Raw genomic sequence first — 56,295 nt, 5'->3', positions numbered from 1 at the left:
GGCATGCTGGCCGGTACCGCATTGCAGCTGGGCAAGTCCGAGGGGCTGATGACCCACATCTACGGCGGAGCGCAGCTGCAGGTCACAGCCGAGGCCAAGGGGCCGCTGGCCGACGCACTGGGCGTGGTGAACCGCTCACCGCTGGGTGGCCTGCTGGACAACGTGCTGGCCACCGCCAGTGCCACGGGCATGGCCGACTACAAGCTCAAGCTGGGCTTTCCCATCACCGATGTGAACCGCGCCACGGTGGCTGGCAGCATCGTGCTGGCGGGCAATGACCTGCAAATCACGGCCGATACGCCGCGCCTGCAGCGTGCACGTGGCACGGTGGCGTTTACCGAATCGAGCTTTACCGTCACCGGCGGCCTGGCCCGCGCTGTGGGCGGAGACTTGCGCATTGACGGTGGTTTGCACCTGCAAAGCGCCGCTGCCACACCGGCTCGCAGCGGGGCCGCTGCACCGCCCAGTCTGCGTATCCAGGGCACGGCCACGGCCGAGGGCCTGCGCCAGGCCAAGGAAATGGGGCCACTGGCGCGCCTGGCGGCCGACCTACGCGGGTCCACGCCTTACAGCGTGACGCTGGGCTTGCGCGGCGGGGCGCTGGAATGGCAGCTCAACTCCAGTCTGGTGGGCATGGCCTTGAACCTGCCTGCACCTTTTGCCAAGCCCGCAGAACAGGCCCAGCCTCTGCGGGTAGAGAGCACGACCCAGCGCGTAGCGGCCGGTGGCAGCAATACGCAGATGCATGAGCAATTGCGTCTGGAGCTCGGCCGACTAGTGTCGGCGACCTATGTTCGTGATGTGTCCGGGCCGCATGCACGCGTGTTGCGCGGGGCCATTGCGCTAGGGCTGGCCGACGATGAGTCGGCGCCGCTGCCCGACGAGGGCGTGGTGGCCAACGTCAGCATGTCCACGCTGGACGCGGATGCCTGGAGCGATGTGCTGGAGCGGGTGGCTGGGGGCGGCACCGCTTCGACCGGCGGCCTGGCCGTGGGCAGCAATGCGCCGGCCATGGGCTACCTGCCCACGGTGCTGGCGGTGCGTACCAAGGAACTCACGGTTGGGGGGCGCAAGTTGCACAACCTGGTGGTGGGCGGCGGGCGTGACGGCCTGATTTGGCGCGCCAACCTCGATGCCTCCGAACTCAACGGGTATGTGGAATACCGCCAACCCTCCGGCGCCAATGCCGGGCGCCTGTATGCGCGTCTGGCGCGCCTGGCTATCGGGCAGAGCGCGGCGCAGGATGTGGAGAACCTGCTAGACGACCAGCCCACCAGCATCCCGGCACTGGACGTGGAGGTTGAAGAGTTTGAACTGCGGGGCAAGAAGCTGGGGCGGGTGGATATTGAGGCGGTCAACCTGGGAAGCACTGGCGCCCGCGAATGGCGACTCAACCGTTTCAACATCCAGACGCCCGAGGCTTCGCTGACTGCCAGCGGCAACTGGACGGCCCTGGGCGGTGCCAGTGCCACCCGCAATGCCAAGGAGCGCCGCCGCACGGTGCTCAATTTCACGCTGGACATCCATGACTCCGGCGAGCTGCTGAACCGCTTTGGCATGGCCAATGTGGTGCGTAAGGGCAAGGGCAAGGTCGAGGGCCAGGTGGCCTGGCTGGGCGCCCCCCTCTCGGTGGACTACGCTAGCATGGCGGGCAAGTTCAATGTCAATGTGGAGACCGGCCAGTTCCTCAAGGCCGACCCGGGTATTGCCAAGCTGCTGGGCGTGCTGAGCCTGCAATCCCTGCCGCGTCGCCTCACGCTGGACTTCCGCGATGTGTTCAGCGAGGGCTTCGCGTTTGACTTCTTCCGTGGCGACATCACCATCGAGCAGGGCATTGCCCGCACCAGCAACCTGCAGATGAAGGGTGTGAACGCTGCGGTGCTGATGGACGGCCAGGCCGACATTGCCAAGGAGACCCAGAACCTGCGCGTGGTGGTGGTGCCCGAGATCAATGCCGGTAGCGCCTCGGTGCTCGCCAGCATCATCAACCCCGTGGTTGGCCTGAGCACCTTCCTGGCCCAGCTCATTCTGCGCGGCCCGCTGGTCAACGCTGCCACCCAGGAGTTCACCATCGACGGAACCTGGTTGGACCCCAAGGTCACCAAGGTCGAACGTCGCCCCTAAGGAGTATTCCCATGCAAGTCGCCGCCCTCCAGATGGTGTCCACCGAACAGCTGTCGGACAACCTCCGGCAAGCCCAAACCCTGCTGGAGCAGGCTGCTACGGCCGGTGCCGAACTGGCCGTGTTGCCCGAATATTTTTGCCTGATTGGCCGGCTTGACTCTGACAAGCTGGCCATCCAGGAGCCTTTTGGCAGCGGTCCCATGCAGGACTTTCTGGCCGAGACGGCGCGCCGGCTGGGTCTGTGGATCGTGGCAGGTACGCTCCCTTTGACGGCCGAGCAGCCCGACCGCGTCTTCAACAGTTCGCTGGCCTATAACCCCCAGGGTGAGTGCGTGGCGCGCTACGACAAGATCCATCTGTTCCGCTTCGACAACGGCAGCGAGAGCTATGACGAGTCGCGCGTGCTGGAGCGTGGCAACACGCCCACGGTGTTTGCGCTGCCCTCGAAGGACGGCCACACCTGGCAGGTGGGCATGAGCGTTTGCTACGACATGCGCTTTCCCGAGCTGTACCGCACCTATGCCACGCAGGGGGTGGACCTGATCCTGGCGCCCAGCGCCTTCACCCACCTCACGGGCCAGGCGCACTGGGAGGTGCTGCTGCGCGCCCGGGCCATCGAGAACCTGGCCTTTGTGGCCGCTGCGGCCCAGGGCGGAGTGCATCCCAGCGGGCGACGCACCTGGGGCCAGTCCCTGGTGATTGACCCCTGGGGTCAGGTGCTGGCGCAGCAGGCGCAGGGGCCAGGCGTAGTGCTGGCGGATTGCGATGCCGCCCGCCTGCAGCAGGTCCGCAGCCAGTTGCCTTCGCTGCAACACCGTGTGCTGGCCTGATTTGCTATGAAATTGGTAGCTGTTTGCGCAATTTCCATGAGGGCTGGCGCCAAAAAATGCCAGAAATTCAATCTTCCTTGCGCGCCGGGTCTTCGTCCTGGGGCGAAAGCTCGCCCCGGTTGCGTCCGGAGAACATGGTCCACCAGATGATGGCGACAAATATCAGTCCGGCTCCAAGGGCCTCCAGCAAGAGCAGTGTCATGGGGATGTGTCGGTGGGTGGTGGCAAGTCTATGCATTGTAGGAACGCTGGTGGGCTGCGGCGTCGCGCCCACGCGCGCACCCGTCTACAGCCCGGCGCCAGCGACCCCGGCGCGTCCGGCTACGCCGGCCCCCGTGGAAGGCACGGTGATGCAGACCCGTGGCGCCTGGGTGCCCGTGGCCTGGTCTGAGCTGCCGGGCTGGGGCAGCGACAACCTGTTCGAGGCCTGGAACGCCTGGCTCAAGAGCTGCGAGAAACCCCAAGCCCCCTGGGCGGCCCTGTGTCCCGAGATCCGCCGCCTGAGCATTGGCAACGCCGAGGAGCAGCTGGCGTGGATGCAGGCGCGCCTCCAAGCCTACCGCATCGAGGCCACGCCGGGCGAGTCCACGGGTTTGCTGACCAGCTACTTCGAACCCGTGATCGAGGCCAGCCGCGTGCCCGCACCGGGTTTCTCTGTTCCCTTGTACGGGCCGCCGGCCAATCTGGCCCAGCGCAAGCCCTGGTACACCCGCCAGGAGATGGACACCCTGCCCGAGGCCCAGGCCGCGCTCCGGGGCCGTGCCATTGCCTATATGGCGGACCCGGTGGATGCGCTGGTGCTGCAGATCCAGGGCTCGGGCCGCGTGCGCATGACCCAGGCCGACGGCAGCCAGCGCTGGGTGCGGCTGGCCTACGCCGGCACCAACGACCAGCCTTACCGCAGCGTGGGCCGCTGGCTGCTGGACCAGGGGCTGGTCAAGGACGCATCCTGGCCCGGCATCAAGGCCTGGCTGGCGCAAAACCCGGGGCGCCAGCAGGAGTTGCTCTGGAGCAACCCGCGGGTAGTGTTCTTCAAGGAAGAAACCCTGAACGAGCTGGAGTCGGCCTTTGGCCCGCGCGGTGCGCAGGGCGTGGCGCTCACGCCGGGGCGCTCCATCGCGGTGGACCCCGGCAGCATTCCCTACGGCACGCCGGTCTGGCTGGTGTCGCCGGGGCCCCAGACCAGCCTGCAGAAACTGGTGCTGGCGCAGGACACGGGCAGCGCCATCACCGGCGCCGTGCGGGCCGACTATTTTGCCGGCTGGGGCGCCGAAGCCGGCGATCTGGCGGGGCGTCTGCGCCAGCCGTTACAGATGTGGGCGATCTGGCCGAAATAGGCCGGATGGCGTTACCATGCCGCTACAGCCATCGCGAAGCCTTCAATAACAAGGACGGACCCCATGAACAAAGAAATGAAAGAGATTGACGAGCGGACAAATCTGGCGGCCAACAGCATGTTTGAGCTGCTTCTGTTTCGTCTGGGGGAGGCTGCCAACAACCCCGAGCGCCGCGAGCTGTTCGGCATCAACGTCTTCAAGGTGCGCGAGATCCTGGTGATGCCCGAAATCACCGCCATGGTGAATTCGCCACCGGAGGTGATGGGCGTGGCCAATATTCGCGGCCAGATGATCACTGTCATCAACCTGCCCATGGTGGTGGGTTGCAAGCCCAGCAAGGGCCTGGGGATCTTGCTGGTGACCGAGTTTGCGCGCACCACGCAGGCCTTTGCGGTGGAAGAAGTCAATGAGATCGTGCGCCTGGAATGGAAACATGTGCTGTCGGCCGAGAACAGCGGCGGTGGTCTGGTGACCAGCATTGCGCGCCTGGATGGCGCCGCCGAAAACACCCGCCTGGCCCAGGTGCTGGACGTGGAGCAGATCCTGCGCGATGTGATGCCGCAGGAAGTGAAGGTTGAAGAAGACGCCAAGGGAATCCCCAAGCTGCGCCTGAGCCCCGGCCAGGTCATCCTGGCGGCTGACGATTCTGCCGTGGCCCGCATGATGATTGAAAAGGGCCTCAAGACCATGGATGTGCCCTACCTCATGACCAAGACCGGCAAGGAAGCTTGGGAGCGCCTGCAGTCCTTGCAGGCCTCTGCGGTTGCCGAGGGCAAGACGATCAAGGACAAGGTTGCCTTGGTGCTGACCGACCTGGAAATGCCCGAGATGGACGGCTTCACGCTCACGCGCAACATCAAGCAGGATGGCCGCTTCAGCCATGTGCCCGTCATCATCCATTCCTCCCTCACGGGGGCGACCAACGAAAGCCACGTGAAGAGCGTGGGGGCTGATGCCTACATCGCCAAGTTTGTCGAAGAAGAACTGGCCGCAACGATCCGCGACGTGCTGCAGCGCTGAACGCCGACTTACATATGCAATCAAAAGGGGCCTGACGGCCCCTTTTTTGTTACATGCGGCATTGAACCAAGCGCGAGCCGTGCTCCAGTACAAATGCACGGAAGGCACCGTTGACGCCGGCCAGCGCCGAATCGCGCCGGTGCAGCAGGCACCAGTCCAGCATCTTGGGCATGTCTTCCATGTGCAGCACAGCCAGCTTGCCCGCCTCGATCTCCACCTGGAAAGTATGGGCCGATAGGAAGCTGATGCCCATGCCGGCCATCACCGCCTGCTTGATGGTTTCGTTGCCTGACAGCTCCATGGTCACGCGCACCGGCAGGGACTGGGCTTGCAGCAGATGGTCAAAGAACTGGCGCGTGGCCGAGCCCGGCTCGCGGAAGATGAAGGGTTCGTCGCGCAGCGCGTCCCAGTGCACGCGGCGCTTGCGTGCCAGCGGGTGGTCGGCGGCCGCGACGATGCAGTGGGGGTTCTGCGCAAAGGTTTCGGCTTCCACATCGGCCTCGGACGGCGGATAGCCGGCAATCGCCACGTCCAGCTGGTGGTCCTGCAGCATGGCCAGGATGGTCTCGCGCCGGTCCACCGTGAGCTTGAACTTCACGCCCGGCCAATGCTCGGCAAATGCCATCAGCAGCGCCGGCGCAAAGTAATGCGCCGAGGACACCACGCCCAGGTGCAGCAGGCCGCCACGGCCGCCCTCGGTGTCGTGGAAGGCGCCCAGCGCGTCCTCCGCCATTGTCACCTGATTGAGGATGCGGCGCGCCTGGCGCAGCATTTCCTCGCCAGCCTGGCTCAGGCTGACCTTCTTGCCCGCCTTCACCAGCAGTTGCAGGCCCAGCTCGGCTTCCAGTTGCTGCACCTGCATGGACACGGCGGGCTGGGTTACGTTCATCAGCTCGGCGGCGCGCGAGTAGCTCAGCTGCGTGGCCACGGCTTCAAACAGGCGCAACTGGCGCAGCGTGAGATTCTTGAGCCGGTGGTCGCGCTTGCCGCCCGGCGTTTCGCTGGGAGTCGCCGGGGCACCACGGGATTTCCCTAGGACTTTGCGCGCTGGCTTGGGGGCGGTGGTGCGGGGTTTCATCAGTGTTTTCCCTAGCGGTTTGGCATGTGGCGGCTCTGCATTCCGGTGTGGATCGGCGGTGTCGGTAGGGTGTGGGGCGGATTCTAGCCATTCATCAGAAATTCTGATGAATTTCATAAAAAAGTCTGCGTTGTGCCTATAGCTCTGCCTGTCTACAGTCACACCAATTCTTCGTAACTGCACCGCACATGACCACTCGCTCCCAACCCGTCCCGTTTCCTGTCTGGAACCCGGACCACGCCGCCAAACTCGACCAGCCCAACCTGCTGCTCTACCGCTCCAACCTGCTCGGCTCCGACCTGCGCATCACCAACTATGGTGGCGGCAACACCTCCGCCAAGATTACCCAGAAGGACCCGCTGACCGGCCAGGACGTGTCGGTGCTGTGGGTCAAGGGCTCCGGCGGTGACGTGGGCTCCATGAAGCTGGACGGCTTCTCCACGCTGTACATGGACAAGCTCAATGCGCTGCAAGGCATTTATCGCGGCCCCGAGCATGAGGACGAGATGGTGGGCTACCTGCCGCACTGCACCTTCAACCTGAACCCGCGCGCTGCCAGCATCGACACGCCCCTGCATGCCTACCTTCCGTTTGCGCATGTGGACCATATGCACCCGGACTCGGTGATTGCCATCGCGGCCATGGCCAAGAGCGAAGCCATTACGCAAGAAGCCTTCCAGGGCACCATTGGCTGGCTGCCCTGGCGCCGGCCCGGCTACGAGCTGGGACTGCAACTGCAACGCTATGTCGCAGCCCACCCTGGCCTCAAGGGCCTGGTGCTCGGTGGCCACGGCCTGTTCACCTGGGGCGACGACTCCCGCAGCTGCTACGAGAACACCGTGGCGGTCATCGAGCAGGCGCAAACCTGGTTGGCTGCCCAAGCCCAGGCCCGAAAGGCGGTGCCCTTTGGTGGTGCCAAGGTGGTGTCGCTGGAAGCTGCCGACCAGGACGCCGTGCTGGCCCGTGTGCTGCCAGTGCTGCGCGGCCAGGCCTCGCAGAGTGGCCACAAGCTGCTGCATGTGGATCGCCAGGACGTGGTGATGGAGTTCGTCAACAGCCAGCAGCTCGAGAGTTTGGCCGCCCTTGGCACCTCCTGCCCCGATCACTTTCTGCGCACCAAGATCAAGCCGCTGATCCTGGACGAATCGGTCTACCAGCTGGACGGGGCCGAACTCTCCAAGGCCATCGCCAGCAAGCTGGCCGACTACCGTGCCGACTACACCGCCTACTACGAGCGCTGCAAGCGCGCCAACAGCCCGGCGCTGCGCGACCCGAATCCCGTCATCATCCTGCTGCCCCGCATCGGCATGGTCTCCATCGCCAAGGACAAAGCCACGGCCCGCATTGCCGGCGAGTTCTATGTGAACGCCATCAACGTGATGCGCGACGCCAGCGCCATCGACACCTATGTGGGTCTGCCCGAGCAGGAGGCGTTTGACATCGAGTACTGGCTGCTCGAGGAGGCCAAGCTGCAGCGCATGCCCAAGGCCAAGCCCCTGGTGGGCAAGGTGGCCCTGGTCACCGGCGGTGCCGGTGGCATTGGCCGCGCCATCGTGGAGCGCCAGCTGCAGGAAGGCGTGTGTGCCGTGCTGCTGGACATTGACGCCGAGGCGCTCAACAGCACCGTGGCCGAACTCTCGAAGAAGTTTGGCAAGGACGTGGTGCGCGGTGTGGTCTGCGACGTGACCAGCGAAGAGTCGGTGATTGCGGCCTATGCCCGCACTGCCATCGAATACGGTGGCGTGGACATTCTGGTATCGAATGCAGGCATTGCCTCTGCCTCGCCTCTGGAAGACACCACGCTGGCGCTGTGGAACCGCAACCAGAGCATTCTGGCCACGGGCTACTTCCTCGTCGGCCGCGAAGCCTTCCGCCTGATGAAGGCGCAGGCCGTGGGCGGCTCCATGGTGTTCATCGCCAGCAAGAACGGGATGGTGGCCAGCAACCAGGCCGTGGCCTACTGCGCGGCCAAGGCGGCCGAGATTCAGCTGTCCCGCAGCTTTGCGCTGGAAGGCGCGCCCTTGGGCATTCGCTGCAATGTGGTGAACCCCGATGCCGTGATCCGTGGCAGCAAAATCTGGACCGGTACCTGGAGCCAGGAACGTGCCGCGGCCAACAAGGTGAGTGAGGAAGAACTCGAAGCCTTCTACCGCGACCGCTCCATGCTCAAGCGCAGCGTCTTCCCCGAAGACATTGCCGAAGCCACCTACTTCCTGGCCAGCGAACTCGCAGCCAAATCCACCGGCAACATCCTCAATGTGGACGCCGGCAACCTGGCCGCGTTCCCCCGCTGAGCCGGCACCGAAAGAATCTGAGAGACAGACATGACACAACTGATCAACACCGGCTTGATTGCCGAGCACAACGCTCAAGCTGCCTCGCGTGTGAATCTGGACTATGAAACCCTGGGCGAGCAACTGGCCCGCCGCGGCGTGGACATTGCGGTCCTCAAGGCCCAGGTGGCGCAATTTGCAGTGGCCGTGCCCAGCTGGGGAGTGGGTACGGGCGGTACGCGCTTTGCACGCTTCCCCGGTCTGGGCGAGCCGCGCCATGTGTTCGACAAGATCCAGGACTGCGGTGTGATCCAGCAGCTGGTGCGCTGCACCCCCACCGTATCGCCCCATTTCCCCTGGGACAAGGTGAGCGACTACAAGGAGCTGCGCCAGCACGCCGAAGCGAACGGCGTGGGCTTTGATGCCGTCAACTCCAACACCTTCTCGGACCAGAAAGACCAGCCGCTGTCGTACAAGTTTGGCAGCCTGACCCATGCCGACGCCGCCGTACGCGCCCAGGCCGTGGCGCACAACCTGGAGTGCATCGAGATTGGCAAGCAGCTGGGCAGCAAGGCGCTGACCGTGTGGATTGGCGACGGTGCCAACTTCCCGGGCCAAAGCCACTTCCGCCGCCAGTTCGAGCGCTACCTGGACAGCAACCGCCAGATCTATGACGCGCTGCCCGCCGACTGGCGCATGTTCCTCGAACACAAGATGTTTGAGCCCGCCTTCTACGCCACGGTGATCCAGGACTGGGGCAGCAGCCTGCTGGCCGCGCAAACCCTGGGGCCCAAGGCGCGCTGCCTGGTGGACCTGGGTCACCACGCGCCCAACACCAACATCGAGATGATTGTGGCGCGCCTGGTGCATGCCCAAAAGCTGGCCGGCTTCCACTTCAACGACAGCAAATACGGGGACGACGATCTGGACAGCGGCTCCATCAACCCCTTCCAGCTGTTCCTGGTGTTCAACGAACTGGTGGACGCGGCGCAAACCGGTGCCGCCGGCTTCGACCCCGCCTACATGCTGGACCAGTCGCACAACGTGACCGACCCGATTGAGAGCCTGATGACCAGCGCCGTGACCGTGCAGCGCTGCTATGCCCAGGCCCTGCTGGTGGACCGCAAGGCGCTGACCGCCTACCAGGACAGCAACGATGTGCTGATGGCCGCGCAGACCCTGAAGCAGGCCTTCCACACCGATGTGACGCCGCTGCTGCAAAAAATCCGCATCGACGCCGGCGGCGCCGCCGACCCGGTGGCGGCCTACCGAGCCAGTGGATACCGCAAGCAGATGGCGGCCATCCGCCCGGCCAGCGGCCCCAGCAGCGGCATTGTTTGAGCGTACGTGCATGGGCATGTGGGCTTTCCCCATCGAACCCGGTTCACACCACCAGACCCTGGTGTGTGCAGCCGGTATCGAGACCGGCCTTAGGGCCAATTTTTCCTTCTAACAATTCCAGGAGACAAGCATGAAGAAACAACTCAAAACCCTGCTGGCGGTGGCCCTGAGCGCGGCACTGGTCAGCCCCGCCTTTGCGGCCGACAAGATCGCCCTGGTGGTGAAGAGTCTGGGCAACGGCTTCTTTGACGCCGCCAACCAGGGCGCGCAAGAGGCCGCCAAGGAGCTCAAGAATGTCGAGATCATCTACACCGGCCCCGCCAAGGCGACGGCCGAAGGCCAGATCGAAATCGTCAACTCGCTGATTGCGCAAAAGGTCTCCGCCATCGTCATCTCCGCCAACGACCCCGACGCCCTGGCCCCCGTGCTCAAGCGCGCCATGGACCGTGGCATCAAGGTCCTCTCGTTTGACTCCGGCGTGCGCAAGGACGGCCGCCTGATGCACCTGAACCCCTCCAGCAACCCGCTGATCGGCGAGAAGCTGGTGAAGATGACGGCCGACGCCATCGGCGCCACCGGTGAAGTGGCCGTGCTGTCTGCCACCGCACAGGCCACCAACCAGAACATCTGGATCGAGGAGGCCAAGAAGGTGCTGGCCCAGCCCGCCTACAAGGGCCTCAAGCTGGTCAGCGTGGTCTACGGTGACGACCAGACCGACAAGAGCTACCGCGAAGCCCAGGGCCTGTTCAAGAGCTACCCCAACCTGAAGGCCATCATCGCCCCCACCACCGTGGGCGTGGCTGCTGCGGCCAAGGCCGTGCAGGACGAAAAGAAGGTCGGCGCGATCTATGTGACCGGTCTGGGTCTGCCCTCCGAGATGGCCGGCCACGTGAAGAGCGGCGCGGTCAAGTCCTTCGCCATCTGGAACCCCATCGACCTGGGCTACTCGTCCATCTATGCGGCCAGCCAGTTCATCTCCGGCAAGGTCACCGGCAAGGCCGGCGACAAGGTGTCCCTTGGCCGAGTCGGCACCGTGACACTGGACGCCAATGGCGAAGCCGCCATGTCCGAGCCCTTCACGTACGATGCCTCCAACGTCGAGAAGTTCGCCAAGTTCTTCTGATGCAGCAGGGTGCGCCAGCGCCTTCGGGCGCCGGCAGCCACAGTCGACGGGGCAACCCTGCCAGGGTGGGGTGGCCCCTATTTTTTGGAATGTTGGATTCTCATCATGTCTGATGTATTGCTGAGTCTGCGCACCATCCACAAGCGCTATGGCGCAACCCATGCGCTGCGCGGGGTGGACCTGGATTTGCGGGCCGGAGAAGTGCTGGCCCTGGTGGGCGAGAACGGCGCGGGCAAGTCCACGCTGGTGAAGATGCTGACCGGCGTGGTGCCGGTGGACGAGGGCGTGATCACGCTCAATGGTGTGGCGCAGCGCTTTGCCAATGCGCAGGCCTCGCAGGCCGCCGGCATTCTGGCGGTGCACCAGGAAACGGTGATGTTCGAAGAACTCAGCGTGGCCGAGAACATTTACGTGGGCCGCCACCTGATGCGCGGCCCCTTCATCGACTGGTCGGCCATGAACACGCAGGCCCAGGCCGTGCTGGACCAGATCGGTGCGCGCTTCAAGGCGATCACTCTGGTCAAGGACCTGAGCCTGGCCGAGCGACACCTGGTGGAGATTGCGCGGGCCCTGTCGCAAAAGGCCCTGGTCGTCATCCTTGACGAACCCACCGCCGCGCTCTCGCAGGCCGAGATCCGCGACTTCTATGGCATCGTGCGCCAGCTGCGCGACCAGGGCGTGGGCGTGATCTTTATCACCCACAAGTTTGATGAAATCTTTGCAGTGGCCGACCGCTATGTGGTGCTGCGCGATGGTGCCGCCGTGGGCAACGGCGCCATTGCGGATGCGACCGAGCAGGAACTGGTCAAGCTCATGGCCGGACGCGCCATCGACCAGATTTACCCGCACATTGCTTCTGTTCCCGGTGAAGTGGTGATGACGGTGAAGAACCTGTCGCACCCCACGGAATTCAACAACGTGGCTTTCGAGTTGCGTCGCGGCGAGATTCTGGGCTTCTACGGCCTGGTGGGCTCGGGCCGCAGCGAGGCCATGCTGGCCCTCATGGGCCTGAACCCGGCAGCGCAAGGCGAGTTCACGGTCTGTGGCCAGACTCTGCACGCGCGCCGCCCCGGTGACGCGATTGTCGCCGGCATTGCCTATGTGCCCGAAGAGCGCCAGCGCCAAGGCGGCATTCTGGGCTTTTCGGTGGAGCACAACATCAGCCTGGCGGGCCTCTCGCGTTTTGCGCGTGGCGTGTGGCTGTCCAAGGTGCGCGAGTCGGCGCTGTGCCAGCGCATGATTGAACGTCTGCGCATCAAGACCCATTCACCCGACACCCTGTTGTCCGGCCTGTCGGGCGGCAACCAGCAGAAGGTGGTGATCGCCAAGTGGCTGGGGCTGGACCCGCGCATCGTGATTCTGGATGAGCCCACCAAGGGCATCGACGTGGGGGCCAAGCAGGCCGTCTACCAGCTCATTGCCGAGATGGTGGAGCAGGGCTTGGCCGTGATTCTCGTGTCTAGCGAGCTGCCCGAGGTGATGCACCTCGCGCACCGCACCATCGTCATGCGCCGTGGCGTGCAGGTGGCGGAATTTGACCGTGCACACGCGCACGCAGAACAGATCGTGGCCGCGGCCTCGGGCCTGGCCGCGGTGCCGGTGGCCTGTGCCGCCGAACCCGCCACCGCGCAGGAGGCACTTGCAGCATGAACTCCCTGAAATCGATTCGCCGCGAATGGCTACTCCTGGCCATCATTGTGGCCATTGCACTGGCCGTGGGCGCCCGCGCGCCCGTGTTCCTGACCTGGCGCAACGGTCTGGACATTGCCAATGACTCGGCCATCCTGGCCATCTTGGTGATGGGCCAGATGCTGGTGCTGCTGACCCGTGGCATTGACCTCTCCGTGGCCTCCAATCTGGCGCTCACCGGCATGGTGTGCGCCCTCATCGGCAAGGCCTGGCCGGGTGCCTCGGTGCCCGTGTTGCTGGCTCTCGCCTTGGGCGTGGGGGCGCTGCTGGGTACCGTGAACGGCTGGCTGATCACGCGCTTCGAGCTGCCGCCCATCGTGGTTACGCTGGGTACGCTGTCGGCCTACCGTGGTGCAATCTTTGTGGCCAGCAAGGGCGCCTGGGTGTCCGACCAGGACATCCACCCCGTCATCAAGGGCCTGCCGCGCGAAGTGTGGCTGGGGCTGCCTGCGCTGGTGTGGTTTGCGCTGGCCGTACTCGCGCTGACTGCCGTGTTCCTCAAGCTGCGCCGCGAAGGCCGCGAGATCTACGCACTGGGCGGCAACCCGCATGCAGCGGCCTATGTGGGCATTTCGGCCAACAAGCGCCTCATGATGGTTTACACGCTGTCGGGCATGCTGGCCGGTCTGGCCGGGCTACTGTGGGTGGGGCGCTATTCCATCGCCTACACCGAGCTGGCTGCCGGCTACGAGCTGACCGTGGTGGCGGCCTGCGTGATTGGCGGCGTGAGCATTGGCGGCGGCGTGGGCACGGTCTTGGGCGCGGCGCTCGGTGTGCTGTTCATCGGCGTGGTCAACGGCGCGCTGCCGGTGATCCAGGTCTCGCCGTTCTGGCAGCAGGCGATTGCCGGTGCCGTGATTTTGATTTCGGTGACGGTGAATGCCCGTGCCGAGCGGCGCGCAGGGCGCCAGATTCTGGAACATAAAGCGATGACAAGCACGACCGCCCAAGGAGCCGCAGCATGAAGGCCTGGAACACATGGGAGCGCGTGCTGCTGGCCCTGCTGGTTGTGCTGCTGGTGGTGTTTGGTATCGCGCAGCCGGGCTTCATGACGCCCGATGCGCTGGCCGACAGCACCTTCAATTTCAGCGAGAAGGGCATCCTCGCGCTGGCCCTGGCCCTGCTCATCATCACCGGCGAGATTGACCTGTCGATTGCGGCCATATTGGCCCTGTGTTCGCTGGCGATGGGTTATGCCATGAAGGCCGGTGCCGGCCCTCTGGGCATGACGCTGGCGGCTTTTGCCACCGGCGCTGTGGCCGGCGCCATCAATGGCATCCTGGTCACGCGCTACAAGCTGCCTTCCATCGTGGTCACCATTGGCACGCTGTCGCTGTACCGCGGCCTGGCCCTGGTGGCGCTGGGCGACCAGGCCATCTCGGGCTACCCCGAGGTGTTTTCCACGCTGGGCAACAGCTATGTGGGCGAGGTGATCGGCGTGCGCTGGCTCACCGTGCCCATCGAGTTCGCCATCCTGCTGGTGGGTGCCATCGTGGTTGGCGTACTACTGCACCGTACCGTGCCCGGCCGGCGCCTCTATGCGATTGGCGCCAACCCGGTGGCGGCGCGCTTCTCGGGCATCGAGGTGGACCGCTACCGCATGGCCTTGTTCGTATTTGCTGGTCTCATGGCGGCGCTGGCGGCATTGATGCTGACCGGCCGCATTGGCAGCACCCGCCCCAATATCGCCATGGGCTGGGAGCTGGACGCCATCACCATGGTGATTCTGGGTGGCGTGGCGATTGAGGGCGGGCGCGGCAGCATCGTGGGCACCATGCTGGCCGTGCTGCTGCTGGGCCTGTTCACCTTTGCCATGGGCATGGCCAACGTCACTGGCATCGTCATGAGCATGGTGATCGGTGTGCTGCTCATCATCTCCATGGTGTTGCCGCGCTTCTTCCGCCGCCAGGGAGCCCGCGCATGAGTACCGCTGTGGCGACCGAGAAAACTGCGTTTCGCATGTTTCTCAACCCCGGCTGCGTGGCCGAATACAAAAAGCGGCACGACGAGATCTGGCCCGAACTCAGCACCCTGCTGACACAGGCCGGCGTGCGCGACTACAGCATCTACCTGGACGAGGAGCACCACGTGCTGTTCGCTGTGCTGCGCCGCCTGCCGGGTCACACCATGGACGCCTTGCCGCAGCACCCGGTGATGCAGCGCTGGTGGGCCCATATGGCCGACATCATGCGCGCCAACCCGGACGGCTCGCCCGTGGCCGAGCCGCTGCCCTGCATGTTCCACATGGACTGAGGGTCTGGCGGTGAACGACGAACTCACGCTGGTCATCGACATCGGCAAAAGCCACGCCAAGCTGCTCATGGTGGACGGGCAGGGCGCGGTGCTGGAGCGCTTCGGGCGCACCAACGCATCGGTACCGTCGGCGCTGGGCTACCCTGCGCTGGATGTGCACGGTCTGGAAGACTGGATGGCGCAGACCCTGCGTGGCTGCGTGCACACCGCGTGCTGCAGCCGCGTCATCACCTCCACCCATGGTGCCGCGCTGGTGGCGCTGGGGGAGCAGGGGCTGGCCTGGGACCCGGTGGACTACGAATATGACCTGCTGGCCGGCCACCCGCTGCTCGCCAATGCCTTTGTCGCGGCCTCGGACGGCTTTGCCCACACGCTGTCGCCCGACTTGCCCGCAGGCCTGAACGCGGCGCGCCAGCTCTTCTACCTGCAGAACCTGCATCTGGATGCCTGGCGGCGCACGCGCTGCCTGCTGCCCTATGCGCAGTACTGGGCCTGGCGGCTGAGTGGCGTGGCGGCCAGCGAAGCCTCATCCCTGGGCTGCCACACGCATTTGTGGCGCCCGCAGGAAGGGGACTTTTCCGCACTGGCCCAGGCCAGGGGCTGGGCCTCGCTGTTCGCCCCGCTGCGCTCGGCCTGGGAAGTTCTGGGCCCGGTGCGCGCGGAGATAGCGGCTGGCTGGGGCCTGCCCGCGCACTGCGAGGTGCATGTGGGCGTGCACGACAGCAATGCCTGTCTGGCGCGCTACCTCGATGCGTCGGTGGCAGTGGCATCCGCCCTGACCGTGGTGTCCTCCGGTACCTGGACCGTGTTGATGGCACCCGGTGCGCCCACCGCCAGCCTGCAGGCCGAGCGCGACATGCTGGCCAATGTGGATGTGCTGGGCCGCGCCACGCCGACGGCGCGCTTCATGGGCGGGCGCGAGTTTGCCGCACTGTTGGACGGGGCGGCGCCCGATGCTGGCACGCTGGACGACTTGCAGGCACTGGTGGATTCGGCCACGATGGCCACGCCCTCGTTTGCCGAACACGGTGGTCCCTTCATGGGGCGGCAGGGGCAGGTCGTGCGCGATGGCAAGCCGCTGTCAGTCGCTCTACCGCCCGGTCAGCGCGCGGCCCTGGCTGCGCTGTACTGCGCCCAGACCACCGCCTGGTTGGTGGACCGGCTCTGGGACGGCGTGGCCCTGCCACGCACGGTGGTGCTGGAAGGGCCGCTGGCCCAGAACGCCCTGTACCTGGCGCTGCTGCAGGCCTTATTGCCGCAGGCACGCTGCCTGGCCAGCCATGACGCCATGGAGGGCACGGCGCGGGGCGCCTGGCTGCTGGCGCGCTGGGGGAACCCGGCGGCAGCCGCCACCTCGGCACTTGCGCCGGTGGAGGCCGCGCCGGTGCGCGGCTTGCCGACCTACCACGCGCAGTGGATCGCTAGCGCAGCGTAACGCGCACCTGCACCTCGGTGCGGGTCTGCCCACTCTGCTGCTGTGCGCCGGTCAGTCCGCTATTGCTGGACTGGTTGCTTTGTTCGGACTCCCCCACCGTGGTCCATTCGTCCAGCGGCAGCGCCAACACACTGCTGGTCCCTGCATTCGCCTGCGCCCCCGGCACGGCATTGCCGGAGCGTAGCGCCTGCTGCGCAGCCAGTTCCAGCTCCACCTGCGTCCCGCCGTCCCAGCGCGGCGTGGCGCTGAAGCCGGTGCCCGCTTCCAGCAGCACCGTGCCCACGGTGGTGACCACGCGGCCGTTGCGCACAAAGCCTTGCAGCAGGCGGATGGGCGTGGTGGTTTGCAGCATCAGGCGTACCGGGCGGCCGTTGAGCACCAGCGCCTGCTGCGTGGCCGTGCCGCTGTTGCGCGACTGGTTCATCTGCAGCCCGGGCCGGTTGGCCAGCTCCACGCCGGCGCGCTGGCTCTCGTCAGACTGCACCTGGCGCACCTCGATGAGCAGGTTGCGCAGCGGCAGGGGCCCTCCGTTTGCTATCGAATCAGGAGCTGCTCGCGCATATTCGACGAGGGCTAGAGGCCAAAATGATGCAAAAACCAGGGCGTGGCGGCGGTTCATGGTCGGCTCCGGGGTGGGGTGGTGGCGGTGGGCTGGGGCTGCAAATGGCCCAGCGGCAGGGCGCTGCTGGCCTTCACCTCGCCCAGCGAGAAGCTGGTGTGCAGGTCCTTCACATTGGGCAGGTTGATCAGCACCTCGCGCGCGAATTGGCTGAAGGTGTTGAGGTCGCGGCTCACCACCTGCAGCTCGAAGGTGCCGGTGCCACTGATGTAGTGGCAGCTGATGACCTCGGGCAGCTCGCGGATGGCCTGTTCCAGCCCGTGCAGCACATCGCCGCTGTTGCGGTTGGCGTCCAGCCGTACAAAGGCCAGCACGCCCAGGCCCATCTTGTGGCGGTTGATCTCGGCGCGGTAGCCGGTGATGAAGCCGTTTTCCTCCAGTGCCTTGACGCGGCGCCAGCAGGGCGCCGCACTCAGGCCCACCCGGGTGGCCAGCTCGGCATTGCTCAGGCGGCCATCATCCTGCAACTCTTTCAGGATGGCGAGGTCAAATCGGTCAAGTGTTTCCATAAGTCACATTATGGAGAAAGATTCATTCTTTGAAACCCCATTTGAAGGCAAAGAAAGCAAAGACATATCCGGGCCAGACGCCTACACTTTGCGCACAACCATAACGGAGACACGCATCATGAATGCACCCCTCAACCGGGATCTGCCCGAGCACATCCGCACGGCGCTGGACACGGTCACCCTCGACGACAAATACGCACTGGACTACGGCCGTGCCTTCATGAGCGGGGTGCAAGCCCTGGTCAAGCTGCCCATGCTGCAGCGCGTGCGCGACCAGCGCCAGGGCAAGAACACCGCCGGTTTCATCAGCGGCTACCGCGGCTCCCCGCTGGGCACCTATGACCAGTCCCTGGTCAAGGCCGAGAAGTATCTACAGGCCCACCACATCCACTTCCAGCCCGGCGTGAACGAAGAGCTGGCCGCCACCGCGCTGTGGGGCACCCAGCAGCTGGGCTTTGCCCCGCCCGGCACCAACAAATACGACGGCGTCTTCGGCATCTGGTACGGCAAGGGCCCGGGCGTGGACCGCTGCTCCGACGTCTTCAAGCACGCCAACATGGCGGGCACCACGCCCTGGGGCGGCGTGATTGCCGTAGCCGGTGATGACCACATTTCCAAGAGCAGCACTGCCGCGCACCAGAGCGACCACATCTTCAAGGCCTGTGGCACGCCGGTGTTCTTCCCGGCCAATGTGCAGGAAATCCTGGACCTGGGGCTGCACGCCTTTGCCATGAGCCGCTTCTCGGGCGTGTGGGCGGGCATGAAGACGATCCAGGAGATCGTCGAGTCCAGCTCCACGGTGATGATCGACCCCGACCGTGTCATCACCCGTGTGCCGGCCGACTTCGAGATTCCGCCCGGCGGACTGCATATTCGCTGGCCCGACCATGCGCTGGAGCAGGAAGCCCGGCTCATGGACTACAAGTGGTACGCGGCCCTGGCCTACATCCGCGCCAACCGGCTGAACTACAACGTCATCGAAGGCAAGCACGACCGCTTCGGCATCATCGCCAGTGGCAAGGCCTATAACGACACGCGCCAGGCCCTGCTGGACCTGGGGCTGGACGACGCGACCTGCCAGCGCATCGGCATCCGCCTGCACAAGGTGGGTGTGGTCTGGCCGCTGGAGGCGCAGCTGACCCGCGAGTTCGCCACCGGCCTGCAGGAGATTCTGGTGGTGGAAGAGAAGCGCCAGGTCATCGAGTACCAACTGAAGGAAGAGCTGTACAACTGGCGCGCTGACGTGCGGCCCACGGTGCTGGGCAAGTTCAACGAGGTGGAAACGCCCGACCACTACGGTGCGGGTGGCGAGTGGTCCATGCCCAACCCCACGGCCAACACGCTCTTGCGCGCCAACGCGGACCTGTCGCCGGCGCTGATTGCGCGCGCCATTGCCCAGCGCATCAAGAAGCTGGGGTTGGACGCGGACACCAGCGCCCGCATCGACGCGCAAATGGCGATTCTGGAAGCCAAGGAACGCGCCATGCACGCCATCGAGCTGGCCGGCACCAAGGGCGCCGACCGCCAACCCTGGTTCTGCTCGGGCTGCCCGCACAACACCAGCACCCGCGTGCCCGAGGGCTCGCGCGCCATGGCAGGCATTGGCTGCCACTTCATGACCATCTGGATGGACCGCAGCACAGACGGCTTCACGCAGATGGGCGGCGAGGGCGTGCCCTGGGTGGGTCAGCAGCCGTTCACCCACGAGAAGCACATCTTTGCCAACCTGGGCGACGGCACCTACTTTCACAGCGGCCTGCTGGCGGTGCGCCAGAGCATCGCCGCAGGTGTCAACATCACCTACAAGATCCTCTACAACGACGCCGTGGCCATGACCGGTGGCCAGCAGGTGGGCGAGCGCCCCGAAGGACACTCCGTGGTGCAGATCGCCCAGAGCATGCGTGCGGAAGGCGCTATCAAAATAGTAGTAGTGACGGACGAGCCCGAGAAATACGACGACGTGGTGGGTCTGCCCGAGGGCATTGCCATCGAGCACCGCGACGAGCTGGACCGCATCCAGCGCGAGTTCCGCGAGATCAAGGGCACCACGGTCATCATTTACGACCAGACCTGTGCGACGGAGAAGCGCCGCCGCCGCAAGCGCGGCAGCCTGGTGGACCCGGCCAAGCGCGTGGTCATCAACGAGCTGGTCTGCGAAGGCTGCGGCGACTGCAGCGTGCAAAGCAACTGCATGAGCGTGGAGCCGCTGGAGACCGAGTTCGGCCGCAAGCGCCAGATCAACCAGAGCAGTTGCAACAAGGACTTCTCCTGCGTCAAGGGCTTCTGCCCCAGCTTTGTGACGGTGGAAGGTGGCAGCCTGAAAAAGGCCGCCAAACCCAAGGCGGGTGAATCGCAGGCCGCCTCCTGGCCGGCCTTGCCCGAGCCGCAACTGCCCGAGCTGGCCACCGCGATGGGCGGCGTCTGGGGCACCATCGTCGCCGGCGTGGGCGGTACAGGCGTCATCACCATCGGCCAGTTGCTGGGCGTGGCCGCCCACATCGAAGGCAAGGGCATCGTGACCCAGGACGCCGGTGGCCTGGCGCAAAAGGGTGGCGCCACCTGGAGCCATGTGCTTATAGGCGCCAGCCAGGACGCCATCCGCACCACCCGCGTGGGCACGGCTTCGGCCGACCTGGTGCTGGGCTGCGACCCCATCGTGGTGGCGGGCAAGGAAACCCTGGTGCGCATGCGCCCGGGGCGCACCCATGTGGCGCTCAACGCCAACAGCGCGCCCACGGCGGCCTTTGTGAAGAACGCCAACTGGGCCAACCCCGGCGAGCAGTGCGTGGCCGACATCGCCAAGACCGTGGGCGAGGCGAACCTGGGCCTGTTCAACGCCGACGCCGTCGCCACCCAGCTCATGGGCGACAGCATCTACACCAACCCCATGATGCTGGGCTACGCCTGGCAAAAGGGCTGGATCCCGCTGGGACTGGCCTCGTTGATGCGCGCCATCGAGCTCAATGCCGTGGCCGTGGCCAACAACAAGACCGCCTTTGAGTGGGGCCGCCGTGCAGCGGTGGACTGGCCGGCAGTGCAGCGCGCCCTCAACCCGGGCCAGGTCATCGCTTTCACCCCGCGCAGCCCGCAGTCGCTGGACGTGCTGGTGCGCAAGCGTGTGGAGTTTTTGACCGGCTACCAGAACGCGGCCTACGCGCAGAGCTATGCCGATTTTGTGGCCAAGGTGCGTGCTGCCGAAGCGGCCTCGGTGGGTGGCGACAAGCTGCCGCTGGCCGAGGCTGTGGCGCGCTACCTGTTCAAGCTCATGGCCTACAAGGACGAATACGAGGTGGCACGCCTGCACACCGACGCGGCCTTCCGCGCCAAGGTAGAGGGCATGTTTGAGGGCGACTTCAAGCTGGCCTACCACCTGGCGCCGCCCCTGCTGGCCCGCAAGAATGACCTGGGCGAGCTGCAGAAGATGCGCTTTGGCGGCTGGATGCGTGCGGCGTTCGGCCTGTTGGCACCGCTCAAGGTGCTGCGTGGCACGGCGCTGGATGTGTTTGGCTACACCGCCGAGCGCCGTGAGGAGCGGGCCCTGATTGGCGAGTACCGTGCCGCCATCGAGTCCCTGCTGCCCAGCCTGGGCGCAGGCAACCGGGACGCCGCGGCCGCCTTTGCCCGCGTTCCCGAGCAAATCCGCGGCTTTGGCCACGTCAAGGCACGCCATCTGCAGGCGGCCCGCCAGCAATGGACGGTCTTGCTGGAAAAGTACCGCCAGACGCCCGCTGTCAAGCAAACCCAGGCCGCTTAGGGCCTTGCCCGCCCGCTCCGGGCGGGCCTTTTCCCCCGCTTACAATGGTCGGTTGCTTCCCCGGGGTGGGCGGGCGCCTGCGCGCGTCCACCCGGCGAAAGCGCTTTTGTAACCGGTCCCTTGTTGTGGAGTCTGCCTGTGTTTATTTCCTCTGCTTTTGCCCAAACCGCCCCCGCTGCTTCTGGTGGTGACATGTCCTCCAGCCTGATGAGCATGCTGCCTCTGGTGCTGATGTTTGTGGTGCTGTATTTCGTGATGATCCGCCCCCAGATGAAGAAGCAGAAGGAACACCGCGCCATGCTCGACGCGCTGGCCAAGGGCGACGAAGTGGTGACCGCCGGCGGCGTGCTGGGCAAGATCAGCAAGCTGGGCGACAGCTATGTCGGCCTGGAAGTCGCCAGTGGCGTTGAAGTACAGGTTCAGCGCAGCGCCGTGGTGCAAGTGCTGCCCAAGGGCTCCATCAAGTAATTCTTCCCGAAGCGACGCGCGATCATGAACCGTTACCCGGTATGGAAGTACGCGATCATCCTGATCGCGCTCGTGGTGGCTGGGCTGTACGCCCTGCCCAATCTGTTTGGCGAAGCACCTGCAGTCCAGGTGTCGCCAGCCAAGGCGATCCTGAAGCTGGACACCGCCTCCCTGGCCAAGGTGGAAGAGGTGCTCAAGGCGGCCAGCCTGAGCCCCGAGACCCTGAGTCTGGAAAACGGCTCCATCAAGGCCCGTTTTGCCGACACCGACACCCAGCTCAAGGCTAAGGATGCCCTGCAGAAGGCGCTGAACCCTGATGCGGCTGATCCCTCGTATGTGGTGGCGCTGAACCTGCTGTCGCGTTCCCCCGCATGGTTGACCGCGCTGCGCGCCTCGCCCATGTACCTGGGGCTGGACTTGCGTGGTGGTGTGCACTTCATGTTGCAGGTCGACATGCAGGCCGCGCTGACCAAGAAGGCCGAATCCCTGTCGGGAGATATCCGCAGCGTGCTGCGTGAGAAGAATGTGCGCCACAGCGGCATTGCCCGCAATGGCCAGACCATTGAAATCCGCTTCCGTGAAGCTGCGACGGCCGAGGCTGCCAAGCGCATCATCCAGGACCAGTTTGCGGACCTGACCACGGTGGAAACCCCCGACGGTGCGGACATCAAGATGGTGGCCTCCATCAAGCCCACCTCTGCCCGCACCGTGCAGGAGCAGGCGCTCAAGCAGAACATCACCACCCTGCACAACCGGATCAACGAACTCGGTGTGGCCGAACCCGTGATCCAGCAGCAGGGTCTGGACCGCATCGTGGTGCAGCTGCCCGGCGTGCAAGACACGGCCAAGGCCAAAGACATCTTGGGCCGCACGGCCACGCTGGAAATCCGCATGGTGGATGAAAGCTCCGAAGCGCGTGGTGCCGAGTCCGGCGCTGGCGTGGTGCCTTTTGGTTCGGAGCGCTACCTGGAACGCAGTGGCCAGGGTGTGGTGGTGAAGAAGCAGGTCATCCTGACCGGCGAAAACCTGACCGATGCCCAGCCCGGCTTTGACAGCCAGACTCAGGAGCCCACGGTCAATCTGTCGCTGGACGCCAAGGGCGCCCGCATCTTCCGTGATGTGACGCGCGAGAACATCAACAAGCGCATGGCCATCCTGTTGTTCGAAAAGGGCAAGGGCGAGGTCGTGACGGCCCCAGTGATCCGCTCCGAAATCGGTGGTGGCCGCGTACAGATTTCCGGCCGCATGACGACCACAGAGGCGGCCGACACTGCGCTGCTGCTGCGCGCCGGCTCACTGGCCGCGCCCATGGAAATCATCGAAGAACGCACCATTGGCCCCAGCCTGGGCGCCGAAAACATCTCCAAGGGCTTCCACAGCGTGACCTGGGGCTTTGTGGCCGTGGCCATCTTCATGTGCATCTACTACATGCTGTTTGGCGTGATCTCCAGTATCGCGCTGGCATTCAACCTGCTGTTGCTCGTGGCCGTGCTGTCCATGCTGCAGGCCACGCTGACGCTGCCGGGCATGGCCGCCATGGCCTTGGTGCTGGGTATGGCGATTGACGCCAACGTGCTGATCAACGAGCGCGTGCGTGAGGAGCTGCGCAATGGTGCATCCCCGCAGGCTGCCATCCATGCCGGCTACGACCGCGCCTGGGCCACCATCATCGACTCCAACGTCACCACCTTGATCGCCGGTTTGGCGCTGCTGGCCTTCGGTTCTGGTCCGGTCCGCGGCTTTGCCGTGGTGCACTGCCTGGGCATTCTGACCAGCATGTTCTCGGGCGTGTTCTTCTCCCGGGGCGTGGTGAATTTGTGGTACGGTCGGCAAAAGAAGCTCAAATCGGTGTCCATTGGCACCGTGTGGCGGCCTGATTCCGGCAGTCAGGTAACGACCAACTAAAGGGTACAGAGGGCATGGAATTCTTCAAAATTCGCCGTGACATTCCCTTCATGCGGAATGCACTGGTGTTCAATGTGGTGTCGCTGGTGACCTTTCTGGCGGCCGTTTTCTTTCTCTTTTCCCGTGGTCTGCATCTGTCGGTGGAATTCACCGGTGGCACGCTGATGGAAGTCAGCTATTCCCAGCCGGCCGATCTGAACACCGTACGCGCCACCATCGACAAGCTGGGCATCAAGGATGTGCAGGTGCAGAACTTTGGCACGGCGCAGGATGTGCTGATCCGTATGCCGGTGCAGAAGGGCAGCAGCTCCAGCCAGCAGAGTGACACCGTTTTGACCGCACTAAAGGCGGCGGATGCGTCGGCCACCTTGCGGCGTACCGAGTTTGTCGGCCCCCAGGTGGGTGATGAGCTGGCTGTAGACGGCCTGAAGGCACTGGCCTTTGTGGTGGTGGGCATCGTGCTGTATCTGGCCATTCGCTTCGAGTGGAAGTTCGCTGTGGCGGCCATCATCGCCAACCTGCACGATGTGGTCATCATCCTGGGCTTTTTCGCGTTTTTCCAGTGGGAGTTCTCGCTGCCAGTGCTGGCCGCAATCCTGGCCGTGCTGGGCTACTCGGTCAACGAGTCGGTCGTTATCTTCGACCGGATCCGTGAAAACTTCCGTCGCTACCGCAAGATGAACACCGTGGAAATCATCGACAACGCGATCACCTCCACCATCAGCCGCACCATCATTACCCACGGGTCCACCCAACTCATGGTGCTGTCCATGCTGCTGTTCGGTGGCGCCACGCTGCACTACTTTGCCTTGGCACTGACCATCGGTATTCTGTTTGGCATTTACTCTTCCGTCTTTGTGGCGGCCGCCATCGCCATGTGGCTGGGCATCCAGCGCGAAGACCTAGTCAAGGGCAACACAGCCAAGAAAGACGTGGACCCGAACGACCCGAACGCGGGCGCAACAGTCTAAGATTCAGACTCCACCATGGCCACGTCTCCCGCACTGTCTCCCCGCCTGCAGCTTGCGCGTGCGCTGCGTGAGCGCTTTCTGGCCGAAGCCGGCAAGGCGGCCTTGGAGATCAGCGGGGCAGTGCAGGAGCGTCTGACCGCGCTCATGGATGAGTTGGCCAATGCGCGCGAGTCGCAGCTGCGCCGCGACATCTGGATGGCCTACAAGAACAACCGGCCGCTTTGGCTGGACGGCACCATGAAGGCTTGGCGCGAGTGCCTGGATCCGCCCAAGCAGAAAAAGGAAAGCTCCCTGGAGTCGGCCGGGCTGGAGCTGGTAGGCACCGAGGTGGTGGAAAACAAGATTCTGGCGTCCCGCCTGGTACTGGCGGTGAACGAAAAAGTGCTTCCGCAACTGGACGACCTGCGCGTTCGCATCCGCTTCCTGGAAAACCGGGAAGAGATGGAGGGCAACGACCTCCTGCGCCCTGAAGTGCTGGTCTTGCTCATGGTGGAGCAGTGGGCGCACTCCGGCATGCCGGGCGAATCCTGGCCCATGGTCAACGAGGTGGTTCAGCGTCTGCTGATCGAACGCTTGGTGGTGGCCTACAAGAACGCCAATGAGCTGTTGATCAGCAAGGGCGTGATGCCCACCATTGAGTTGAAGGACCGTGTGAAGGCACCGGTCCGCGCGCCGCAACGGCCCCGTCCCCCGGCCGCCCCGGGCATGCCAGTGCCACCGGAAAACACGCCCAGTGGTTATGGCGATGTGGGGTACGGTGGTGGTGCGGGCAGTTATCCGCAAGCCTATGCACCCACCGGGCATGCCGGTCTGGGCCAGCAGGCGCCGCAAGGCTATGGCGGCCACCCGGGTGGTGGCATGGATGGCGGCGGCGGTCAAGGCCCCGTCGGAGCTCCTCAACCAGGGGCTGGCGGCGAGGCTGCGCCCGCGCGCTCTGGCGGAGGAGGCTTCTTTGGCGGGCGTTTGGGCTGGGGTGGCGGCAGTGCCGCGCCCGCACAAGCACCTGCGGGCAATGGTGCCGGCGGCTCTGGCCCTCAGGCCGTGTCGTCGTCTTCCCCCACACCATTCTGGCGCCAGTCCTCGGGTTCGCACAGCATGCCGGGTCAGGCCTATGGAGCGAGCGAGGAAACCCGCATGCTCACGGCCACGACGCCCATTGCACGTGCGCGTAGCCGCGCCCAGGGTGTTCTGGGACAGATCCGGCGCCTGTTTGTGAGCCATGGTGGTGGCGACTATGTTGGGACCGCGCACCATGCGCCGTCACCTGCGCTGGCCGCAGCGATGGCTCCGGGTGCCGCCAACATGATGTATGCCGCAGGCGGTACGCTGTACGAGGACTACAGCCCCGCCGGTGTTGCCCGAGTGGCGGGTGATCTGCGCGAGAAGACTGCAGAGCTCAAGAAAAAAGCCGAGACCAAGGGTGAGAAAGCCACCATCGAAATCGTGGCACTGATGTTTCAGGCCATCCTGGCGGAAGAGCGCATTCCCCCGGGCATCCGGGTCTGGTTCGCGCGTCTGCAAATGCCGGTCTTGCGTGTGGCGCTGGAGGACCCTGACTTCTTCGGGACGGCGGACCACCCTGCGCGGCAGCTGATTGACCGCATGGGCTCCGTGGTGATGGGCTTTGATGCGGCAGGCGTGCATGGCAGCGCCATGGAGGCCGAGATCAAGCGCATCGTGCAGGTCATCGAGCAGTATCCTGAGACCGGCAAGAAGGTCTACCAGATCGTGTTCGAGGAATTCCAGAAATTCCTCGCCAAATTCCTCACCGAGAAGGGCCCGGCCCAGAAGGTGGTGAGCGTGGCCCAGCAGGTGGAGCAGAAAGAGACGCTGGCGATCCAGTACACCATCGAAATGCGCAATATGTTGAAAGACATGCCGGTGCGCGACGAGATTCGAGACTTCCTGTTCAAGGTTTGGGCCGAGGTTCTGGCTGTTGCGGCCGTGCGCAAGGGGCCGCAGCACGCGGACACGCTGGTGCTCAAGAAGTCGGCCACCGACCTGATCTGGGCGGCCAGTGCCAAGCCCAATCGCGCGGACCGCGCGCGCGTCATCCAGGACCTGCCCAATCTTCTGCTGCGCCTGCGTTCCGGAATGACCTTGCTGGCCATGGCGCCCAGTGAGCAGGAAGCCAACGTCAAACGCATCAGCGACACGCTAGCCGATGCATTCATGTCCAAGACGCAGGCGATCCCGCAGGCGCAGATTGATGCGATGGCGCAGCGCTTGGGCAATCTGGAAGACTTTGTGAGCGAAGACGGCATGGGTGACCTGCCGTTGGATGCGGAAAGCATTGAAATGATGCTGGGCATTGACGCTTCGGCCATCGAGGTGGTGGCCAACGGCGGCTCCAAGCCCACGGCGGCCATGATGGCCTGGGCGCAGGAGCTGCAGCTCGGCTCCTGGTTCACGCTGGACCACAACAGCCAGATCACCCAGGTGCAGTTCGCCTGGCGCAGCGACCGCAAGCACCTCAACCTGTTTGCGTCGACCGCAGGCAAGAGCTTCCTGATTCAGGGTGGTCGTCTTGCCGCTTACCTGCAGGCGGGCTTGCTGCTGCCGCAGGAAGAAGAGGCGCTCACCGTGCGCGCGACGCGCGACGCGTTGGCCAAGCTCGAAGCCAACCCGGAACGCCTGCTCGCCTGAGATTTTTCAGGAAATCCCCCTCCAGTGAATCAGGAGGGGCAGCCATCCCCACCTAATGGGCGACGCGAGCGGCGTCGTTGTCGCAGAGCTCGTCGAGCACCAGTGCATCGGGCTCCAGGCCGAAGCTCCAGAACACCATGAGGATGATGACCTTGAGGTCATCCAAGGCGACCGGGCCACCGGGGGCCGCCATGGCGCGGTCCATCACGAGTTCGCGCAGATGGGCCGGCAACACTCCCGCCGACTCCAGAAAGCGGATAAAGCCCAGACACTGGGCGCCCAGATGGTTTTGCTCGTATTGGGGGTAAATCCGCACGCTGGTGGCCAGGGGCTGGCGCAACCAGGGTTCCGGCATGGGACCTATGCTCGCAGGGCTGGCTTCGGGTACAGATTTGCGACGTGCTTGGTGGGCTGCTGTCTGCAGGCCTTCCAGCCAGGTGATGGCCTCATTGATTTCGTCAGACTCGAAGCCCACGGCGCTGAGTTTGCGCTGCAGGTGGGCGGGTTCGGGGCAATCCTCGTCCGCGTAGTAGTTTTCGTAAACGAAAGCGAGCACTTCAAACATGAAGGGCAATATAGCGCAGAAAAAACGGCCGCCCCGCCGTGGTGCGAACTTCCCCGCTTTTCCGGCGTTTAGGCTTGGGCTTGCCGCTGGAAGCGGCTGCCGGGCAGCCGGGCGACCTGTCCCTGCAGCTCCAATCCCATCAGCAGTGCTTGCAGGTTGGCGGTGTCCAGGCCGGTACGGGCTTGCAATGCGTCCAGGCTGGTCGGCTCGAAGGCCAGGGCTTCCAGCAGGGCATTTTCAGCATCGGAGAGTGAGTTTTCCGGCGTTGTTGCTGCGTGAGCGGCTCCTGAATTCGTAGCAATTTGGCCCATCGGAGGCAGCGCAAACTCCTCCAGAATGTCTTGTGCGCTTTCCACCAGCTTGGCGCCCTGCTTGATGAGTGCGTGGCAGCCGCGTGCCTGGGTGGCATGGATGGAGCCGGGGATGGCAAACACGTCTTTGCCCTGCTCCACGGCGAGGCGGGCCGTGATGAGCGAGCCTGATGCCAGGGCAGCTTCGACCACCAGCGTGGCTTGCGACAGCCCCGAAATGATGCGGTTGCGCCGCGGGAAATTGGCCGAGAGCGGGGGCGTGCCCAGCGGGTACTCGCTGATCAGCAGGCCTTGTTGGGCGATGCGATGGGCCAGCTGGAAGTGCGCCTTGGGATACACCCGGTCCAGCCCGGTGCCCACGACGGCGATGGTGGCCAATTGGTCTGGAGCCGCACCGTCCAGCGCGCCTTCGTGGGCAGCGCCGTCGATGCCAAGCGCCAGGCCGGAGACCACGGTCAGCCCGGCCTGGGCCAGGGTTTGCGAAAACTGGCGGGCGTTGGTGACGCCTTGCGCGGTAGGGTTGCGGCTGCCCACCACAGCGATACGCGTGTTGGCGCTGGGTAGCCAGCCTTGCTGCAAATGATGGGCGTTGCCCAGCGCATACAGCAACAGCGGCGGATCTTCAATGTCGAGCAGGGCTGCGGGGTAGCGGGGATCGCCCAGTGGCAGCACGTGGCGCTGGTTCGGGTTCTGTGCCTGCCAGTCCATGGTGCTCTGCAGCAGGTCTTCCAGTTCCGCGGGCATTTCCAGCAAGGCTTGCGCCTGCTTGGAACTGACGCACTCGGCCAGCGTGGCAACTGTCTGCGAAAAGATCTGCACGGGCAGTCCGAAGTGGCTCAGCAGCTTGCGAGCCCCCGCGCTGCCCACGCCGGGCGTGAGCTGCAGGCGCAGCCAGGCAGAGAGTTCGTCGCGCTCCACGTGCGCTGCTGTCTGGAAGAGGGCTTAGCGCGGGTTGACCAGACGGTCGCCCACACGCACGCTGTCGGTGATTTCCAGAATCAGCGCGTAGGAGACGCGGTCAAAGGTGCGGAACACCATGAGCAGGCCGTTGCGCTCATCAGGCAGCTTCATGAGCGCCTTGTTGGGGTCGGACTTGTCAACGATGCGTGCCCCGTCCTTAAGAATGGCCAGCACCAGACCCGGCTCCATGCCGTCCTGCGCGCCATGGTTAATCGCAACGACCTGGTTCTGGCCGGCGTTCACCACGGCATCGCCGTAGACCGAGACAATGCGCGCAGTCACGGGCACCGCGGGCGCGTGGGGGGTGTAGCTGTTGATCTCGCGGGCGGGTTCGGGCAGCATGCGGTCACCCACGCGGATTTCGCTCTTGGCGGCCGTGATGTCGATCGTGGCCGGAACGACTGCACTGCTCAACTTGCCCTTTTCTCCTTCAACTTCGGTCGTGCTTTCGCCACGAACCAGCACGGCCTTGCCGATGTAGTGGGCTTCGTAGCCCAGGATCTCGGCGGTCACGGGGTCCTTGAGCGGCGTCGCATCGCGGAACATCCGGAACTGCTGCTGTTTGGCCTGGTCATCCAGCAGGGGACTGCCATTGGATGCGCGCGCATAGGCGCGGTCGCCGGTGGTCACGAGCACACGGTTTTCAGGGGTGGAGACAATCCGGGGCGCGGCCTGCAGGGTGGTGGCATCCACAATCATGGGCTCGGCCAGGAAGGCCTCGATCACGCGTGTCTTCAGGGCTGGCAGGGCCAGATCGGCCAACGTCTCATAGCGGGTGCGCGGGGTCACGCGCACGGTGTCGGGTACGGGGCTGTCGCCCGTGGCGCCCGCCACACGTAGGGAAGCCTTGTCGCCCACGCGCTCCAGAATCAGCACCTGGCCGGGGTAGATGCGGTGGGGGTTCTTGATGTCGTTGAGGTTCATGCCCCAGAGTTCGGGCCAGCGCCAGGGGCTCTTGAGGAACAGCTTGGAGATATCCCACAGGGTGTCGCCGCTCTTGATGGTGTAGCGGTCCGGGGCATTGGGGGCCAGCTCACTGAGGGGCACGCCTTTCTGGGCGACATCGTTGGCGGTTTGCTTCTGGGCGGCAGAGATCGGGAAGTTCTGGGCCCAGGCGCCGGGGGTTGCCAAGGTGCCAGCCAGTACGGCTACAGCGGCAAGCGCCACGCGGGATTTCGCCATCAGGTGTGTCGTCATAGGGTGCGAATCAGTGAAGGAACTTGATAATTTACGCGCGATTTTGCGCTCAAGCCCTTGATTCGGCAACGTTTTTGGTCTGGTGACGGTGCAAGCAATCGTAAAAGTGGCGAAAATAGCCACATCTTTGAAGAAGTTCCCATGGCTTTACTCCCGATTCTTTGTTTCCCTGATCCCAAACTCCATACCGTGGCCAAGCCCGTGGCCGTGGTGGACGCCCGCATCCAGCAACTCGCCGCCGACATGCTGGAGACCATGTACGACGCCAAGGGCATCGGCCTGGCGGCCACGCAGATTGATGTGCACGAGCGTGTGATCGTCATTGACGTGTCCGAAGAGCGCGACCAGGCCATGGTGCTGATCAACCCCGAGCTGGTCTGGACCAGCGAAGCAACCCACCTCAATGAAGAAGGCTGCCTCTCGGTGCCCGGCATCTACGACGGTGTGACCCGTTTTGACGCCGTGCGCGTCAAGGCACTGGACGAAAAGGGGCAAAGCCGCGAGATCGAGGCCGATGGTCTGCTGGCCGTCTGCATCCAGCACGAGATGGACCACCTGATGGGCAAGGTGTTTGTGGAATACCTCTCCCCCCTCAAGCGCAACCGCATCAAGACCAAGATGGCCAAGGCCCAGCGCGAGGCCAAGCGTTGAGAGTCATTTTTGCCGGCACGCCCGAGTTCGCCCGGGTTGCGCTGGAGCGCCTGCATGCTGCGGGCCACACCATCGCCCTGGTATTGAGCCAGCCGGACCGCCCGGCCGGGCGCGGCATGAAGTTGCAGGCATCGGCCGTCAAGCAATTCGCCGTGGGGCATGCGATTCCCGTAGCCCAGCCGCGCAGCCTGCGTCTGGATGGCAAGTACCCCGAAGATGCCGCCGCCGCGCGCCAGGCCATTGCCGACGCCCGGGCCGATGTGATGGTGGTGGCGGCCTATGGCCTGATTCTGCCGCAATGGGTGCTCGACGACATGGCGGCCGGCGGCAAATTCGGCTGTCTCAACATTCACGGCTCCCTACTGCCCCGCTGGCGCGGCGCGGCGCCCATCCACCGCGCCATTGAAGTCGGCGATGCGGAGACCGGCGTCACCATCATGCAGATGGATGTGGGGCTGGATACGGGTGACATGCTGCTCAAGCAAAGCCTGCCAATTCTGGACACCGACACCACCGCCACGCTGCACGACAAGGTGGCCGATTTGGGCGCCGCCATGGTCGTGCAGGCGCTGGACCTGGCTGCCCAGGCCGCGCTGCAGCCAGTGAAGCAGCCCGAAGCCGGAGTGACTTACGCCCACAAGATCGAGAAGCACGAGGCCCCCATCGACTGGCGGCTGGATGCGGCCGCCATTGCTCGCCGCGTGCGTGCCTTCAATCCGTTTCCCGGTGCCAGTACGGTGCTGAATGGCGAGGTCATCAAGGTCTGGAGCGCGCATGTGGGTGAAGGCACCCCAGCCGCAGGTTTTGGAGAAATAGTGGCACTAGCCCCCGAAGGTATTGCGGTAGCAGCTATGAATTCCGTAGCGGTTTTGACGGAGCTGCAGCGTCCCGGCGGCAAACGCCTGCCTGCTGCCGAGTTCCTGCGCGGCTGCCCGCTGCAAGTCGGCCAGCGCTTTGAACTGCCCCCGGCGCCCGTGGCTGCCTGATGTTTTTTCTGCGCAGCAACTACACCCACCCCGCCTTCCGCCGCGGCTTTGAGGATATGCTGGGTGTGGCGCCCGGCATTGCCGCCTGGGGGCTGATGACGGGCGTGGCCATGGTCAAGTCCGGCATGAGCACGGTGGAGGCCTTGCTCATGGCGCTGACCGTGTTTGCCGGCAGCTCGCAGCTGGCTGCCATTCCCCTGCTGATGGCTGGGGCGCCGGCATGGATCATTCTGGTGACCGGCTTTTGCGTGAACTTGCGCTTTGTGGTGTTCAGCGCGCACATGCGACCCTACCTCATGCACCTGCCGCGCTGGCAGCGCCTCATCACGGGCTATCTCTCGGCCGATTTGACTTACGTGCTGTTCGTCAAGCAGTTTGCCCATCCCGGTCGGACCCAGGAAGAGCGCGCAGAGCAGATGGCCTACCTGGCGGGCAATGGCGGCATCAACTGGTTCAGCTGGACCAGCTGCAGTGTGTTGGGCGTGGTGCTGGCCAACTTCGTGCCCACCTCCTGGGGCCTGGGCTTTGCAGGCATTCTGGCGCTAGTCGGCATGATGGCCTCGCTGGCGACCAGCCGCCTGCGTTGGGTGTCGGCCGGTGTGGCTGGGGCCGCGGGTGTCGCAGCCTTTGCGCTGCCGCTCAAGCTCAATATCCTGGTGGCGATTGCAGTGGCGGTGACCGTGTGCCTGTTGCTGGACAAGCGGCCCGACACCTCGCACCCGCCCCACTCCGCACCCAAGGACCCCGCATGAGCCTGGACAGTTTCTTTGTGGGCACCACCGATGGCTGGACCCTGCTGACCACCATCGGACTGGCCTGCGTCACGGTGATCGCGCGGTCTTTCTTCTTCATCACCGACAAGGACTGGTCGCTGCCCGCCTGGGCCCAGCGCGGCCTGCAGTACGCGCCGATTGCGGCTCTGTCGGCCGTGATCGTGCCCGAGATCGTTATGTCCCAGGGCCAGATCATCCACACGCTCAAGGACGCGCGCCTCTATGCCGTGGCGGCGGGGCTGGCCTTCTTTGTCTGGCGCCGGGGCGCGGGGCAGGCGGTGCTGGGCACGATTGCGTCCGGCATGGCTGTCTATCTTCCCCTGCATATCGGTCTTGGCTGGTAGTTACGTTGCATGAACAAGCAGCTGGCGCGCTAGCGCCGGGGTGCTGACTTCTACAATGCCGGCAGTTGCCGCCCCGTGCGCGCCCTTCAACTTCCCGAACCTGAGGTTTCCCCATGCAAGTGATCCGTTTTTCCGATCTGGTGGCCCAAGGCCAAGTCGCCGGCAAGCGCGTCTTCATCCGTGCCGACCTGAATGTGCCGCAGGACGACGCCGGCAACATCACCGAAGACACCCGCATCCGTGCCTCGGTGCCCGCCATCGAGCTGGCCCTCAAGGCCGGCGCTGCTGTCATGGTGACCAGCCACCTGGGCCGCCCCACCGAAGGCGAGTTCAAGCCCGAAGACTCGCTGGCCCCCGTGGCCAAGCGCATGGGGGAACTCATGGGCCGCGAGATTCCCGTGCTGGCCAACTGGACCGATGGCGTGGATGTGAAGCCCGGCCAGCTCGTGATGCTGGAAAACTGCCGCGTCAACAAGGGTGAGAAGAAGAACAGCGAAGAGCTGGCCCGCAAGTTGGCCGCCCTGTGCGACATCTTTGTGCACGATGCCTTTGGCACCGCCCACCGCGCCGAGGGCACCACCTACGGCATTGCCCAGTACGCGCCCATCGCCTGCGCCGGCCCCTTGCTGGCTGCCGAGATCGATGCCATCACCAAGGCGCTGGCCAACCCCAAGCGTCCCCTGGCCGCCATCGTGGCCGGCTCCAAGGTGTCCACCAAGCTGACCATCCTCAAGAGCCTGGCTGCCAATGTGGACCAGCTCATCGTGGGCGGCGGCATTGCCAACACCTTCATGCTGGCTGCCGGCCTGAAGATCGGCAAGAGCCTGGCCGAGCCCGACCTGCTGGCCGAAGCCACAGCGGTGATTGAAGCCATGAAGGCGCGCGGCGCCGAGGTGCCGATCCCCACCGATGTGGTGACTGCCAAAGCCTTTGCCGCGGACGCGCCGGCCACCGTGAAGAAGGCAACCGAGGTGGCGGACGATGACCTGATTCTGGACATTGGTCCCGAAACTGCGGCCAAGCTCGCCGCCCAGCTCAAGCAGGCCGGCACCATCGTCTGGAACGGCCCCGTGGGCGTGTTCGAGTTCGCCGCGTTTGAGAACGGCACCAAGGTGATCGCCCAGGCGATCGCCGAGTCCAGCGCCTTCTCCATCGCCGGTGGCGGCGACACGCTGGCCGCGATTGCCAAGTACGGCATCGAGAAACAAGTCGGTTACATCAGCACCGGCGGTGGCGCCTTCCTGGAAGTGCTGGAAGGCAAGACCCTGCCCGCGTTCGAGATCCTGAGCAAGCGCGCCGCCGGCTGATTGCTCCATTTCTGATAGCTGCTCGCGCACATTCTGTGCGGGCTGAAGGCACTTTTGGCTGCAAGGCTGGAAGTGCCTTTGTTCTTTGTGTTTCTTGTGCCTGCGCTGTAACTCTTACAGGACCTTACGTGTGAGAATAGGTTAACCACTCTAGGAGACAGTTCCATGCCCCGCCGCGCCACCAAAATCGTTGCCACCCTTGGCCCCGCGTCCAGTGATCCCGCACTGCTGGAGCAAATGATCCGGGCCGGTGTCAACGTAGTTCGGCTGAATTTCAGCCACGGCAAGGCGCAGGACCATATCGACCGTGCCCGCCTGGTGCGCGAAGCTGCCCAGCGCGCCGGCCGCGAAGTGGCCATCATGGCCGACCTGCAGGGCCCCAAGATCCGCGTGGGCAAGTTTGCCGAGGGCAAGGTCTTCCTCGAACCCGGCCAGAAATTCATTCTGGATGCGGCCCGCGTGGAACTGGGCGACATCAATGCCGTGGGCCTGGATTACAAGTCCCTGCCCAACGAAGTTAAGGCCGGCGACGTGCTGCTGCTCAACGATGGCCTGATTGTGATCACCGTGGACGCCGTGAAGGGCGAGCAAGTGCACACCACCGTCAAGCTGGGTGGCGAGCTGTCCAACAACAAGGGCATCAACAAGCAGGGCGGCGGCCTGACCGCCCCCGCGCTGACGGGCAAAGACATGGAAGACATCCGCACCGCGATGAGTTTCCAGGCCGATTACGTGGCGGTCAGCTTTCCCAAGAACGCCACCGACATGGAAATGGCGCGCCAGCTGTGTAATGTTGCTGCTGCGGAATACAACCACAAACCCGGCCTGATCGCCAAGATCGAGCGTGCCGAAGCCATTCCCAAGCTGGAAGAAATCCTGCGGGCCTCCGACGGCATCATGGTCGCCCGCGGTGACCTGGCCGTGGAAGTGGGCAACGCCGCCGTGCCGGCTCTTCAGAAGCACATGATCAAGCTGGCCCGCGAGCACGACAAGGTCGTCATCACCGCCACGCAGATGATGGAATCCATGATCACCAACCCCGTGCCCACGCGCGCCGAGGTTAGCGACGTGGCCAACGCCGTGCTCGACGGCACCGATGCCGTGATGCTGTCTGCGGAAACCGCTGCCGGCAAGTATCCGCTGGAAACCGTGGTCGAAATGGCCAAGATCTGTGTCGCCGCTGAAGGCAGCGAACACGTCAAGCTGGACTCCGACTTCACCGGCAAGACCTTCACCCGCATCGACCAGTCCATCGCCATGGGCGCGCTGTTCACCGCCCACCACCTGGGAGCCAAGGCCATCGTGGCCATGACTGATAGCGGCAGCACCGCCCTGTGGATGAGCCGCCACCTGATACATGTGCCCATCTACGCGCTGACCCCCAAGGTCTCCACCCAGCGCAAGATGACGCTGTACCGAAATGTGCGCCCCCTGCTCATGGGCACCAGCGCCGACCGCGACACCGCGCTGCTGGACGCCGAGCGCCACCTCAAGAGCCGCAGCATCGTGCAAAAGGGCGATGTTTATGCCATCACCTGCGGCGAGCCCATGGGCGCACCCGGCGGCACCAATATGCTCAAGATCTGCGCAGTGGGCTGAGTCCCGCGCTGCTGCCGGAAAGAGGGTCCTGCGGGGCCCTTTCCTTTTGGCGGATACCGCGGGTTAACCCGGGCGGGTAGAATCCGGCCAACGGTACAAGTTACCAAGCGGTTACCAAAATCGCTGCTACGGGTTTTTAACTTCCTGGGGACTATCCATGGCACTCGTCTCGATGCGTGAGCTTCTCGACCACGCGGCAACGCACAACTACGCCATCCCGGCGTTCAACGTCAACAACTTGGAGCAGGTCCAGGCCATCATGGAGGCCGCCAAGGAAACTGGCGCCCCCGTGATCATGCAGGCCAGCGCCGGGGCCCGCAAATACGCGGGTGAATACTTCCTCAAGCACCTGATCCAGGCCGCGGTCGACAGCTACCCGAGCATTCCCGTGGTCATGCACCAAGACCATGGCTCCAGCCCCGCCGTGTGCCAAGGCGCGATTGACCTGGGCTTCAGCTCCGTGATGATGGATGGCTCGCTGGAAACCGATGGCAAGACCATCGCCAGCTACGACTACAACGTGGACGTCACCCGCAAGGTCGTGGACATGGCCCACAAGCTGGGCGTGTCGGTAGAAGGCGAGCTGGGCTGCCTGGGTTCTTTGGAAACCATGAAAGGCGACAAGGAAGACGGCCATGGCACCGACGCCACCATGACGCGCGAACAGCTGCTGACCGACCCCGAAGAAGCCGCCGACTTTGTGCGACGCACGCAGGTGGATGCTCTGGCGATTGCCATCGGCACCAGCCACGGTGCCTACAAGTTCACACGCAAGCCCACAGGCGACATCCTCGCCATTGAGCGCATCAAGGAAATCCACGCCCGCATCCCCAACACCCACCTGGTGATGCACGGCTCCAGTGCGGTGCCGCAAGAGCTGCTGTCCGCCATCAATCAGTACGGCGGCCAGATGGCCCAGACCTGGGGCGTGCCGGTGGAAGAAGTGCAGCGCGCCATTCCCTTCGGCGTACGCAAGGTCAACATCGACACCGACATCCGCATGGCCATGACTGCCGCAGTGCGCAAGTTCCTGTTCGAGAACCCCGACAAGTTTGACGCCCGCGAATGGCTCAAGCCTGCGCGTGAGGCCGCCAAGCAGCTCTGCAAGCAACGCTACATCGAGTTTGGCTGCGAAGGCCAGGCTGCCGGCATCAAGGGCCACAGCCTGCAGGTGGTGGCAGGCCAGTACGCCCGTGGCGAACTGGCCCAGGTGGTGCAGGATCTGGCTGTCGCCTGAAAAACGCGGGGCCGCACGCCGGCCCGAACTTGCGATAATCCAAGGCTTCGCCTTCCATTCCGGGGGCGAGGCCTTTTTAATTTGCTGGATGCCATGACTTCTGCCTTGCACACCTCCGCCCTGTCCCTTCCCCTGCTTGCCCGCGGCAAGGTGCGCGACAACTACGCGGTAGGTGAGGATCGCATCCTCATGGTCGCCAGCGACCGCCTGTCCGCGTTTGACGTGATCATGGGCGAGCCCATCCCCGGCAAGGGCGCGCTGCTCACGCAGATGGCCTTGTTCTGGTTCGAGAAGCTGGGCAAGAACGGCGCCAATATTTGCCCCAACCACCTGACCGGAGAAGCACCCGAAAGCGTGGTCCTTCCGTCCGAAGTGGCCCAAATCACCGGACGCTCCATGCTGGTCAAGCGCCTCAAGCCGATTCCGGTCGAGGCGGTGGTGCGTGGTTACCTGGCAGGCAGCGGCTGGAAGGAATACCAGGAGAACGGTGCGGTCTGCGGCGTGAAGCTGCCTGCTGGTTTGCAAAACGCCAGCAAGCTTCCAGAGCCCATCTACACGCCTGCCGCCAAGGCCGCGGTGGGCGACCACGACGAGAACATCTCGTTTGAGAAAACAGTCGAGATGATCGGTCTGGACTTGGCTACCCGCATCCGCGACATCAGCATCCAGATCTACAAGACCGCTGCCGCGTTTGCCCTCACCAAGGGCATCATCATTGCCGACACCAAGTTCGAATTCGGCCTGGACAAGGACGGCACCCTGGTGCTGATGGATGAGGTGCTGACCCCTGACTCCAGCCGCTACTGGCCCCAGGAAAGCTACCAGGTCGGCACCAATCCGCCCAGCTACGACAAACAATTTGTGCGTGACTGGCTGGAAGCCGCCTTGGTAGACGGCAAACCTTGGGACAAGACCCCGCCCGCACCGCGCGTGCCGCGTGAGGTGATCGAGAAGACCGCCGCCAAGTATCAGGAAGCTCTGACGCGTTTAACGGCCTGATTCAAAGGGTTTTTAGGTTTTAACCCGCGTCGATATTGCGCAGGCAGCTATTGTTTTAATAGCGTTTGCGCACTGCCGGGTGTAACAACCCAGTACCACCACGTACCGCGCGTGGCGCCCAACAATCGGTCTCCCATCCAAAACGAGGAGACTGACATGGCAGGCAAAAAGATCCTGATGATCTGCGGTGATTACTGCGAAGACTACGAAACCATGGTGCCCTTCCAGGCCCTGCTGGCCGTGGGCCACACGGTGCATGCGGTGTGCCCCGAGAAGAAGGCGGGCGACAGCATCAAGACTGCCATCCACGACTTCGAGGGCGCGCAGACCTACAGCGAGAAGCCCGGCCACAACTTCACCCTGAACGCCACCTTCGCGGAGGTGAAGGCCGAGGCCTACGACGCGCTCTTGATTCCCGGCGGCCGCGGCCCCGAGTACCTGCGCACCTACCCCGCCGTGGTAGCCGCTGTACGCCACTTCTTTGCGGAGAAAAAGCCGGTGGCCGCCATCTGCCACGGCGCCCAACTGCTAGCCGGCGCTGATGTGCTGCGCGGCCGCACCTGCTCGGCCTACCCGGCCTGCCGGGTGGAGGTGGAACGCGCCGGCGGCACCTACGCCGACATTGCCATCGACGCGGCGTACACCGACGGCAACCTGGTCAGCGCCCCTGCCTGGCCCGCGCACCCGGCCTGGATCGCGCAGTTCCTGACGCTGCTGGGTACACGTATCTCCCATTGACGCCCCCGGGGGCTGGCCCGCACCATGCGGGGCAGCCCACTGCAGGAGACCGCCATGTGCCAAGTGTTCATCAGCGCCGACCCCACGTTGTACGAGAGCCGCGCCCGCTCGGTGCGGCTGCATGGCGTGGCGACCAGCATCAAGCTGGAAAACCTGTTCTGGCAGGTGCTGGACGAAATTGCCACGCGCGACGGCATGAGTGTGCCGCAGTTGTGCACCAAGCTGCACGACGAGCTGGTTGAAGAACGCGGCGAGGTGGACAATTTCGCCTCATTTTTGCGGGTTTGCTGCGGTCGTTACATGGCGTTGCAACTTAGCGGGGGCATTCCGCAAGACGCGAGCATCCCCATCGCCAGCCTCAACGCCCAGCGCGTGCTGGCGACCGAACGGCGCACGTCTTCGCGTCACCTGCACGCCCACGCGGCCTGAGGCCGCGCGGGCGGCCTGCGCGCTCAGGGTGCGGCTTCGAGGGCCGTCACCACCAGCGCGCCGTCCTTCTGCTCGGCGGCAAAGCGCACCTTGTCGCCGACCTTGGCCTTGTCCAGCAGGGCAGGGTCGCGCACCTGGAAGACCATGGTCATGGGCGGCATCTCCAGGTTTTTGATCTCGCCGTGCTTGAGGGTGATCTTGCTGGCGGCCTTGTCGACCTTGCGGACTTCGCCGCTGCTGAACTCGGTAGCCTGGGCCCAGGCACCGGAGGCTGCCAAGGTGGCCAGAAGCGAGGTAGCCAGCAGCTTGTGGGTGGTGTGCAAGAGTGTCATGGGCTGTCCTTATCGGTAACTGTGGAAGATCGACGTGGCCCCGCCTTTGGCGACCAGCAGCACGTCATACGGGTCTTTACGGCCCTGGTAAATAGCGCCATCCATGCCCGGAGACCCTACCGGCATGCCCGGTACGGACAGGCCCAGGGCTTTGGGCTTCTCCCGCAAGAGGCGCTGGATGTCCTTGGCGGGCACGTGCCCTTCGATGGCATAGCCGGCTACCTCGGCCGTGTGGCAGGAGCCCAATGTTTCCGGCATGCCCAGGCGCTTGCGCGCGCCCGCATTGCCAGTCTCCTGCACCGTCACCTGAAAGCCGGCACGCTGCAGGTGGGCCACCCAGTCCTTGCAGCAGCCGCAGCTCGGGTCTTTCCAGACCTGGATGGAGGCTGGCCCCGTGGCGGCCCACGCAGGCACCCCCAAGGTGGCCAGACCTGCTGCCAGCATACTGCGGCGTGAGCGCGCTCATGGCTTGGTACCCACGGTCACACGGCCCTTCATGCCGGCTTCATAGTGGCCCGGATGCAGGCAGGCAAACTGCACGGTTCCCGCCTGGGTGAATTGCCAGATCACCTCGCCGGTCTTGCCGGGCGCCAGGCTCACCAGGTTGGGCTCGTCGTGTTCCATCTCGGGGAACTTCAACATCTGCGCGTAGTGCGCTTTCAGGTCGGCCTCAGTGCCCAGGTTGAACTCATGCTTGAGCTGCCCGGAGTTGGTGACGACAAAGCGGATGGTTTCGCCGCGGCGCACTTTCACGCTGCTAGGGGTGAAGCGCATGGTGTCCTGCATGTCGATGGCGATGGTGCGCGTCACCTGGCTGGACACGCCGGGCTTGCCGATGGCGTCGGTGCCATGGCCGCCTGCGTGGTTTCCAGAGGCAAAGAGGCTTGAAGCCCCCGTCAATAGTGCGCAAGCAGCTACAAATTTGATAGTGTTTTTCATGGTGTTCCTTTGGTGATTCAGTGGTGTTGGTGGGTGGCGGGCTTGCGCACCTGCACTTCGGTGGCGGGCGGCACGGCCGGGGTGGGGCGCTCGGCCTGGAAGCGGGCCGGGTCGGGCAGGGGCCCTGTCCATTCAAAGGCCTGGGTGCCGGCGGGTTGCCGGTACCAGCCCGGGTCCTTGTAATCGCCGGGCTTTTGGTCCTTGCGCACCTTGAGGATGCTGAACATGCCGCCCATCTCCACGCCGCCATACGGACCGGTGCCGGTCATCATGGGCGCGGTGTTGTCGGGGATGGGCATTTCCATCTCGCCCATGTCCGCCATGCCGCGTTCGCCCATCACCATGTAGTCGGGCACGGCCCTTTGCAGCTTGCCTACCAGGCCGCGGTGGTCCACACCGATCATGGTGGGCACGTTGTGGCCCATGGCGTTCATGGTGTGGTGGCTCTTGTGGCAGTGGAAGGCCCAGTCGCCCTCCTCGTCCGCAAGAAACTCCAGCTGCCGCATCTGGCCCACGCCGATGTCCGTGGTCACCTCGGGCACGCGTGCGGCCAGGGGCCAGGGCCCGCCGTCGCTGCCGGTCACCATGAATTCGTGGCCATGCAGGTGGATGGGGTGGTTGGTCATGGTCAGGTTTCCCACACGGATGCGCACCCGGTCGCCTTGGCGCACATTGAGCGTGTCAATGCCGGGGAAGACGCGGCTGTTCCAGCTCCAGAGGTTGAAGTCCAGCATGGTCATGGTCTTGGGTGTCATGCTGCCGGGGTCGATGTCATAGGCATTGAGCAGAAAGCAGAAATCCCGGTCGACTGCGCTGATGAGCGGGTTCTTGGTCTTCGGGTGCGTGACCCAGAAGCCCATCATGCCCATGGCCATCTGCGTCATCTCGTCCGCATGCGGGTGGTACATGAAGGTGCCGGGGCGGCGCGCCACGAACTCGTAGACAAAGGTCTTGCCGGGCTGGATAGAACGTTGCGTCAGACCGCTCACGCCATCCATGCCATTGGGCAGGCGCTGGCCGTGCCAGTGCACGCTGGTGTGTTCTGGCAGTCGGTTGGTCACGAACACGCGCACGCGGTCGCCTTCCACCACCTCGATGGTGGGGCCGGGGCTCTGGCCGTTGTAGCCCCACATATGGGCCTTGAAGCCGGGCGCCATCTCGCGCACCACCGGCTCGGCAACCAGGTGGAATTCTTTCACGCCGTTGTTCATGCGCCAGGGCAAGGTCCAGCCGTTGAGCGTGACCACCGGGTTGTAGGGCTGGCCATTGGGCGGCACCAGGGGCGGTTGCGTGCCGGGGGAGGCCTGCAGTACCGGCTCGGGCAGTGCGGCCAGGGCCACGCGGCTGACGGAGGCGGCGGCAACCGCCCCCACGGCGGTGGCGGCAGCGCCGTTGAAGAAGTTGCGTCGGTTCATGGGGTGTCCTTGTGGTGGGCGCATTCAGTGGCCTCCTGTTGGTGTGGCGGTGCGGGCTTCGCCGGTGCTGTCGCTGGCATCGCCGCCCAGGGCGTCCAGCGGAGCGCCCGCCAGCAGGGCCTGCAGCCGGGCATGGGCGAGCCAGAAGTCGCGTTGGGCCTGTACGCTGGCGTTTGCCGCCAGCGTGCGGGTCTGGCTATCGGCCAGGACATCGAACACGCTGGTCAGCATGCCGTTGTAGCGCAGCACCTGCTCGTCATGGATGAACTGGCGCAGCGGCAGCACGGCACTTTCCAGATGGTGGGCGATGTCCCAGCCGCTGCGGTAGCGGTGGTAGGCCAGACGCGCCTGGCTGCGCAGCTGCACGGCCTGGGCGCGCACGCGGGCGGCGTCGCCCAGGGCATCCCACAGGGCGTCGGCGCTGTCGGGCACGCTGGCTTGCTGCTTGCGGTACCAGGCCTCGGTGGCCAGCCGTAGGTCACTGCGCGCCGCCAGCGCGCGGGCTTCCACATCGGGCACGTCCAGGGCCTGCGCGGGCAGGGCCGGCAAGGCGGCGGGCAGGGTGTATTGCGCGGCCTCGGCGCCCCACAGCCCGAGCTGGACCGTCAGCGCCTCCCGCGCGGTGAAGGCCTGCTGCTCGGCGCGCGCCAATGCCAGCGCGGCGTCGGACAGGGCGGCCTGGCTTTGCGCCTGAGCCAGCTTGCTCACATTGCCGGCCTGCACCATGCGCCGCATCAACTCACCACTGGCTTCGGCGGTGGCCTTGGCATCGCGCAGCAGCTGGGCACTGCGGGTGGCCGCCACGGCGTTCACCCAGGCCTGGTAGGTCTGAGCGGACAGCACGGTGATGGCCTGCTGCGCGCGCAACTTGGCCGGGGTGTCGGCGCCCATGGCGTCGGTAATGGTCAGCCCTTCGCCGCCCAGCGTGGCCTGCAGCGCGGGGTTGTTGAGCAGGGCGATGCGCACCGCCGCGTCGACGCTCAGGGGCGCGGCCAGCAGCTGCGTGAGGGTGGATCGGTGGTCCGCCGCCGGCTGGGGCAGCAGTACGGTGCTGCCTTCGGTGCCCGGAGTTTTGCCGGCCATGCGGGCCTGCAACAGGGTGAGGCCGCCATCGGGTGGCGCGGCCCGGGCCAGGCCGCCGCAGGCCAGCAGCACCACGGCGCCCAGTTGGGTTCGCAGGGTGCCCTTCATGGCTGGGTCCTCCGGTTAGCGGGTGGCGCGGCCTTGCGGGCTTGCTCTTGCTCCCACTTCAGCAGGTCGGCGTGGCCGCGCTTGAACTGGCCCACGACCGCGTTGGCCGCCTTCCAGTCCCGCACGGTGTCTTCCACGCCCTGGGGCAGATCGGCAAAGACCGAGCGGTGCAGGGCGGCGGGTACCGGGCTGCTGGCCTGGCTGGCCTGCAGGGTGGGGCCAGGGTCCAAGCGCAGGCTGCCTGGCGCCTGGGCGTGGGCCGCCAGGGCGCTGATCCCAGAGAGAAGTGGAATGGCGAGGGTTCGGTACGCCCGCACGCGGGCGCACCACAAGAATGAAGACATGGAATTTCCTGACAACAAGGGTGGACGAGGCCTGCGGCAGCGCGCGGGCTGCTACAGGCACCACGATGCCGGCCTGAAGTACAGACGGACTTCGGGCCCGAGGGTCAGGAAATGGGGGGTTTGTGGCTCAGCGCGAGGGTGGCGCTGGTGAAATGCGCGCTGCTGGTCTGGGGCAGGCCATGGGGCAGGGTCTGCGTGCCTCCCATCCGGACCGGCAGGGCGATCGCAACGGTGAAGCAGGCCTGGCAGAAGATGCAGGTGGCGCAGTCGCCTTGCGTCGGGCTGTCCGGCGCAGCCTGCGGGGCTTCGGCCTGCATTTCGTGGCAGTTGGCATGTTCGGCCGGGGGGCTGGCCATTGCGGCCACGCGGCTGCCGTGCCCTTGCGCCGCCATTTGGATGGCCATGGCATCGCCCGCCCAACTGCGCAGGGGCAGCAGGGTGATCAGGACAAGCAGAACCAGAAGTCGGCGCATGGTGTCTGGATTGTGGAGCAGAAAGAAAGTTCCCGGCCAGGGGATTAGCCGGTCTGGAGTGCCGGCGCGTGCAGCGGCAGCGTGATCTCGAAATGCGTGCCCCGGCCGGGCTCGCTGCGCACGGCGATCTTGCCGCCCAAGGTGTGTTCCACCAGGCTGTGCGTGATGCTCAGGCCCAGGCCCGAGCCACCGCGGCCAAAGCGGGTGGAGAAAAACGGATCGAAGATGCGCTGCAGGTGTTCGGGTGCAATCCCCACGCCGTTGTCCTCTACCACCAGCCGCACCCAGCCGTCGGTCTGCAGCGCGGCCCGGATGCCGATGCGACCCTCGATGCGGCCTTCCAGTCCGTGGAGGACGGCGTTGTTGATGAGATTCATCAGCACTTGTTCAAGGGCGCCGGGGTGGCTGTGCATGTCAATGCCTGCAGGGATATCGGGCTCCAGCGCCACATCGGTCTTCTTCAGCGTGGGCGACAGGATCAGCAAGGTCTCTTCGACCAGGGCGGCCAGCGCGAAGGTGCGCGGCCGCGAGCTCGACTGGTCGATGGCGACCTGCTTGAAGCTGGAGATGAGATGGGTGGTGCGCTCCAGATTGCGCTCCACCAGATCCGAGCCACCGGCCATGGCGTCCATGAAGCGTTGCAGATCCGAGCGCTTGATGCCGTGTTGGAGCTGCGCTGCAAAGGACTTGCATTGGTCGCGCAGTGTGGTGGCGGCCAGCATGGCGTTGCCAATCGGGGTGTTGAGTTCATGCGCCACACCGGCGACCAGGGCGCCCAGCGCCGCCATTTTTTCCGAGTTCACCAACATGCGCTGGTTTTCCCGCAGGGCCACGTTGGCACGCTCCAACTCGGTGGCATGCTGCTCCAGCAAGGCCTTGGCACGGCTGCGCTCGGTGATGTCGTCGGCCATGCACAGCAGGTAAGCCGGGTCACCCTTCTCGTCGTAGATGGGGATCTTGCGTGTGTGCACAAAGCGCAGGCCGAAGCCCGGTATCTCGGTACGTTCGGCCGCTAATTCCAGCGCTACACCGCTCTCCATGACCGAGCGGTCCTCGTCCCAGTAGCGCTGGGCGTCTTCCGGCCGGAACAGGTCAAACACCGTCTTCCCCAGGTGCTGGTCGCGCGCCACGCCCAGCCAGGCTTCGCGCGCCTTGTTCACGCGGATGTAGCGAAACTCCTTGGCCTCCTTGACGTAAAGCATGGTGGGGATGTTGTCGAGCAGGGTTTCCAGAAATGCGTTGCTCTGTTTCTGTTCCAGATTGCTTGTGACCAGATCTTGGGTGATGTTGGGGAAGATGCACAGGGCGCGCAGGGCCGCTTCGCCCAGGTTGCGCGGGGTGATGATGTCGGTTTCCAGCACCAGCTGCTGGCTCGGTGGAGTCTCGCCGCGCAGCAGCTGCAGTGCTGCCGCGACGGTGGCATCGGCCATACGCTCCAGCGGCTGGTAGACCGAGGCGTGCATCTGGCCCTGGGCCATGGCCACCAGACCTTCGGGCATGGCGTCAAAGCCGGTGACCAGCACGTGTCCGGCCCGCCCCGCTTCAACAAGCACGTCGTGCACGCCCAGCGAGGCCTCGTCACTGGTGCTGATGATGGCCGTGATGTCCGGGTGGTCGGCCAGGGCTGCGCGCGTGAGGGCCAGGGCTTGGGTGCGCAGATCGGTGGCAGAACTCCAGTCCAGGGCGCCATCGAACACGAGTCTGATGTCGGGGTGCTGCGTCAGCGCCTGCTGGAAGCCCCGGGTGCGCAGGCGTCCGGCCTCCATGCGCTGGTCGCCTTGCAGATAGGCCACCTTGCCGCGCCCTCCCAGTTGCGCAAAAACATGGTCGGCCATGGCGTACTGGCCGCCGAAGTTGTCTGCGCTGATGGTGAGAAAGTGGTCGTCCCCGCCCGGGGAGCCGTCCACGGCAATCACCTGCACGCCCTGCTCGCGCGCTTCGTGCAGGGCGGCAACAAGTTCTGCCTGTTCGGTGGCAACGGGGCGCACGACCAGCACCTGGATGCCCTGGTGCAGCAGCGCACGGATTTCCGCGATCTGGCCCGGCAGCGAACGTACGGGCCGGTTCAACACCTCTACGCCCTGCGCCTTGGCGCTGATCTGGAGGTGGTAGTGAAAATACGTCCAGCACAGTGCATTGAGGTGCACAAAGCCGATACGAACGGGGTCTGGCATGGGCGATGCGTCGGAGGCAAGATGTGCCCTCGGCGCATGGCACCGTACTTCAAAATGGGGCGGCCCGCAACGGGGGCAACACCCGCGCGGACCTGGTCAGTTCAGCGCCATGCTGAGCTTGCGGCGGTAGGCGGCCACCAGCTGGGCTTGCGGGTCCTGCTCGGCCACCACCTTGCCCAGCATCTCGATACCGCCAGCCGCCTTGCCCGCGTCGGCGGGGTTTGCCTTGGGTTTGGGCGGGGTCAGCAGCTCCAGGATGGCCACAAAGGTCTTGCGGGGCACGGCGTCGCCCCAGGCCTTGTCGCGCATGATGATTTCGAGCAGCTCGTCCATGGCGCCGGTCCAGTCACCGGCCACCATCTGCACACGGGCCTTGGCCAGGCGGGTGTCGAAGTCGCGCTTGTTGGCGGCAATGGCAGCTTCAAACTGCGCCAGCTCCCAGGTGCCTTTGTCGTCGGTCAGCACGAACTTGATGCCGTCCAGGAACTGGCCCAGTGCCTCGAAGCGCAGCTGGCGCGGAATCTCGGTCAGCTTGGGGGCGAGGGCGGCTTCGGCGTCTTCGAGCAGGTCGTTCTCGATCAGCAGCTTGACGTAGTCGTAGCGCGCGTCGTCGTTGTTGGGGTCCAGGCTCAGGGCTTCCAGCAGCTTGTTCAGCGCGGCCTGGGGGTCGCCAGCGGCGGCCAAGGCCTGGGCGTCTTCGGCGTCGGATTCGGCTTCCAGCACCGCCTCGGAGGGCACATGCTTGTCCAGGAATTCCTTGATCTTGCTCTCGGGGATGGCGCCCATGAAGCCATCGGCCGGCTTGCCGTTGATCATCAGCACGCAGGTGGGAATGCTGCGGATGCCGAAGGCCTGGGCCAGTTGCTGCTCCTGGTCAGAATCGATCTTCACCAGCTTGAAGCGGCCGGCGTACTCCTCTTCCACCTTTTCGAGCAGCGGGCCGATGACCTTGCAGGGACCGCACCAGGGCGCCCAAAAGTCGACCAGCACCGGGACCTGGAAGGAGGCGGCAACGACTTCGGCCTCAAAGTTTTCGATGGTGATGTTGATCATTTGGGGTAGCTCGGGGTGAAAAAGTAAAATTCAATTCTGGCCATGTGCGCAAACCCTGCGCCGCCAGCCCACCTGGCGCTTTGCAAGGCGCGTTCAGCACTATGAAAACCATTCAAATTGGCGTGGTCATGGGCTCCAGTTCCGACTGGGACACCATGCAGCACGCAGTCGATATTCTCCAGCAGTTTGGCATCGGCTTTGAGGCCAAGGTGGTTTCCGCCCACCGCATGCCCGACGACATGTTTGTCTACGCCGAACTGGCGGCCGAGCGCGGCCTGAAGGCCATCATCGCCGGCGCCGGCGGTGCGGCCCACCTGCCGGGCATGCTGGCGGCCAAGACCACGGTGCCGGTGCTGGGCGTGCCGGTGCAGAGCAAAGCCCTGTCGGGCGTGGACTCGCTGCACAGCATCGTGCAGATGCCCAAGGGCATTCCGGTGGCCACGTTCGCCATCGGCCCGGCCGGTGCGGCCAATGCGGCCCTGTTTGCCGTGGCCATGCTGGCGGTGGAAAACTTTGACATGCGCATGGAGCTGGAAGCCTTCCGCCGCGACCAGACGCAGAAAGCCCAGAGCATGACCTTGCCGATTACCGGCAGCGCGCAATGAGCGGTGTGGAGCAAGGATTGAAGCTGGGCGGATCCAAAGAAATGACGCTGGGCGTCATGGGCGGCGGTCAGCTGGGCCGCATGTTTGCCCACGCCGCGCAGCAAATGGGTTTTTTCACCGCAGTGCTGGACCCGGACGCCAACAGCCCGGCCGGGCGCATCAGCCACCATCACGTGCAGACGGCCTATACCGATGCGGTGGGGCTGGTCCGCTTGGCCGAGGTGTCGGTCGCCATCACCACTGAATTCGAGAACGTGCCCGCCCAGGCGCTGAACCAGCTGGCGCAGAGTCGTCCGGTCGCGCCCAGCGGTGCCGCCGTGGCCATTGCCCAGGACCGCGCGGCGGAGAAGGCGCACTTTGTGAAGTGCGGCGTGCCTTGCGCGCCCTATGCCGTGATCGAGACGGCTGAGCAGCTGGCTGCGGTGGATGCCAACCTGCTTCCCGGGATTTTGAAGACCGCCCGCATGGGCTACGACGGCAAGGGCCAGGTGCGCGTGAAGACGCCCGCTGAGCTGGCCGCGGCCTGGGCTGACCTGAAGGGCGTGCCCTGCGTGCTGGAGAAGATGCTGCCGCTACAGCTGGAGTGCTCCGTCATCGTGGCGCGCGGCGCCGACGGCCGCTGCGTGAACCTGCCGGTACAGCGCAATCTGCACCGCGACGGTATTCTGGCCGTCACCGAGGTTTATGAAGGAAATCTGCCTCCAGCCCTTGCCGAACGTGCGATAGCAGCTGCGAAATCGATAGCAGAAGGCGTGCAGTACGTCGGCGTGCTCTGCGTGGAATTCTTTGTGCTGGACGAATCCCACCCCGCCGCGGCCGGCCTGGGTGGTCTGGTGGTGAACGAGATGGCACCGCGCCCGCACAACAGCGGCCACTACAGCATGGACGCCTGCGATGTCTCGCAGTTCCACCTGCAGGTGCGTACGCTGGCGGGCCTGCCCCTGGTGCAGCCGCGCCAGCACAGCCCGGCCATCATGCTCAACCTGCTGGGCGACATCTGGCCCGAGGGCGGGGTGCCTGACTGGGCCGCCGTGCTGGCCCTGCCCGGAACCCATCTGCACCTCTACGGCAAGCTGGACGCCAAGCCGGGCCGCAAGATGGGCCACCTCAACATCACCGGTGCCACGGTGGACGGCGTGCGCGCCACGGCCCTGGAGGCCGCGCGCATTCTGGGCATCGCCGCGTTCTGAGGCCGCGCAGCCATGATCCTGTCCGCCTACCAGTTTGCCGACGGTGTGGAGCTTGCTCCTGATTCCATAGCTGCTTGCACAGATGCTGTGCGGGCTGGACGGCTGGTTGGCTTGCCAACGGAGACGGTCTATGGCCTGGGTGCGGATGCCTCCAACCCCGAGGCCGTGGGCCAGATCTTCAGTGCCAAGGGCCGCCCGGCGGACCACCCGCTTATCGTCCATGTGGCCGCATTTGATGGTGGCGCGGGCGGCGTGGCGCACTACTGCCGCCAGGTTCCGGCCTTTGCCCAGCAACTGATGGATGCCTTCTGGCCCGGCCCGCTCACGATCATCTTGCCCCGCCGCGAAGGTGTGGGCGCCGCCGCTGCAGGCGGGCAGGACAGCATCGGACTGCGTTGTCCTTCGCATCCGGTGGCATTGGCCGTGCTGGAGGCCCTGCGCAAACCCGCTGCCGGCCAGCCCGAGGTCTGGGGCATAGCCGCCCCCAGCGCGAACAAGTTCGGCCGCGTCAGCCCCACCACGGCAGCCCATGTGCACAGCGAGTTTGGTGACGACCTGCTGATCCTGGATGGCGGTCCCTGCGAAGTGGGCATCGAGTCCACCATCATCGACTGCACCCGCGGCGCACCCGTGTTGCTGCGCCCGGGCGCCATCACACCAGCCCAGGTGGAGGCCGCCTGCGGTCGTGCCTTGCTATCAAAAGAAGAGCTGCTTGCGCAGGACCAGCCTGGGCCGCGGGCCTCTGGAACCCTGGAGTCGCACTACGCGCCCAGCGCTACGGTGCGCCTGATGGACGCCAAGGCCCTGCAGGCCGCCCTGGACCTGCTCAGCGGCACCACAGCGCCGGCGCAAGGCCCAAGCATCGCGCTGTACCACCGCAGCCCGCTGCATGTGCGCAGCCCGCTGGTAGCGGTGCGGCGCATGCCGCAGCAGGCCGCAGCTGCCGCCCACGAGCTGTTTGCCAGCCTGCGCGGGATGGACGCTCTGGGCGTGAAGCTGATCTGGGTGGAAACCCCGCCCGACGCCCCGGAGTGGGACGGCGTGCGGGACCGGCTTACGCGCGCTTCAGCGGTGGTTTGCTAGTCGGCGCCGAGTACATGGCCATGGCACGCGCCCGCTTGAGCGGCGGCGGGCCCAAGGTGATGGAGGTCAGCAGGCGGCGGTTCTTGCCGGGCTCGGTCTTGGCATCACTAAGAAGGGCCTGAATCACGCCCTTGTCGCGGCCATTGGCGACGAAGTCAAAGCCGCAATCTTTCAGGTAGCCATAGCCGTACTTCTTGAGCTTGTCGAAGTATTTGGTCCCCGTGTCGAACTGCTCCTGCGCGAGCTTCTGCTGCTGGTTCTTGGGGCCGGGGATCGAGAGCAAGTCCTGCATCTGCCACTGGCTGCCGCACAGACCGGTGTTGATGGTCAGCATGGCGATGATGGGGCTGGCATCGCAGCCTTCCTTGTAGAAGGCATTGAAGCGCTTGATGTCGTGGATCAGGCCACCTGAGGTGTGCATGGTCGTGACCATGTGGTTGGCCTTGTCGTCAAACTTCTCGATGCGCAGCAGGCGCTCCTCTTCGTAGAGCTTGCGCGCCTTCTGCAGGAAGCGCTTGATGCGGCCGCGCTCCATGATTTTGAGTACCAGTTTGATGATGGCCTCCACACCGCTGGTCAGGGCCGACACCAGGCTCTGGATGCCAGGAATGGTGGCGGCCAGCGCCATCTGCACGGCGCCTTTGATGACCGACCACAGGCCCGCCAGGATGGCGTTTTCCATGGCTCCCTCGATGCGTTCGCACAGGCGGCTGGGGTGGCCTTCCATGATGTTGATTTTCTTGCGCAGCATCCAGGCGCCGACCTTGGTTTTGATCGCCTTGAAGGACTCGATCAGGCCGTCGGCGATGTCAAAGCCCGCGCCGACAAAGGGCGCGGCGGCCTGGGCCACATTCTTGATGACGGCCTTGAGCCAGAACTTGATCTGGCCGTACAGAGTCTCCAGGGGGTCGTCCAGCGCCTGCTTGAATTTCTCGTAGACCCATTTCACCAGACCGATGACCAGCGACTCCAGCAGGTCGTAGAGTTTCTTGAAGGTGTCGATGATGGCCGAACCCGCCACTTTGGCACCTTTGATGAACTTGTTCTTGGCGCCCGGGCCGGCGTAGGCATTCATGGCCTTGCTGGTGCGGGCAAAGGTGGTCTTCTCGCCCATGCGCTCGCGCGTGTTTTCCAGCGTGCTCTTGATCGGGTCGCTGACCAAGTCCACGACGTCGGGCACGCCCATCTCTCCGTCGAGCTCACCCTTGGAATTCTTGCCGCCGACAAAGACCCAACGCGTGGCCGTCTTGATGCGCCCGACATGCGAGTTCTCGGTATCGCTGCCCAGGTCGCCGGCGATGAACTTGGAGCCAAAGCCGTCGTCATTGCCCTCCCAGTTGTTGAAGTCGGTACTCACGAGGGTGGAGATGGCGCCGGCCGATCCGGACACGAAATCCAGGCCGGCTTTGACCATGTCCACCTGGATGTCGATGTTGCCAAACAGGTAGAGCACGCCAAAGCGGGAGTCGGCGTTCTGCCGGTCCTGTTCTTTGCGCAGCAGATCCGGGATGGGTTCGCACACCTTTTTGTAAATGAACTCCATCAAGCCATTGCTTTCCCGGTTGCGCTTGGCCTGCTTCCAGACGCTGCCGTGCTGGGCCAGGTAGTACTCAAGGTTTTCGCGCAGGGCCTTGGCCGTCATCTTGAGCATGACGCGCTGCGGCTCGGTCATCTGGTCGACACGGCGCGGCAAATAGGTGTGTTCGTGGCGCCGGTAGCCAGCCTCGAACCAGAGCGCATAGGCTTCGTCAACGCGCTTGAGGGTCTTGTCCCGGCTGGAGAAGGTCAGGCTGGTGGCCTCAACCCAATCTTTGGGGGCCAATACCATGGGTGGGCCGGAGCGTGACATAGATGTTCCTCAAAGAATCGCGGCCAACACCGCTGCAACCGTGGGCCAGTTGCGATTTGTAACTCTGACGCAGAGTGCGCCATCCTAATGGCGTGGCATAGGCTTGGTCAACGGGCGCTTTGGCGTGTTGCGCGCTGGCAGCTGTGCAGGGCACAATGGCCGCAGACTCCGTGCAAGCCACTTGGGATGGGCGTTTGCGCAAAATGGAGTCCCACACCCAATATATGACTGTCACCCTGCATACCCTGTTTCGCAAGAGCACGCCGGATCTGACTCCCTTGCTGGACGCGATCCGCAGCAACCCGATGGACGACTCGATGGCGCGCTTCATGCCGGACGCTGCCTGGCAGGTGCTGGTGGACTATCTGGACGTGGAAATCTATGCCCGTGGCCACATTTTGACCGCCAAAGGTGCACTGGACCGCACGGTGTATTTTCTGGAGTACGGTACTTTGCGCGTGCACTACGGCGTCGAAGCCAAGGGCTATGTGGTGGCCACGCTGCGCCCGGGTGCCGTGGTGGGCGAGGGCGCATTCTTCTCGGAGATGGAGCGCAACGCCACGGTGCAGGCCCTGAGCGCCTGCCGCGTCTGGAGCCTGACGCCGGCGCGTTTTGAGCAATTGCGCCGGGAGCACACCGAGGTTGCGCTGTCCTTGGCGCTGGCCCTGGGCGCCACCGTGGCGTCCCGCATGCTGGATGTCACCAAGCGCGCCGTCCTGACCTGAGTCAGGTAGCAGGCGGCGGAATGTCGGGTTTACCCGGCGGGTTCAGTACTTCGTCCGTCAGCAACTCTGTGACCAGGCCTATCCACCAGTCGCGCCGTTTCTGGGCCGCCTGGATCGCGTGGTCATCCATTTCGGAGAACAGGGTCTTGATACTCAAACCCTCGCAGACTTCAAGGAATTCGGTTGAGGCCTGAGCCAGTTGCTCCGGGCTCATGCGCCGCAGCACGGACAGCAGCATGGCAGAGTCAATGGCAACCAACATGCGAAGGCTCGTCAGATCGGTCCGGAGCTGGGTAACGGTGTCCATGGCAAGCCCTTCTGCTGGATCCTCTCTGGCCGAATTTGGCCCATGCACTGAGCATGTTACGCCAGCATGTCAAGTATTCATGGCATTCAAATCGTTACTATGTATTGCATAGCAGCGGATTGTGGTGTACAAAGCCCAACCTCGGGTGCATGGTTTTCGGTTTACTTCATGCGTAGTGATGACTGCGGCCTCTTGCAACTTCGTTTTCAACCTTTTTTGAGGGGAATCTATGTCTGACAGTTTGCAAAATTGGGTGGGTCGCAACCGTCCACCACGGGTTCAAATCACCTATGACGTGGAGATCGGCGACGCCGTCGAGAAAAAAGAGCTGCCCATGGTGGTGGGTCTGCTGGCCGATCTCTCGGGCCAACCCGCCATTGCGCTGCCCAAGCTGAAAGACCGCCGCTTCGTTGAAATCGACCGCGACAATTTCAACGAAATCATGGGCAAGATATCTCCCCGCCTGGACCTCTCCGTGGCCGACGCCATGAAGGGCGAAGGCAACATCAAGGTCGAGCTCAATTTCAAGGAGTTCGACGACTTTCACCCCGAGTCCATCGTGCGCCAGGTGCCCCGTCTGGCCAAGCTGCTCGAAGCACGCCAGCAACTGCGTGACCTGCTGGCCAAGCTCGACGGTAACGACGAGCTCGACAGCCTCCTCGAAAACATCGTTCAAAGCACCGAAGAGCTCAAAACGATCCAGTCGCAGGCCAATGCCGATGCTCCCGCATCGGATGCCTCCTAATCCCAACAGCTTTTGGTGCGCACCCCAGCCAGCAAGGCAGCGCGCGCCGCAACATATTGAACGGTGATTGACATGGCAACTACACAAGAATCCGGCGGCGCAGGCGCCACCACCACCAGCGAGCTCGGTTTGCTGGACCGCATCGTGGTCGAAGGCAATATGGCCGTGGAGCCCTCGCAAAGCCCCTACGCCAAGAAACTGATCGGCCAGTTCGCGTCGCAAATCCTCGACGAAGGCATGAAGGCCAGTCCCGACAAGGGCGTGGTCGCAATGATCAACGAGCGCATCGCTGAAATCGACAGCCTGCTCTCCGACCAGCTCAATGCCATCATGCACGACGCCAGCTTCCAGAAGCTCGAAGCCTCTTGGCGCGGTCTGCACGACATGGTGTTCGGCACCGAAACCAGCTCGCGCCTGAAGCTGCGCCTGCTCAACGTGACCAAGAAGGAACTGCTCAAGGACCTGGAGTCCGCCGTCGACCACGACATGAGCGTGCTGTTCAAGAAGGTTTACGAAGAGGAATATGGCACCTTCGGCGGCCACCCCTACTCCCTGCTGATCGGCGACTACCAGTTCGGCCGCCATCCCCAGGACATGGCCCTGCTCGAGCGCATCTCCAAGGTCGCCGCTGCGGCCCACGCCCCCTTCATCGCCGCCGCCGCCCCCGCGCTGTTCGACATGAAGTCCTTCACCGAACTCGGTGTTCCGCGTGACCTCTCCAAGATCTTTGAAAGCGCCGAACTCGCCACCTGGCGCGGTTTCCGAGATTCCGAAGATTCGCGCTACGTCTCCCTGGTGCTGCCCAGCTACGCTGCGCGTCTGCCTTACGGCGCCAAGACCATCCCGGTTGACAACTTCAATTTTGAAGAAGACGTGGATGGCAAGGACCACTCCAAGTACCTCTGGGCCAACTCGGCCTACCAGCTCGGCCTGCGCATCACCAATGCCTATGCCCAGTACGGCTGGTCCACCGCCATCCGTGGCGTGGAAGGCGGCGGCAAGGTTGAGGGCATGACTGCCCACTCCTTCAAGACCGACGAAGGCGACGTGGTGCTCAAGTGCCCCACCGAAGTGCTGATCACCGACCGCCGCGAGAAGGAATTGAACGACCTGGGTTTCATCGCCATCGTCAACTCCAAGGGCTCCAACTTCGCAGCCTTCTTCGGCGGACAGACCGTCAACAAGCCCAAGATCTACGACAAGGACGCTGCCAACTCCAACTCGCAGCTGTCCGCGCGTCTGCCCTATGTGTTGGCCGCCTCGCGTTTCGCGCATTACCTCAAGGTCATCATGCGTGACAAGGTGGGCAGCTTCCAGACCCGCGCTGAAGTCGAGACCTACCTCAACAACTGGATTGCCGCCTACGTGCTCATCAACGAAGGCGCTCCCCAGGCCATGAAGGCACGCTTCCCGCTCAACCAGGCGCGTATCGACGTCTCCGAAGTTCCCGGCAAGCCGGGTGCCTACCGAGCCGTGGTGTTCCTGCGTCCGCACTTCCAGATGGAAGAGCTGACCGCTTCTATCCGTCTGGTCGCCGACCTGCCGGCGCCTGCGGTCTGATCGCCGGACCCTCCGATTAACCTAATCTGATTTGGACGACTTATGCTGTACCTGAGTATTGACACCATTAGCGGCAACTGCACGGAACTGGGCTATGAAGACTGGATCATGCTTGATTCCTTCAACCTGGGTGTGGCCAACTCCTTGACCTCCAACGCTGGCAACAGCGAACGCACCAGTGGTGGTGTGCACATCTCCGAAATGGTCTGCTCCAAGACTATGGACGTGTCCTCCCTGCTGTTGGCCGAAGCGTGCGCCGGTAACAAGAATCTGGGCGAAGTCACCCTGACCGTGACGCGTACCGATGGTGACTCGCAGTTGGAGCTGGTGAACTACATCCTGAGCGATGCCATGATCTCCAGCATCCAGACCTCGGGCTCGGGCATGGGCGACCTGCCCAGCGAAAGCTTCGCGATCAACTTCACAGCCATCAACGCGACCTACACCAAGCAAAAGCCGGAAGGTACTGCGGAAGGTACGGCTAACTTCTCGTGGGACATGAAGACCCGCGAGAACAAGTCGTCCGGCGGCGCTTAATCGCCAGCGCTGCGTGGCGGCTGGCACCTACGGACCGCATGAGGGAACCCTTCCATGGCAGAACTCATCCGCGGTGCCAGCATCCCCTTGTTCGATCGCCTGCAGGGCGGAGGCGAGGCGGCGTTGGTCCAAGTCATGTCGCCCGCGCAGCTGCAGACTTCCATCGGTCGGGAGTTGGCGCGCTTACTGAACACACGCTCTCGGCTTACGCTGCGGGAGTTTCTGGATAGCGATGTCACCACGCTGGACTACGGCATGCCCGATGTGGCGGCGTTGTCCCCGCGCTCTCAGAGTGATCTGGA

53 protein-coding genes (2 of these 53 only partly in view) are annotated in these 56,295 nt (G+C 64.5%); 35 read left to right on the top strand and 18 right to left on the bottom strand.

All coding sequences use genetic code 11. From position 1 onward, the window contains the following. Both AC1RNN_RS09260 and AC1RNN_RS09255 read left to right on the top strand, forming a co-directional pair. A protein-coding gene (locus AC1RNN_RS09260; protein ID WP_493088393.1) for a YhdP family protein crosses the window boundary here: on the top strand, positions 1-2,124 show its 3' portion. The gene continues 1,863 nt to the left of window position 1, outside the view; 2,124 of the gene's 3,987 nt are visible here — the last part of the coding sequence; its start codon lies off the left edge, out of view; the stop codon is at positions 2,122-2,124. Between the two features lie 11 nt (positions 2,125-2,135). Next, a complete protein-coding gene (locus AC1RNN_RS09255; protein ID WP_493088391.1) occupies positions 2,136-2,954 on the top strand; it encodes a carbon-nitrogen hydrolase family protein in 819 nt (272 codons plus the stop codon). A gap of 67 nt (positions 2,955-3,021) precedes the next feature. On the opposite strand, the gene AC1RNN_RS09250 is transcribed toward AC1RNN_RS09255, so the two are convergent. Further along, positions 3,022-3,156, bottom strand: coding sequence for a hypothetical protein (locus AC1RNN_RS09250; protein WP_493088389.1), 135 nt, complete (start codon positions 3,154-3,156; stop codon positions 3,022-3,024). Here AC1RNN_RS09250 and mltA point away from each other — a divergent pair. Continuing rightward, entirely contained in the window at positions 3,101-4,291 is a 1,191-nt protein-coding gene (gene mltA, locus AC1RNN_RS09245; protein WP_493088387.1) for a murein transglycosylase A, read from the top strand. The two genes, AC1RNN_RS09250 and mltA, sit on opposite strands and share 56 nt — an antisense overlap. A gap of 63 nt (positions 4,292-4,354) precedes the next feature. Further along, entirely contained in the window at positions 4,355-5,311 is a 957-nt protein-coding gene (locus AC1RNN_RS09240; protein ID WP_493088385.1) for a chemotaxis protein, read from the top strand. 49 nt (positions 5,312-5,360) lie between these two features. On the opposite strand, the gene AC1RNN_RS09235 is transcribed toward AC1RNN_RS09240, so the two are convergent. Further along, positions 5,361-6,389: a LysR family transcriptional regulator gene (locus AC1RNN_RS09235; protein ID WP_493088383.1), complete on the bottom strand. Its 1,029-nt coding sequence runs from the start codon at positions 6,387-6,389 to the stop codon at positions 5,361-5,363. Between the two features lie 188 nt (positions 6,390-6,577). Between AC1RNN_RS09235 and AC1RNN_RS09230 the strand changes: the two genes are divergently transcribed. The 8 genes from AC1RNN_RS09230 (at position 6,578) to AC1RNN_RS09195 (ending at position 16,503) form a co-directional block, all read left to right on the top strand. Continuing rightward, complete coding sequence (locus tag AC1RNN_RS09230; RefSeq protein ID WP_493088381.1) at positions 6,578-8,683, top strand: bifunctional rhamnulose-1-phosphate aldolase/short-chain dehydrogenase; 2,106 nt, start codon at positions 6,578-6,580, stop codon at positions 8,681-8,683. A gap of 30 nt (positions 8,684-8,713) precedes the next feature. Then, positions 8,714-10,003: an L-rhamnose catabolism isomerase gene (gene rhaI / locus AC1RNN_RS09225; RefSeq protein WP_493088379.1), complete on the top strand. Its 1,290-nt coding sequence runs from the start codon at positions 8,714-8,716 to the stop codon at positions 10,001-10,003. A 130-nt stretch (positions 10,004-10,133) separates the two neighbouring features. Next, positions 10,134-11,126, top strand: a complete 993-nt coding sequence (gene rhaS, locus AC1RNN_RS09220) for a rhamnose ABC transporter substrate-binding protein (RefSeq protein ID WP_493088378.1) — start codon at positions 10,134-10,136, stop codon at positions 11,124-11,126. 105 nt (positions 11,127-11,231) lie between these two features. Further along, the gene (locus tag AC1RNN_RS09215) at positions 11,232-12,776 is read left to right on the top strand and encodes a sugar ABC transporter ATP-binding protein (RefSeq protein WP_493088376.1); all 1,545 of its coding nucleotides are present in this window, start codon (positions 11,232-11,234) and stop codon (positions 12,774-12,776) included. Beyond that, the gene (locus AC1RNN_RS09210) at positions 12,773-13,780 is read left to right on the top strand and encodes an ABC transporter permease (protein WP_493088374.1); all 1,008 of its coding nucleotides are present in this window, start codon (positions 12,773-12,775) and stop codon (positions 13,778-13,780) included. Before AC1RNN_RS09215 ends, AC1RNN_RS09210 begins: the two co-directional genes overlap by 4 nt. Then, positions 13,777-14,739, top strand: coding sequence for an ABC transporter permease (locus AC1RNN_RS09205; protein ID WP_493088372.1), 963 nt, complete (start codon positions 13,777-13,779; stop codon positions 14,737-14,739). Before AC1RNN_RS09210 ends, AC1RNN_RS09205 begins: the two co-directional genes overlap by 4 nt. Continuing rightward, entirely contained in the window at positions 14,736-15,068 is a 333-nt protein-coding gene (gene rhaM / locus AC1RNN_RS09200) for an L-rhamnose mutarotase (RefSeq protein ID WP_493088370.1), read from the top strand. The genes AC1RNN_RS09205 and rhaM overlap by 4 nt, the downstream gene beginning before the upstream one ends. Positions 15,069-15,078: 10 nt before the next feature. Continuing rightward, positions 15,079-16,503 (top strand): FGGY-family carbohydrate kinase, encoded by a 1,425-nt coding sequence (locus AC1RNN_RS09195; protein ID WP_493088368.1) that lies wholly within the window; start codon positions 15,079-15,081, stop codon positions 16,501-16,503. On the opposite strand, the gene AC1RNN_RS09190 is transcribed toward AC1RNN_RS09195, so the two are convergent. Continuing rightward, positions 16,490-17,122: a hypothetical protein gene (locus AC1RNN_RS09190; RefSeq protein ID WP_493088366.1), complete on the bottom strand. Its 633-nt coding sequence runs from the start codon at positions 17,120-17,122 to the stop codon at positions 16,490-16,492. The genes AC1RNN_RS09195 and AC1RNN_RS09190 overlap by 14 nt on opposite strands. Next, positions 17,119-17,631: an Lrp/AsnC family transcriptional regulator gene (locus tag AC1RNN_RS09185; protein WP_493088364.1), complete on the bottom strand. Its 513-nt coding sequence runs from the start codon at positions 17,629-17,631 to the stop codon at positions 17,119-17,121. The genes AC1RNN_RS09190 and AC1RNN_RS09185 overlap by 4 nt, the downstream gene beginning before the upstream one ends. 118 nt (positions 17,632-17,749) lie before the next feature. Here AC1RNN_RS09185 and AC1RNN_RS09180 point away from each other — a divergent pair, with 118 nt between their 5' ends. From AC1RNN_RS09180 to AC1RNN_RS09160, 5 genes are all read left to right on the top strand, one after another. Then, on the top strand, positions 17,750-21,385 hold the full coding sequence (locus AC1RNN_RS09180; protein WP_493088362.1) for an indolepyruvate ferredoxin oxidoreductase family protein: 3,636 nt from the start codon (positions 17,750-17,752) through the stop codon (positions 21,383-21,385). A gap of 138 nt (positions 21,386-21,523) precedes the next feature. Beyond that, positions 21,524-21,853: a preprotein translocase subunit YajC gene (yajC, locus tag AC1RNN_RS09175; RefSeq protein ID WP_493088360.1), complete on the top strand. Its 330-nt coding sequence runs from the start codon at positions 21,524-21,526 to the stop codon at positions 21,851-21,853. A gap of 24 nt (positions 21,854-21,877) precedes the next feature. Next, complete coding sequence (gene secD, locus AC1RNN_RS09170; protein ID WP_493088358.1) at positions 21,878-23,758, top strand: protein translocase subunit SecD; 1,881 nt, start codon at positions 21,878-21,880, stop codon at positions 23,756-23,758. A 14-nt stretch (positions 23,759-23,772) separates the two neighbouring features. Then, the gene (gene secF, locus AC1RNN_RS09165; protein WP_493088356.1) at positions 23,773-24,729 is read left to right on the top strand and encodes a protein translocase subunit SecF; all 957 of its coding nucleotides are present in this window, start codon (positions 23,773-23,775) and stop codon (positions 24,727-24,729) included. Positions 24,730-24,744: 15 nt separating this feature from the next. Further along, positions 24,745-27,375 carry a DUF1631 family protein gene (locus AC1RNN_RS09160; protein WP_493088353.1) on the top strand — a complete coding sequence of 877 codons (2,631 nt, stop codon included), beginning with the start codon at positions 24,745-24,747 and terminating at the stop codon, positions 27,373-27,375. A 52-nt stretch (positions 27,376-27,427) separates the two neighbouring features. Here the strand turns inward: AC1RNN_RS09160 and AC1RNN_RS09155 are convergent, their stop codons facing one another. From AC1RNN_RS09155 to AC1RNN_RS09145, 3 genes are all read right to left on the bottom strand, one after another. Then, positions 27,428-27,940, bottom strand: coding sequence for a Smg family protein (locus AC1RNN_RS09155; protein WP_493088351.1), 513 nt, complete (start codon positions 27,938-27,940; stop codon positions 27,428-27,430). Between the two features lie 68 nt (positions 27,941-28,008). After that, on the bottom strand, positions 28,009-29,169 hold the full coding sequence (dprA, locus tag AC1RNN_RS09150) for a DNA-processing protein DprA (protein WP_493088349.1): 1,161 nt from the start codon (positions 29,167-29,169) through the stop codon (positions 28,009-28,011). A 24-nt stretch (positions 29,170-29,193) separates the two neighbouring features. Continuing rightward, positions 29,194-30,408 (bottom strand): LysM peptidoglycan-binding domain-containing protein, encoded by a 1,215-nt coding sequence (locus tag AC1RNN_RS09145; RefSeq protein WP_493088347.1) that lies wholly within the window; start codon positions 30,406-30,408, stop codon positions 29,194-29,196. 141 nt (positions 30,409-30,549) lie between these two features. Between AC1RNN_RS09145 and def the strand changes: the two genes are divergently transcribed. The 10 genes from def to AC1RNN_RS09095 all read left to right on the top strand — a co-directional run bounded on the left by def (position 30,550) and on the right by AC1RNN_RS09095 (position 39,471). Beyond that, complete coding sequence (def, locus tag AC1RNN_RS09140; protein ID WP_493088345.1) at positions 30,550-31,059, top strand: peptide deformylase; 510 nt, start codon at positions 30,550-30,552, stop codon at positions 31,057-31,059. Continuing rightward, positions 31,056-32,045, top strand: a complete 990-nt coding sequence (gene fmt / locus AC1RNN_RS09135) for a methionyl-tRNA formyltransferase (protein ID WP_493088343.1) — start codon at positions 31,056-31,058, stop codon at positions 32,043-32,045. The genes def and fmt overlap by 4 nt, the downstream gene beginning before the upstream one ends. Continuing rightward, positions 32,045-32,797, top strand: coding sequence for an AzlC family ABC transporter permease (locus AC1RNN_RS09130; protein WP_493088341.1), 753 nt, complete (start codon positions 32,045-32,047; stop codon positions 32,795-32,797). The genes fmt and AC1RNN_RS09130 overlap by 1 nt, the downstream gene beginning before the upstream one ends. After that, complete coding sequence (locus tag AC1RNN_RS09125) at positions 32,794-33,162, top strand: AzlD domain-containing protein (RefSeq protein ID WP_493088339.1); 369 nt, start codon at positions 32,794-32,796, stop codon at positions 33,160-33,162. Before AC1RNN_RS09130 ends, AC1RNN_RS09125 begins: the two co-directional genes overlap by 4 nt. Before the next feature lie 113 nt (positions 33,163-33,275). Continuing rightward, on the top strand, positions 33,276-34,469 hold the full coding sequence (locus AC1RNN_RS09120; protein WP_493088337.1) for a phosphoglycerate kinase: 1,194 nt from the start codon (positions 33,276-33,278) through the stop codon (positions 34,467-34,469). A gap of 165 nt (positions 34,470-34,634) precedes the next feature. Then, positions 34,635-36,068: a pyruvate kinase gene (gene pyk / locus AC1RNN_RS09115; protein WP_493088335.1), complete on the top strand. Its 1,434-nt coding sequence runs from the start codon at positions 34,635-34,637 to the stop codon at positions 36,066-36,068. Positions 36,069-36,225: 157 nt separating this feature from the next. Further along, entirely contained in the window at positions 36,226-37,305 is a 1,080-nt protein-coding gene (gene fba, locus AC1RNN_RS09110) for a class II fructose-bisphosphate aldolase (protein ID WP_493088333.1), read from the top strand. A 93-nt stretch (positions 37,306-37,398) separates the two neighbouring features. Next, positions 37,399-38,304: a phosphoribosylaminoimidazolesuccinocarboxamide synthase gene (locus AC1RNN_RS09105; protein WP_493088332.1), complete on the top strand. Its 906-nt coding sequence runs from the start codon at positions 37,399-37,401 to the stop codon at positions 38,302-38,304. A gap of 156 nt (positions 38,305-38,460) precedes the next feature. Next, a complete protein-coding gene (locus AC1RNN_RS09100) occupies positions 38,461-39,042 on the top strand; it encodes a DJ-1/PfpI family protein (protein WP_493088330.1) in 582 nt (193 codons plus the stop codon). A gap of 54 nt (positions 39,043-39,096) precedes the next feature. Further along, positions 39,097-39,471: a ribbon-helix-helix domain-containing protein gene (locus AC1RNN_RS09095; RefSeq protein WP_493088328.1), complete on the top strand. Its 375-nt coding sequence runs from the start codon at positions 39,097-39,099 to the stop codon at positions 39,469-39,471. A gap of 23 nt (positions 39,472-39,494) precedes the next feature. Here the strand turns inward: AC1RNN_RS09095 and AC1RNN_RS09090 are convergent, their stop codons facing one another. The 9 genes from AC1RNN_RS09090 to trxA all read right to left on the bottom strand — a co-directional run bounded on the left by AC1RNN_RS09090 (position 39,495) and on the right by trxA (position 47,392). Then, complete coding sequence (locus AC1RNN_RS09090) at positions 39,495-39,803, bottom strand: copper-binding protein (RefSeq protein WP_493088326.1); 309 nt, start codon at positions 39,801-39,803, stop codon at positions 39,495-39,497. A gap of 9 nt (positions 39,804-39,812) precedes the next feature. Further along, positions 39,813-40,247 (bottom strand): DUF411 domain-containing protein, encoded by a 435-nt coding sequence (locus tag AC1RNN_RS09085; RefSeq protein ID WP_493088324.1) that lies wholly within the window; start codon positions 40,245-40,247, stop codon positions 39,813-39,815. Positions 40,248-40,265: 18 nt separating this feature from the next. Further along, positions 40,266-40,742 (bottom strand): cupredoxin domain-containing protein, encoded by a 477-nt coding sequence (locus AC1RNN_RS09080; RefSeq protein WP_493088322.1) that lies wholly within the window; start codon positions 40,740-40,742, stop codon positions 40,266-40,268. Between the two features lie 17 nt (positions 40,743-40,759). Next, positions 40,760-42,157, bottom strand: coding sequence for a multicopper oxidase family protein (locus AC1RNN_RS09075; protein ID WP_493088320.1), 1,398 nt, complete (start codon positions 42,155-42,157; stop codon positions 40,760-40,762). A gap of 24 nt (positions 42,158-42,181) precedes the next feature. Continuing rightward, complete coding sequence (locus tag AC1RNN_RS09070; protein WP_493088318.1) at positions 42,182-43,348, bottom strand: TolC family protein; 1,167 nt, start codon at positions 43,346-43,348, stop codon at positions 42,182-42,184. Then, positions 43,345-43,692 (bottom strand): hypothetical protein, encoded by a 348-nt coding sequence (locus AC1RNN_RS09065; RefSeq protein ID WP_493088316.1) that lies wholly within the window; start codon positions 43,690-43,692, stop codon positions 43,345-43,347. Before AC1RNN_RS09065 ends, AC1RNN_RS09070 begins: the two co-directional genes overlap by 4 nt. A gap of 104 nt (positions 43,693-43,796) precedes the next feature. Then, positions 43,797-44,165, bottom strand: coding sequence for a hypothetical protein (locus tag AC1RNN_RS09060; RefSeq protein ID WP_493088313.1), 369 nt, complete (start codon positions 44,163-44,165; stop codon positions 43,797-43,799). A gap of 44 nt (positions 44,166-44,209) precedes the next feature. Continuing rightward, on the bottom strand, positions 44,210-46,339 hold the full coding sequence (locus AC1RNN_RS09055) for a substrate-binding domain-containing protein (RefSeq protein ID WP_493088311.1): 2,130 nt from the start codon (positions 46,337-46,339) through the stop codon (positions 44,210-44,212). 96 nt (positions 46,340-46,435) lie between these two features. Beyond that, positions 46,436-47,392 (bottom strand): thioredoxin, encoded by a 957-nt coding sequence (trxA, locus tag AC1RNN_RS09050; protein WP_493088307.1) that lies wholly within the window; start codon positions 47,390-47,392, stop codon positions 46,436-46,438. A gap of 101 nt (positions 47,393-47,493) precedes the next feature. Between trxA and purE the strand changes: the two genes are divergently transcribed. From purE to AC1RNN_RS09035, 3 genes are read left to right on the top strand one after another with little or no spacing between them, the layout of a single operon-like run. Beyond that, positions 47,494-47,997: a 5-(carboxyamino)imidazole ribonucleotide mutase gene (gene purE / locus AC1RNN_RS09045; RefSeq protein ID WP_493088305.1), complete on the top strand. Its 504-nt coding sequence runs from the start codon at positions 47,494-47,496 to the stop codon at positions 47,995-47,997. Between the two features lie 41 nt (positions 47,998-48,038). Next, a complete protein-coding gene (locus AC1RNN_RS09040) occupies positions 48,039-49,187 on the top strand; it encodes a 5-(carboxyamino)imidazole ribonucleotide synthase (RefSeq protein WP_493088876.1) in 1,149 nt (382 codons plus the stop codon). A 12-nt stretch (positions 49,188-49,199) separates the two neighbouring features. Next, positions 49,200-50,270: an L-threonylcarbamoyladenylate synthase gene (locus tag AC1RNN_RS09035; protein ID WP_493088303.1), complete on the top strand. Its 1,071-nt coding sequence runs from the start codon at positions 49,200-49,202 to the stop codon at positions 50,268-50,270. Here AC1RNN_RS09035 and AC1RNN_RS09030 read toward each other — a convergent pair. After that, positions 50,242-52,119: a phage tail family protein gene (locus AC1RNN_RS09030; protein WP_493088301.1), complete on the bottom strand. Its 1,878-nt coding sequence runs from the start codon at positions 52,117-52,119 to the stop codon at positions 50,242-50,244. The two genes, AC1RNN_RS09035 and AC1RNN_RS09030, sit on opposite strands and share 29 nt — an antisense overlap. Before the next feature lie 224 nt (positions 52,120-52,343). On the opposite strand from AC1RNN_RS09030, the gene AC1RNN_RS09025 reads away from it, so the two are divergent. Then, a complete protein-coding gene (locus tag AC1RNN_RS09025) occupies positions 52,344-52,844 on the top strand; it encodes a cyclic nucleotide-binding domain-containing protein (RefSeq protein WP_493088298.1) in 501 nt (166 codons plus the stop codon). A 1-nt stretch (position 52,845) separates the two neighbouring features. On the opposite strand, the gene AC1RNN_RS09020 is transcribed toward AC1RNN_RS09025, so the two are convergent. Next, positions 52,846-53,106 carry a hypothetical protein gene (locus AC1RNN_RS09020; RefSeq protein ID WP_493088296.1) on the bottom strand — a complete coding sequence of 87 codons (261 nt, stop codon included), beginning with the start codon at positions 53,104-53,106 and terminating at the stop codon, positions 52,846-52,848. A gap of 274 nt (positions 53,107-53,380) precedes the next feature. On the opposite strand from AC1RNN_RS09020, the gene tssB reads away from it, so the two are divergent. The 4 genes from tssB to tssE all read left to right on the top strand — a co-directional run. Further along, positions 53,381-53,896: a type VI secretion system contractile sheath small subunit gene (gene tssB / locus AC1RNN_RS09015; protein WP_493088294.1), complete on the top strand. Its 516-nt coding sequence runs from the start codon at positions 53,381-53,383 to the stop codon at positions 53,894-53,896. Positions 53,897-53,968: 72 nt separating this feature from the next. After that, the gene (gene tssC / locus AC1RNN_RS09010) at positions 53,969-55,456 is read left to right on the top strand and encodes a type VI secretion system contractile sheath large subunit (protein WP_493088292.1); all 1,488 of its coding nucleotides are present in this window, start codon (positions 53,969-53,971) and stop codon (positions 55,454-55,456) included. A gap of 42 nt (positions 55,457-55,498) precedes the next feature. After that, complete coding sequence (locus AC1RNN_RS09005) at positions 55,499-55,993, top strand: Hcp family type VI secretion system effector (protein ID WP_493088290.1); 495 nt, start codon at positions 55,499-55,501, stop codon at positions 55,991-55,993. A 54-nt stretch (positions 55,994-56,047) separates the two neighbouring features. Next, positions 56,048-56,295, top strand: the 5' portion of a protein-coding gene (gene tssE / locus AC1RNN_RS09000; protein ID WP_493088289.1) for a type VI secretion system baseplate subunit TssE. Its footprint extends 205 nt past the window's final position; the window shows 248 of its 453 coding nt (coding positions 1-248); it begins with the start codon at positions 56,048-56,050; its stop codon lies beyond the right edge, outside the window.

It is taken from the genome of Rhodoferax sp. GW822-FHT02D07 (assembly GCF_058802405.1).
Note: the sequence above shows the minus strand (reverse complement) of the source record. Positions and strands in the feature narration are given on the sequence as shown.

Excerpts from the sequence above, each read along its gene's own strand:
- AC1RNN_RS09240 (WP_493088385.1), top strand. The coding sequence starts at position 4,355 with ATGAACAAAGAAATGAAAGAGATTGACGAGCGGACAAATCTGGCGGCC.
- AC1RNN_RS09190 (WP_493088366.1), bottom strand. The coding sequence starts at position 17,122 with ATGAACCGCCGCCACGCCCTGGTTTTTGCATCATTTTGGCCTCTAGCC.
- AC1RNN_RS09025 (WP_493088298.1), top strand. The coding sequence starts at position 52,344 with ATGACTGTCACCCTGCATACCCTGTTTCGCAAGAGCACGCCGGATCTG.
- AC1RNN_RS09005 (WP_493088290.1), top strand. The coding sequence starts at position 55,499 with ATGCTGTACCTGAGTATTGACACCATTAGCGGCAACTGCACGGAACTG.
- AC1RNN_RS09250 (WP_493088389.1), bottom strand. The coding sequence starts at position 3,156 with ATGACACTGCTCTTGCTGGAGGCCCTTGGAGCCGGACTGATATTTGTC.
- AC1RNN_RS09130 (WP_493088341.1), top strand. The coding sequence starts at position 32,045 with ATGTTTTTTCTGCGCAGCAACTACACCCACCCCGCCTTCCGCCGCGGC.
- trxA (WP_493088307.1), bottom strand. The coding sequence starts at position 47,392 with ATGATCAACATCACCATCGAAAACTTTGAGGCCGAAGTCGTTGCCGCC.
- AC1RNN_RS09040 (WP_493088876.1), top strand. The coding sequence starts at position 48,039 with ATGACGCTGGGCGTCATGGGCGGCGGTCAGCTGGGCCGCATGTTTGCC.
- AC1RNN_RS09155 (WP_493088351.1), bottom strand. The coding sequence starts at position 27,940 with ATGTTTGAAGTGCTCGCTTTCGTTTACGAAAACTACTACGCGGACGAG.
- AC1RNN_RS09215 (WP_493088376.1), top strand. The coding sequence starts at position 11,232 with ATGTCTGATGTATTGCTGAGTCTGCGCACCATCCACAAGCGCTATGGC.
- mltA (WP_493088387.1), top strand. The coding sequence starts at position 3,101 with ATGATGGCGACAAATATCAGTCCGGCTCCAAGGGCCTCCAGCAAGAGC.
- AC1RNN_RS09235 (WP_493088383.1), bottom strand. The coding sequence starts at position 6,389 with ATGAAACCCCGCACCACCGCCCCCAAGCCAGCGCGCAAAGTCCTAGGG.
- AC1RNN_RS09080 (WP_493088322.1), bottom strand. The coding sequence starts at position 40,742 with ATGAAAAACACTATCAAATTTGTAGCTGCTTGCGCACTATTGACGGGG.
- AC1RNN_RS09125 (WP_493088339.1), top strand. The coding sequence starts at position 32,794 with ATGAGCCTGGACAGTTTCTTTGTGGGCACCACCGATGGCTGGACCCTG.
- AC1RNN_RS09160 (WP_493088353.1), top strand. The coding sequence starts at position 24,745 with ATGGCCACGTCTCCCGCACTGTCTCCCCGCCTGCAGCTTGCGCGTGCG.
- AC1RNN_RS09095 (WP_493088328.1), top strand. The coding sequence starts at position 39,097 with ATGTGCCAAGTGTTCATCAGCGCCGACCCCACGTTGTACGAGAGCCGC.
- AC1RNN_RS09180 (WP_493088362.1), top strand. The coding sequence starts at position 17,750 with ATGAATGCACCCCTCAACCGGGATCTGCCCGAGCACATCCGCACGGCG.
- AC1RNN_RS09060 (WP_493088313.1), bottom strand. The coding sequence starts at position 44,165 with ATGCGCCGACTTCTGGTTCTGCTTGTCCTGATCACCCTGCTGCCCCTG.
- AC1RNN_RS09230 (WP_493088381.1), top strand. The coding sequence starts at position 6,578 with ATGACCACTCGCTCCCAACCCGTCCCGTTTCCTGTCTGGAACCCGGAC.
- tssC (WP_493088292.1), top strand. The coding sequence starts at position 53,969 with ATGGCAACTACACAAGAATCCGGCGGCGCAGGCGCCACCACCACCAGC.
- AC1RNN_RS09070 (WP_493088318.1), bottom strand. The coding sequence starts at position 43,348 with ATGAAGGGCACCCTGCGAACCCAACTGGGCGCCGTGGTGCTGCTGGCC.
- AC1RNN_RS09205 (WP_493088372.1), top strand. The coding sequence starts at position 13,777 with ATGAAGGCCTGGAACACATGGGAGCGCGTGCTGCTGGCCCTGCTGGTT.
- AC1RNN_RS09090 (WP_493088326.1), bottom strand. The coding sequence starts at position 39,803 with ATGACACTCTTGCACACCACCCACAAGCTGCTGGCTACCTCGCTTCTG.
- purE (WP_493088305.1), top strand. The coding sequence starts at position 47,494 with ATGAAAACCATTCAAATTGGCGTGGTCATGGGCTCCAGTTCCGACTGG.
- AC1RNN_RS09100 (WP_493088330.1), top strand. The coding sequence starts at position 38,461 with ATGGCAGGCAAAAAGATCCTGATGATCTGCGGTGATTACTGCGAAGAC.
- AC1RNN_RS09075 (WP_493088320.1), bottom strand. The coding sequence starts at position 42,157 with ATGAACCGACGCAACTTCTTCAACGGCGCTGCCGCCACCGCCGTGGGG.
- AC1RNN_RS09065 (WP_493088316.1), bottom strand. The coding sequence starts at position 43,692 with ATGTCTTCATTCTTGTGGTGCGCCCGCGTGCGGGCGTACCGAACCCTC.
- AC1RNN_RS09020 (WP_493088296.1), bottom strand. The coding sequence starts at position 53,106 with ATGTTGGTTGCCATTGACTCTGCCATGCTGCTGTCCGTGCTGCGGCGC.
- AC1RNN_RS09255 (WP_493088391.1), top strand. The coding sequence starts at position 2,136 with ATGCAAGTCGCCGCCCTCCAGATGGTGTCCACCGAACAGCTGTCGGAC.
- def (WP_493088345.1), top strand. The coding sequence starts at position 30,550 with ATGGCTTTACTCCCGATTCTTTGTTTCCCTGATCCCAAACTCCATACC.
- rhaI (WP_493088379.1), top strand. The coding sequence starts at position 8,714 with ATGACACAACTGATCAACACCGGCTTGATTGCCGAGCACAACGCTCAA.
- rhaS (WP_493088378.1), top strand. The coding sequence starts at position 10,134 with ATGAAGAAACAACTCAAAACCCTGCTGGCGGTGGCCCTGAGCGCGGCA.
- rhaM (WP_493088370.1), top strand. The coding sequence starts at position 14,736 with ATGAGTACCGCTGTGGCGACCGAGAAAACTGCGTTTCGCATGTTTCTC.
- AC1RNN_RS09210 (WP_493088374.1), top strand. The coding sequence starts at position 12,773 with ATGAACTCCCTGAAATCGATTCGCCGCGAATGGCTACTCCTGGCCATC.
- AC1RNN_RS09085 (WP_493088324.1), bottom strand. The coding sequence starts at position 40,247 with ATGCTGGCAGCAGGTCTGGCCACCTTGGGGGTGCCTGCGTGGGCCGCC.
- AC1RNN_RS09105 (WP_493088332.1), top strand. The coding sequence starts at position 37,399 with ATGACTTCTGCCTTGCACACCTCCGCCCTGTCCCTTCCCCTGCTTGCC.
- tssB (WP_493088294.1), top strand. The coding sequence starts at position 53,381 with ATGTCTGACAGTTTGCAAAATTGGGTGGGTCGCAACCGTCCACCACGG.
- AC1RNN_RS09055 (WP_493088311.1), bottom strand. The coding sequence starts at position 46,339 with ATGCCAGACCCCGTTCGTATCGGCTTTGTGCACCTCAATGCACTGTGC.
- AC1RNN_RS09145 (WP_493088347.1), bottom strand. The coding sequence starts at position 30,408 with ATGACGACACACCTGATGGCGAAATCCCGCGTGGCGCTTGCCGCTGTA.
- AC1RNN_RS09030 (WP_493088301.1), bottom strand. The coding sequence starts at position 52,119 with ATGTCACGCTCCGGCCCACCCATGGTATTGGCCCCCAAAGATTGGGTT.
- AC1RNN_RS09035 (WP_493088303.1), top strand. The coding sequence starts at position 49,200 with ATGATCCTGTCCGCCTACCAGTTTGCCGACGGTGTGGAGCTTGCTCCT.
- AC1RNN_RS09120 (WP_493088337.1), top strand. The coding sequence starts at position 33,276 with ATGCAAGTGATCCGTTTTTCCGATCTGGTGGCCCAAGGCCAAGTCGCC.
- fba (WP_493088333.1), top strand. The coding sequence starts at position 36,226 with ATGGCACTCGTCTCGATGCGTGAGCTTCTCGACCACGCGGCAACGCAC.
- secF (WP_493088356.1), top strand. The coding sequence starts at position 23,773 with ATGGAATTCTTCAAAATTCGCCGTGACATTCCCTTCATGCGGAATGCA.
- AC1RNN_RS09185 (WP_493088364.1), bottom strand. The coding sequence starts at position 17,631 with ATGGAAACACTTGACCGATTTGACCTCGCCATCCTGAAAGAGTTGCAG.
- secD (WP_493088358.1), top strand. The coding sequence starts at position 21,878 with ATGAACCGTTACCCGGTATGGAAGTACGCGATCATCCTGATCGCGCTC.
- pyk (WP_493088335.1), top strand. The coding sequence starts at position 34,635 with ATGCCCCGCCGCGCCACCAAAATCGTTGCCACCCTTGGCCCCGCGTCC.